Below are 57,671 nucleotides of genomic sequence, written 5' to 3'. Positions count from 1 at the left end.
GATGGGATCGTGCAGTTCCGCGATGATATCTACAATCTCGATGGTGCGCCCGAACTTGCGCTGCAGACCACCAGCGGCATCGAATAGGGTCCGTTCTTCGTAAACATGATTGAAAATGCCGCCGGGGAGCCATGTTCGCCGGCGGCTTTCGTCTATTGCACGATGATGCACCGGGCGCTAGAACGCTTCCGCCCGCCAAAACTGAGGAACCTGCGATGACAAGCCAGACAGTGTTTACCGAGAACTTCTTCAACCGCACGCTCTCCGACACCGATCCGGAAATCTTTGATGCGATCGGCAAGGAGCTTGGCCGCCAGCGCCACGAGATCGAGCTGATCGCTTCGGAAAATATCGTCTCGCGCGCCGTGCTTGAGGCGCAGGGCTCCATCATGACCAACAAGTATGCCGAGGGCTATCCGGGCAAGCGCTATTACGGTGGCTGCCAGTTCGTTGATATCGCTGAGCAACTAGCGATTGATCGTGCCAAGAAGCTGTTCGGTGTTGAATTCGCCAATGTGCAGCCGAATTCCGGTTCGCAGATGAACCAGGCCGTGTTCCTCGCGCTGCTGCAGCCGGGCGACACCTTCATGGGGCTTGACCTCAACTCGGGTGGCCATCTCACCCACGGTTCGCCGGTCAATATGTCGGGCAAGTGGTTCGATGTGGTGTCCTACGGCGTGTCCCGCGAGGACAATCTGATTGACATGGACGAGGTGGCCAAGAAGGCCGAGCAGCATCGCCCGAAGCTGATCATCGCCGGCGGCACGGCCTATTCGCGTGTATGGGACTGGAAACGGTTCCGCGAGATTGCCGATTCCGTCGGCGCTTATCTGATGGTCGATATGGCACATATTGCCGGTCTGGTTGCCGGCGGCGTACACCCTTCGCCTTGCCCGCATGCACATGTCACCACCACCACGACCCACAAGTCGCTGCGTGGCCCGCGTGGCGGCATGGTGCTGACCAATGACCCCGATATCGCCAAGAAGATCAATTCTGCCGTGTTCCCCGGCCTTCAGGGCGGGCCGCTGATGCATGTGATCGCTGCCAAGGCTGTTGCCTTTGGGGAGGCACTGCAGCCGGAATTCAAGGAATATGCCGAGCAGGTTGTCAAGAATTCCCGTGCGCTCGCCGGGTCGCTGATGAAAGGCGGTCTCGACGTCGTTTCGGGCGGTACCGACAACCACTCGATGCTGGTCGATCTTAGGCCGAAGAATGCCACCGGCAAGCGCGCCGAGGCAGCCCTTGGCCGCGCCTATATCACCTGCAACAAAAACGGCATTCCCTTCGATCCGGAAAAGCCTTTCGTGACCTCGGGTGTCCGTCTCGGCACGCCCGCCGGCACGACCCGTGGCTTCACCGAGGCCGAGTTTACCGAGATCGGCACACTGATCGTCGAAGTGCTGGACGGTCTGAAGGAAGCCAACTCCGACGAAGGCAACGCCGCTGTCGAAAAGGCCGTGCGTGAAAAGGTGGTCGCTCTTTCCCAGCGCTTCCCGATGTATGGCTATATGGGCTGATGCGCTGCCCGTTCTGCAATTCACCTGATACTCAGGTCAAGGATCTCGCGCCCGGCGGAGGACAACACGTCCATCCGCCGCAGGCGTGTCTGTCCCGATTGCGGCGGGCGGTTCACTACATTCGAGCGCGTGCAGCTGCGCGAACTCGTGGTTTTCAAGAAGAACGGCCGCAAGGTGCCGTTTGATCGCGACAAGCTGGTGCGTTCTTTCGAGATCGCCCTCAGGAAACGGCCGGTTGAACGTGAACGCATCGAACGCGCTGTCTCCGGGATCGTCCGTCGTCTGGAAAGTGCGGGCGAACCCGAGATCCAGTCCGAAGAAATCGGCCTTTTGGTGCTGGAGGCGCTGAAAAATCTCGATGACGTCGCTTTCGTCCGCTTTGCCTCCGTCTATCGCGATTTCTCGACCACCGAGGATTTCGAGGAGATCATCGCCGAGTTTTCAGCCAAGCTTGCGCGTGATTCTGACACCAGCGAGGTTTGAGCTCAGCGCAATTCTGTTCCTCGCATCCGTTTGGATCGAGCAAAACACTTGCAAGTGTCCGGCTGGCGTGGTTTAGCCGCTCATGACCATGTGCCGGCGATATCGCGCGGCCTTTAGAAATGACCGCATCCTTTCGGAATGCGAGGAGTATCATGACGACCGAAAAGACCGCAAATCAGCGGGGCGCCGCGCGCCTTGCCGCCGTTCAGGCGCTCTATCAGATGGATCTCGCTGGAACGGCGCTTGCCGATGTCCTGGCCGAATACGAGGTCTATCGTCTGGGCAAGGAAATCGACGGCGACATATATCTGAAGGCCGATCCGGCCTGGTTCCGTTCGATCGTCACCGGCGTTGTGCGTGACCAGAAGACACTCGATCCGAAGATTTCCGCCTCCATTTCTGAGGGCTGGACGCTTTCGCGGCTCGATTCCACGCTCAGGGCTATTCTGCGCGCGGGCGTCTTCGAGATCACGAATAAGCCGGACGTCCCGACCGCCGTCATCGTCACCGAATATGTCGAAATCGCCACCGCCTTCTTCGAGGGCGACGAGGGCAAGCTTGTTAATGCCGTGCTCGATCGGATCGCGCGGCGCGAGCGGCTTGAGAAAAAGGCCTGAGTGCGTTGCCGACACTCAGGCCTTTCGGCAGGTGATGTTCGTTCTGTCAGTCGAAACTGATTTCGGTAACACGGCCTTTCCAGAACGGTTCGATCCGCCCCTCTCCAGCGCGGGCGATGGTGAATGTGTGGGGGATCATCATCCCCGCCACGGGCCGGTAGTCGCTGCGTTGCGAATGTTCGCCGGAACCGTGATAAGGCGTCGTCAGATCGCCGTCTTCGGTGGCGTCGAAACTTGCGAGGCTGCCATCTTCACGGAAGGTGGCGATCATGCTCGCCTCGAGTCCGAACCCGCTAACTGTCGCCAGCGCGCTGTGTTCGTCGATGGGGTCCCAGCGGACCGGGCCGCCGGGCAGCAACGCCACCGGCATGAGCGGACTTTCCAGCAGCCAACGCCTGAGAGATATCCGGTTGAGTTCCGGAGAGGCCTTTTCGTCAACGACGGTCAGTGTCGAGGCAAGCTTCGCGCGCATCTCCATCTCGCCGTCTGCAAAGAAATCGTAGACCCGTGCTTCGACCCCTGGGGCGATAGGCGTCGTTGCAGCAAAAAGCAGGGCCGGGCTCGACAACGAAATCGTCTGTTCGGCCTGGGTCGGCTCAAACACCTCCGTCAGCGGCCGGCGGAACATGCCTTCCTCAGCAAGGGAAACCACTGTTAAGGTGGGCTTGACATCCTTGATTGCAAAATCGAAATAGCGTTGCACCGGCGCGGGCAATGCTTGCATCTGAGCGTCGGATGGCTGAGGAAATCCGGCCTGCGCGGCAATGGCACGTACCTTGCGCCCATGGCCGGCGATCTCGCGCTCGGTTATGACATGTGAAATGCCGATCCACGCCATCAGCGCGATTACGATGACGGCAAGGGCTGCGGCGGCGTATTTCAGAATCCGTATAAACATAGGGGTCTCCTGGTGCATCGGCCCGAAAGCCGGAAAGGCTGTCGGGAAAGCACGATGGGTCAAGTCGGTAGGGTGATGCGTTCTTTGCGCGTGCGAATGGAGCAGGGCACGTCAGGCGTTGGCATGCGAACCCGGTTGCGCGCCGGTCGCGATCAGGAAACGCATCAATGAGTCGACGGATGCGATAGCCGCGTCACGGGGATCTTCATTTTCAGCCACGGGCGCGCGGTCGAGAAGGGTGAGCATCGCCGCCCCGTGAACCGTCGACCAAAGCAGGAACGCGATCTTTCCGGCCTCGGCTTGCGGCAGGTATCCCGCCGCCTGACAGGCTTCAACCGCGCCGACCAGGACGCAGAGGCAGCGAGCGCCGGTATCCGTCTCGAAAGGATTGCCGGACATGCCCGTTTCCTTCGGGGGATCGAACATCAGGCGGTAGAGATTCGGGTTTTCAAAGGCGAATTGGAGATAGGCCAACCCGCCATCCCACAGCCGGTCGATGGGAGCGGAGTGATGGCGCGCTGCCGTTTTCAGCTTCTGATCGAGCATCATCCTGAAGCCTTCGTCGTGCACGGCCCTCAAAAGCGCGCTCTTGTTGGAAAAGTGGGTGTAGAGCGCCGGTGCGCTGCATCCGATCTGACGGGCGATCCGACCAAGCGAAATGTCATCGATCGCACAGGTCGACAGAAGGCCAACGGTAGCGGTGACAGCGGCCTTCTCAATTTCGATCTGCAGTTCCTTGCGTGGGCGGGCCATATTTCTTCTTCTTTCTATTAATTTAATTTCATTAAATTAATACCGTTAAATTTATTATGCAACTCTTTTTTGATGCTGGGCTTCGGGAGGCGGCGGCACAAAGGCCAAATTGGGTAGAGGCCATGTCCGGAATTTGGGGTTAAATCGTTTCATTTTTGCCGCCCACCTTTGCGATAGCGCAAAGCCCGCCTGCATGACGGTCTCCTAAAGTCGAGCCGAAGCACTTGACGCTTCGCTCACTCCACAGCACTCTCGTGTCTGCCCACAGGGCGTGGAGGGAAAGAGGCGTTCTGCGGATTAAACGGTGCGGTTTACGCTGTTGTCCTGAAGTTTATTCAGGGCAGCAGAATGGGCTGGCCGGTGAACAATTTCGGCGGATCCGGGCGGCTGAAGCCTTGTTCCGGACCCTGCCGTAGAGGGAAGGAATGCGAGAAATGACGATACTGCTTGCCGTGATTGTCTGCGGCCTGTTGTCGATCGTGTATGCGCTCTGGGCGACGCGTTCGGTGATGGTCGCCGATCAGGGAACGCCGCGCATGAAGGAAATTGCGGGCTTTATCCGGGAGGGGGCGCAAGCCTATCTGCTGCGCCAGTACACCACGATCGCGATCGTGGGTGTGGTGGTCTTCGTGCTGGCCTGGCTGCTGCTGTCATTGAGTGCGGCGATTGGCTTCGTTATCGGGGCCGTGCTTTCGGGGGCCGCGGGCTTCATAGGGATGCATGTTTCCGTGCGCGCCAATGTCCGTACCGCGCAGGCCGCGTCTTACAGCCTGCCGGCGGGTCTCGACATTGCGTTCAAATCCGGCGCGATCACAGGCATGCTGGTGGCCGGCCTCGCGCTTCTTGGCGTGTCGGTCTACTATTATTACCTCACAGTTATCATGGGGTATGCGCCGAATGATCGGCTGGTGATCGACTCGCTGGTCGCACTCGGTTTCGGCGCCTCGCTGATTTCGGTGTTTGCCCGTCTCGGCGGTGGTATCTTCACCAAAGGTGCCGATGTCGGCGGCGACCTCGTGGGCAAAGTCGAAGCAGGCATTCCCGAAGACGATCCGCGCAACCCGGCGACGATTGCCGATAATGTGGGTGACAATGTCGGTGATTGTGCCGGCATGGCGGCGGACTTGTTCGAGACTTACGCGGTTTCGGTTGTCGCCACCATGGTGCTCGGTGCCATCTTCTTCGGTGGAGCCGCCATTCTCGGCGATGTCATGCTGCTGCCGCTCGCCATATGCGGGGTCTGCATCCTGACCTCGATCGTCGGTACCTTCTTCGTCAAGCTCGGCTCCAATGGCTCGATCATGGGCGCGCTCTATCGCGGCCTGATCGTCACCGGCCTGCTGTCTATTGTCGGGCTTGGTCTCGCCACATGGGCGACGGTCGGTTTCGGTTCGCTGGGCGAGGTTGCCGGTCGCAACATCACCGGTCTCAACCTGTTCTTCTGCGGCATTGTCGGCCTGATCGTCACCGCGCTGATCGTGGTCATTACCGAGTATTACACTGGCACCGGCAAACGTCCGGTGGTCTCCATTGCCCAGGCCTCGGTCTCCGGCCATGGCACCAATGTGATCCAGGGTCTTGCCGTCTCGCTTGAGGCGACGGCGCTTCCCGCAATCGTCATCTGCGGTGGCATCATCTCCACCTATCAGCTGGCAGGCCTTTTCGGCACGGGCATCGCCGTTACCGCCATGCTCGGCATTGCCGGTATGATTGTGGCGCTCGACGCCTTCGGCCCGGTTACCGACAATGCCGGTGGGATCGCCGAAATGGCGGGGCTTCCGCCGGAAGTCCGCAAATCGACCGATGCGCTGGATGCCGTCGGCAACACCACCAAGGCTGTCACGAAGGGCTATGCCATCGGTTCTGCGGGGCTTGGTGCACTGGTGTTGTTCGCTGCCTATTCGAACGATCTCGCCTATTTCGCGGCCAACGGGGATACCTATCCCTTCTACGCCAATATGGGCGATATCTCGTTCTCGCTGTCGAACCCTTACGTGGTTGCAGGCCTGATTTTCGGCGGCCTCATTCCATACCTGTTCGGTGGCATCGCCATGACGGCGGTCGGTCGTGCGGCCAGTGCGGTCGTCAGCGAAGTGCGCCGCCAGTTCAAGGAAAAGCCCGGCATCATGAGCGGCACTGAAAAGCCGGATTATGGCCGTGCCGTTGATATGCTGACAAAGGCCGCAATCCGCGAGATGATCATCCCCTCGCTGCTGCCGGTTCTGGCGCCGCTGGTTGTCTTCTTCGGTGTGTGGCTGCTGTCGGGTTCGAAGGCCTCCGCCTTTGCAGCCTTGGGTGCCTCGCTTCTGGGCGTGATCGTCAACGGCCTGTTCGTCGCCATTTCGATGACCTCGGGCGGTGGTGCATGGGACAACGCCAAGAAGAGCTTTGAGGATGGTTTCGTCGATGCGGACGGAGTGACCCACGAGAAGGGATCTGAAGCCCACAAGGCTTCCGTAACCGGTGATACGGTCGGCGACCCCTACAAGGATACGGCCGGACCGGCCGTGAACCCGGCGATCAAGATCACCAACATCGTTGCGCTACTTCTGCTGGCAGTCCTGGCTTGAGGAAGTGTCTTCGGGCATTTGCCCGAAGGACAACATGCCGTGAACAAAAAAAGACCCCGCTGCAATGGCGGGGTTTTTTTGTCTGATGGCTGGAAACTCGCGGCTATCCCCGACAATTCTGGCCAGCCCCTGTCATCAAAGAGGTTGCCCCTCCAGGCCGCCGCCGCGCGCCAGAATGGGGCGCGAGGCGTGTCTGTGGCTGCGACTTACGGAATGGCGTTGCTACCGGTGTTGAAGAAGTCGCGGGCGGCGCTGGAGCCGGAGCCCTGCAAGATTTGCTGGATAAAGGTGATATCCTTGCCTCCGGTCGGTGTGATGTCGGACGCCATGTCTACAACGCGGCCATCCTGCATTGTGTACCGGGCGATCTTGTCAACACGGCCCTGACCGTTGAAATAGATCGCGAGAATTTCCTGGTCCACGAGGCGCGGCTTCTGGAAGGTGAACCGGCGCTCTTTCTTCTGTGAAATATAGAAGAAAACCTCGTTGTCGAAGGTCGCGGTGGTCGACGGCTCGCCCAGTGTTAGCAGAACCTGTTCGCGGCTCGATCCTTCCTTGACCAGTTGCAGCATCTCGTCATCAATGACGTAGCCCTGATAGAATACGTCCTTGCTGCCAATAACGTCCGTTGTCGAGCAACTGGCGGCCAGAAGCGTGACGGCGACGAGTGCACCTGCGGTAGCCGGACGAACCGGCGTCAAATCAAAATACTGTCGGCGCGTCTTCAACATAAACTCCCTAGCAAAATTCACTTTCGGGCCGGACAGACCAGCCGCCAGCTGTCATTTGTTTCATCCGCGATGGCACCGAAGCGCCAAACGGCGGTATCAGCAACGATTCCCGGTTGCGGGCAGGCGATGCGCAAACTACCATTGAAATGGTTCGGTTTGGGGACACAGACCGACTGTTACCGGAATACTTCGAAGCCTCGCGTTTTCCAATATCACTGGATAAACCAGCTTTGGCCCGGATGCAATTGTGACGGGCGTGTTGCAGTCATAGGTCACAGCGGATTGAAGAGAGTGGGATGGTACTTAGGATTTTCGGCAGGGCGCGTGCGAACAAGCAGATCGTACAGCGTCAATATGGCGTGATCACGGCGACTGCGCGCCAGCCATGCTTTTATACCGGCTGCAATGTGCCCGACACTGTAATGGGTCGTTTCGAAATGCTCTCGGTGGTCATGATTCTGTTTCTGCAGCGCACGTCCAACTCTTCGGAAAGCGGAAAGCAGCTGGCGCAGGAGGTTATCGACGCCTTTTTCATGGATATCGATTATTCGATTCGCGAACTGGGCGTCGGTGATAATTCGGTGCCCAAACGGATGAAGAAACTTGCGGGCATGTTCTACGGTCGCCTGGAGCGCTATGTCCGCTGTCTTCAGGATCGCGATCTCGATCAGCTTGCTATTGCGCTTTCCCACAATATTCACGATACGGAGGCGGACCATTCCCAAATGGCAGAGCTCTCCCGCTGGATGCTGGAAAACGCCGACCACCTTGACCGGATTGACGAAATTGTGGTGGAGACGGGGATGGTGAGTTTTCTCGTACCCGAAAGCGTGGAGACACGACGTGCCTGACAAGAACACGAATGAAATTCCGCTGCCGTTTGCGCGGCCCTTCGCCGTGGCACGTGCAGCCGCCGTTCCCTTCGATATGCGAATTGATGCCGAAGCCGGCGAGCTTGGTCCGACTGCGGATTTTCTGAATGTCGATGCCGTCACAAGCCTTTCCGCCGATCTCAGGATTACGCCGTGGCGGCGCGAGGGGGTGAGGGTGCGCGGGCAGGTGAGGGCACATGTGGTGCAGTCCTGTGTGGTGACGCTTGAGCCGATCGAAACTGATATCGACGAGGCGGTGGATGTGACTTATCTGCCGGATGGCTCCAGGCAGTTCCGGCGCAAGCTGAATGAGGAAGGGGAGCTTCTTGTTGATCCTGAGGGCCCCGATGATCCCGAACCCTTCAGTGGAACCGAGATTGATCTCGCTGCCGTGGTGATGGAAGCAATCGGGCTTGCAATTGATCCCTATCCGCGAAAACCGGATGCCGAGCTGCCGGCTGACGTTAATGATGATGAAACAGTGGAGGAGGTCGCTCAGGAAAAGGTATCGCCTTTTGCTGTTTTGAAGAACTTGAAAGGTGGCGGATAGCGCGGCTACAGGCTGAGCTCCGCGAGCGCGGCCCGCAAAGGAGTAGTGTCTTTCAGCCGGGATGCAAACCCGCTATCACAGGCCCTTCGGCAAAACACATCTAATTTGGAGTTTTTGTCGCTCGGCAGTTGTTTCACGCAGCAAAAACGGTATTTTGGCCCGGCTTTTCCGGATGCAGCTAACAGGGATCTCGAACGTTTGATAAGAATTTCCATTGATGCCATGGGAGGGGATATCGGGCCGGAGGTTGCGATCGCCGGAGCTGCCCAGGCGCTGACGCGACACCCGGACATCAGCTATCTCCTTTTTGGAAAGTCGGCTGTTCTCGAGCCGTTGCTTGCGACCTATCCGAAGCTTAGGGATCAGGCGCGCGTGGTCGATTGCGAGATTGCTGTTGGCATGGAGGAAAAACCGAGCCAGGCTTTGAGGCGTGGCCGAAATGTTTCCAGCATGTGGCGTGCCATCGAGGCCGTGCGGGACAATGAAACCGATGCGGCGGTTTCGGCAGGCAATACCGGCGCGCTGATGGCGATGGCGATGTTCTGTCTCAAGACCATGCCCGATATCGACCGGCCGGCTATTGCCGGAATATGGCCCACACTCAGGGGCGAGAGCATTGTTCTCGATATCGGCGCCACCATCGGTGCTGATGCCAAGCAGCTCCTCGATTTCGCTCTTATGGGAGGTGCAATGGCCAGGGCGCTGTTCGAACTGAAGAAGCCGACTGTTGGCCTGCTCAATGTCGGCGTCGAGGAGGTGAAGGGCGTGGAACAGGTCAAGGAGGCCGGCAAGTTTCTGCGCGAGGCGGATATCGACAATCTCAATTATGCCGGCTTTGTTGAAGGCGATGATCTGGGCCGGGGCACGGTCGACGTTTTCGTCGTTGAAGGGTTTACAGGCAATATCGCGCTCAAGACAGCAGAAGGTACGGCCCGCCAGATCGCGGAATATCTACGCTCGGCGATGTCACGCACATTGATGTCGCGCATCGGCTATCTTTTTGCGCGCGGCGCGTTTCGCATGATGCGCGAGAAGCTGGACCCGCGAAAGGTCAATGGCGGCGTGTTTCTTGGCCTCAACGGCATTGTCATCAAAAGTCACGGCAGTACCGATGCTGAAGGCTATGCTTCGGCCATCGAAGTTGCTTACGATATGGTGCATAACGGACTGCAGGCGAAGATTCAGCATGATTTGAGTGAGTATCATGCACGCAATGAATCACCCATGGGGCCGGAAGCGGCCTGAAGCGGGCAGTTCCGGCTCAGATGCCCGCCAACAAGGAATAAAAACATGATGCGTTCTGTCGTCTGTGGTTTCGGTGCTGCGCTGCCAAGGCGTGTTGTCACAAACGACGAGCTGCGCCAGCTTGTGGACACGTCCGATGCCTGGATTCAGCAGCGCACCGGTATTCGTCAGCGTTACATCGCTGAACCCGACGAGACCACCGCTTCGCTCGGCGAACAGGCTGCGCGCAATGCCCTTGAAAATGCTGGTCTGACGCCTGCCGATATCGACCTGATTGTTGTTGCGACCTCAACACCGGACAACACCTTTCCGGCAACGGCGGTGAATATTCAGAACCGGCTTGGCATGGAGCACGGCTTTGCCTTCGACATGCAGGCGGTCTGTTCCGGTTTCGTCTATGCTTTGACAACGGCTGATAACTATATTCGGGCAGGCCGCGCACGCCGCGTTCTCGTGATCGGCGCGGAGACGTTTTCCCGGCTGCTGGACTGGACGGACAGAACGACCTGCGTGCTCTTCGGCGACGGTGCCGGCGCGGTCGTGCTTGAGGCGATGGATGAGCAGGACGCCGGCGGGCGCGGTATCATTGCAGCCAGCCTTCGCTCGGACGGCTCCCACTGCCAGAAACTCTATGTTGACGGCGGGGTTTCGACCACCGGCGATATCGGTCATCTGCGCATGGAAGGCCGTGAGGTTTTCAAGCATGCTGTCGGCATGATCACCGATGTAATCGAGGCGGCGCTGGCCGAGGCGGAGATCAGCATCGATGAACTCGACTGGCTGGTTCCACATCAGGCTAACCGCCGGATTATTGAAGGGTCCGCCAAGAAGCTCGGCATTTCCCTTGACAAGGTGGTCGTAACGGTTGACCGGCATGCCAATACCTCGGCGGCCTCCATTCCGTTGGCGCTGGCTGCAGCTGCAGGCGACGGCCGTATCAAGCGCGGCGATATGGTAATGCTGGAGGCCATGGGCGGCGGTTTTACATGGGGCGCGGTTCTTTTGCGCTGGTAGAGGGCGCTCCTGTGTCAATTCAGTTGGCGCTGCCGCTTGACCGCTTCGCCGGTCGGCAATAGTGTTCGGCTGACGGGGAAATTTGAAAAAAAACTGGGATGCGGCAATGCCTGGCAAAACTGTGACGCGTGCGGATCTGGCAGAGTCGGTATTCCGCAAGGTGGGGCTTTCGCGAACGGAATCGGCTGAGCTGGTCGAGACCGTAATCGATGAGATATGCGACGCGATTGTTGAGGGGGAGACGGTTAAGCTTTCCTCTTTCGCCACTTTTCAGGTGCGCGACAAAAATGAACGCATCGGTCGTAACCCCAAGACCGGTGAGGAAGTTCCGATTTCACCGCGGCGGGTGATGACCTTCAAGGCATCGAACGTGCTGAAGCAGAAAATCCTTAAGGCCCACCTGATGCGCAAGCAGAAGGCCGAAAAGGTCGCACAGAAAAACGCTTCCTGATCACGCGCCTTCACGGTCGGCGTCAATCGCCTTGTCATCAGCCTGCGATCGCGTTCAAATACCGATGATTCGATCAGCTTGGCAGGTGAGGATGGTTAAGCAGCATGGATAAGTCTCCCGAGGCATTTCGCACCATTTCCGAAGTCGCGGAAGAGCTGGAATTGCCGCAGCACGTGCTGCGATTCTGGGAAACGCGCTTTACACAAGTCAAGCCTATGAAGCGCGGTGGCGGGCGGCGCTACTACCGCCCGGAAGATATCGAGCTTCTGAAGGGCATTCGCCACCTTCTCTACGATCACGGCTACACCATCAAGGGCGTGCAGAAGCTGCTGAAAACCAACGGAAACCGTTTCGTGACCGCAATCGGCAGTGGTGACGCCGAGATTCTGGAAACACTCACAGTAGCTCCCGAAAGCAGGTCCGCTGACCAGCAGCCCTCTATGTTTGATGACGACCAGATCGTCGGCCGATCCAAAAAGGCCGGTGGAACAGGTTTTTTCCGTCGCAAGAAAGACGAAGAAGGAACGGTTGACGCTGCTGCGGGGCTTGCGCGTTCGGATGACGCGCTGCTTCAGGAGGTTCTCTATGATCTTCTGGAGTGCAAGCGATTGCTCGATCAGGTGCGTTGAAACTTTCGACGACCGCCGCTTTCCTGCCTTGACGAACCGAACGTGGCCTATCACTGGCCTTGCAGTTCCCCGGCATTACCTGTCAAACGTCAAAAGTGGCTTGATGCGGCTGCGCCATAGTGTCCTGCCTGTACTGAAACCCATTGCCTTTGTAGCCCAAATAGCCTGATTCTGCTTCCACCAGTGGTAGCGGAGCTGTATCCTTTTCGATGCCCGGGCGTGGTTTTCGCGACCTGTATGCGCATCGCGACCGGTGATCCTTATGCGGCAACCGTCGATGTTGGAGAACAATGATGGCAGAGAATGCACGAACCCAGGACATGGAGAACATGCCGGTCGAAGCTGTCCTTGCGGCGCTTAAGGTCGACGCGCAGCGCGGATTGTCCCAGGCCGAGGCAGGGGAGCGGCTTTCCCATTATGGTCCAAACGCATTGCCAGAGGAAAAGACCAGCCTTCTGAAGAAACTCGCGGGACATTTCGTCGGTCCGATTGCATTCATGATCGAGGCTGCGGCCCTTGTCTCGTTGATCCTCGGCGATTGGGGCGACTTTTTCATTATTTTCGGCCTTCTCGTCTTCAATGCTGGCCTGGAGTTCTATCAGGACAGAAAGGCGACCAGCGCACTTTCGGCGCTGAAGAATTCGCTTGCCCCACAGGCAACCGTCTTACGCGACGGAGCATTTTCGGTCGTAGACGCGGCCAGCCTTGTTCCCGGTGACATCATCAAAATACGACTTGGCGGCATCGTTCCCGCCGATGTGCGACTGGTATCCGGAGAGTATGCCTCGATAGACCAGGCCGCGTTGACGGGCGAATCGTTGCCGGTCAACAAGAAGGTGGGAGATACCGCCTATTCGGGAAGTGTTGTGAAGCAGGGCGAGATGGCCGGTGTGGTCACCTCTACCGGCTCCGAGACCTTTTTCGGCCGTACTGCAAAGCTGGTGGCGGGGGCTGGCGCTGTCAGCCAGGCTCAGAAAGCCATGTTTCAGATCGGCAATTTCCTGATTGTGGTGGCCGTCGTGCTGGCGCTGATCATGGTCGCCGTTCAGGTCTATGTCGATATCGTCAAGTCCGACACCTGGGGGCTTGCCGACGCGCTCGGCATTCTGCAATTCGTGCTGGTGCTGCTGGTCGCCTCCATTCCGGTGGCCATGCCGGCGGTGTTTTCGATCACGATGGCGCTCGGCGCGCTTGCCCTTTCCAAGGAGAAGGCCATCGTCTCCCGGCTCTCCTCCATCGATGAAATGGCGGGAGCGGACATCCTGTGCTCCGACAAGACCGGAACGTTGACGAAGAATATTCTGACGCTCGGTGCGCCCATTCCGATTGGTAATGCGGCACCCGGGAATATTGTTCTGGCGGGGGCGCTCGCCTCGCGGGCTGAAGATGGTGACGCGATTGATGGGGCTGTGATTGGCGCATTGCCCGACGCGTCTGTTCTCGGTCAGTATACGGTCGGCAAGTTCACGCCGTTTGATCCGGTCTCCAAGCGGACGGAAGCGACGGTGAGCGGACCTGACGGGCGGTCGTTCCTGACATCGAAGGGCGCGCCGCATGCCATCGTTGCGCTTGCCGGCGCAGGACAGACTATCGCAGCAGAAGTCGACTCTCAGGTTGCCGAACTCGGCGCCAAAGGCTATCGCGCGCTTGCCGTTGCCCGGTCCGATGACGGTGGCGACAGCTGGACGCTTCTCGGTATTCTGCCGATGTTCGACCCGCCGCGCGATGATCTCGAAACAGACCATCGCGAATGTCCGCGCCAAGGGCGTAGAGGTGAAGATGATCACCGGCGACGACACCGCGATTGCAATGGAAACAGCGCGCCAGCTCGGTCTCGGTACCAATATCCTTACTGCAGCGGACGTGTTTCCGAAAGATATGGATCCGGATAATGTGCCCGGTCCGATCGCCAACCGGATCCTCACCGCCGATGGATTTGCGCGGGTTTTTCCGGAGCACAAATACGCCATCGTCAAGACCTTCCAGAAAAACGGGCACCTTGTGGCCATGACTGGTGACGGAGTCAACGATGCACCGGCGCTCAAACAGGCCGATTGCGGCATTGCCGTATCCGGTGCCACGGATGCTGCCCGGGGTGCAGCCGCGCTGATCCTGACTGCGCCGGGGCTTTCCGTGATCCAGAATGCCATCGACGAGGCCCGCCGGATTTTCGGGCGGATCACCAGCTACACGATTTATCGCGTGGCGTTGACGATGGACATCATGTTCCTCGTCGTGCTCTCGACGATCTTCCTCGGCTTTCAGCCGCTGACGCCGATCATGATCGTGCTGATGTCACTGCTCGATGATATTCCGATCATGACGGTGGCCTACGACAATACCAGCGTTTCCGAACAGCCGATCCGATGGCGCATGCCGCATCTCCTCGCCGTTTCGGCGGTTCTCGGCTTTGCCTCAATCGTTCAGTCCTTCGGTCTGTTGCTGATGGGGATGGAGGTGCTGTCGGAGCCTGCGCGCTGGCCGGGACTGGGCCTGACAGATCAGTCCCATCTGCAATCGATGATGTTCCTGCAGCTGATTGCCGGCGGGCATCTTCTGATGCTGGTCAGCCGCAAGGAAAACTGGTTCATGAAAAAGCCCTATCCGGCCAGGCCTCTGGTCATCGCGATCCTTGCAACACAGCTTGTTGCCGTTTTGATGTGTGGCTTCGGTATTCTCGTTCCGCAAATCCCGTGGAAACTTATCGGCTTCGTCTGGGTTTACCTGATTGTGTGGTTGTTCATCATCGGACTTGTGAGGATCGGCATAGATCATGTGCTAGAGAACCGCAGTGCCCGACGGGCCATGTCCATTGATGTGGTCAACGAGCGACTGTTCCGTTAGTTTGGGTTGATATTGCTGGGAGGCAAGCCAATGGATTTTCGCGACAAACTGAAGATCAAGCCGGGAAGCACGGTCCGGCTTGCCGACATAGACCCGTCATTTCATGGTAACATCGAAGACAAGGCGGCAGGCAAGGATGCGCTGGCTGACGTTCTCGATGAAATCACGCCGCTTCAGGAAAAGCTCTATGCCGAAAAAAGGCACGCCCTTCTGGTCGTGCTGCAGGGCATTGACGCGGCAGGCAAGGACGGCGTCTGCTGGCATGTGATCCGGGCGATGAACCCGCAGGGCACCTATGTCGCCAGTTTCAAGCAGCCGACGGATACCGAAAAGGCGCATGATTTCCTATGGCGCGTGCATCAGCGCACGCCGGCGCTGGGGCAGGTCGGGGTCTTCAACCGGTCGCATTACGAGGACGTTCTGGTGGCCCGCGTCCACAATCTCGTGCCGGAGCATGTCTGGTCGAAACGCTATCGCCAGATCAACCATTTCGAGGAGTTCCTGGCCGAAAACGGTGTCAGCATCGTCAAGTTCTTCCTCTATATCTCCAAGGACGAGCAGCTGGACCGGTTCGAAAAACGCCTGGAGGACAAGGAACGCCAGTGGAAGATCTCCGCCTCGGACTATTCCGAACGGGAACGCTGGGACGATTATATCGGTGCCTATGAGGATATGCTGTCGAAATGTTCGACGGATCACGCGCCGTGGTATGTGCTGCCTGCCAATCGCAAATGGTTCCGAAACCTGGCGGCTGCCGAGATTATCCATCAGACCCTAATCGATATGAAGATCGAAACCCCACAGCCGAGTGTCGATCTCAACGAGATCCATCGCCGTTATCATCATGCCGTCCGCAATGGTTCATCATAGGCGATCAGCGCTAGTGGTCTGATTCCAACATTTGGTTCCCCTCGCTGCGACCTCATCAGCAAATGTTGGAATCATAGGGACCACCAGCAAGTATATGTTTTCTAGTGGAATTTTAGAGTTTGACTTTTGATGGACGAGGTCGCTGAAACGAGACACAAATGTCAAATTCACTCCACTAGACCGCGTTTGCTCTTCATGTTGGCCGCGTCTACGCATGAGTTGACGTAATTGGGCGCTTCTTTTGTTGCGACGAGATCGATCGAGGTTCCGATCCGATCCCGGAGACCACCGACAGTTCGTTTGGGCCACCTTGCATAAAAGCGCCTTCAATTTCGAGAATGACTTTTCCATCGGATTAAGGTCAGCGCTGACGTTGCCCCAGAATATCCGGGCGAACTTGCTCTACGGCACGGCCCATCCTTTTTGTGTGTCTGGCCGTGGCGAATGAGGAAACGATGACGTGCCGAGTTGCTGATCGCAACGCCATGGATAGCAAGAGCATCACGACGTTCAAACAGGGTGCACTCTCTGTTCTTGCCGCGCCATGACATGATCAGGTCGGCATGGGCTTGGGTCTTGTGGGACTTGCGGTCACCGCCCAGGGCAAGGTGGAGCATCGCCTTGCTGTGCATGGAGGCTCCGCCAACGGTTCACGTTTGCCGCAGCTTCGCGTTGACAGAATTTTTTATACAACTGCATTTGGCAGCGGATCCCCGCGCAAATGAGCTTTCAGGTTTCTGGCTACCGCTTCAGCCATCCGGTCTCGTGTACGGTTTGTGGCACTCCCTGCGTGGGGTGAAAACACAATATTTTCCAGAGCGAGCAGACCTGGATGCGGATGCGGTTCATTCTCGAAAACATCGAGAGCCGCGCCGCGGATCTGCTTGCTCTGAAGCGCGGTTGCTAGTGCTGCTTCATCGACCACAGTTCCCCGGCCGACATTGACAAGCCAGCCGTCTTTGCCAAGTGCCTCGAGAATGTCGGCATTGACGAGATGTCTTGTGTCGTTAGAACCTGGCGCGATAACGATCAGCCAGTCACAGGCTTTGGCCATTTCCTTCAGGCTTGAATAGAAGGGGTAGGGCTCGTAGGACTGCTGGTTTCGCCCGTTATAGACCACGCGCATGTTGAAAGCCTGCAGCCGCCTCGCAACTTCCTTGCCGATCCGCCCGAGGCCCAGAATGCCGGCGGTGCGCCCTGTCAGCTCATCCTGCATGGGATATTGGGCATCAGCCCAGTGCCCTTCGCGAACATAACGGTCGGCATTCGGCAAGTCTCGCGCTAGCGACAGCATCAGACCGAGGGTCATTTCCGCCACGCAATCGTTCAGAACGTCGGGCGTGTTTGTGACATGGATGCCAGCAGTACGCGCCGCCCCGACATCAATTCCGTCATAGCCGACGCCAAATGAAGCGATAAGCTCCAGTCTGGGCAGCGCCTGAATCACGTTTGCATCAGGTCCTTGATGGCCGGTTGTTGCAATGTAGCGAAGGTCTGGAGCAAGTTTGCGCAGGAGCTCCGGCTTGTCTTCCGCTTCCCAGTACCGGTGCACGGCAAAGTCCTCTTCGAGAAGCGCGGTCATATTGTTGCTGGCCGGTGGCCCCATCTGAAGAATGTTCGGTTTAGCCATGTTCTCTAGGCCTCTGTTGTGGAATTGCGTTTGAGGCGGCGCATCAGCAAGGGAAGAAACCAGATTGCGATAACCGCGATGCCGAGCCCGGCGGCGATGGGGCGCTCGAAGAACCCAAGGAAGTTGCCATCGCTCTTGATCATCGATGTCACAAAATTGTCCTCCAGCATTGGACCAAGCACGATGCCAAGAATGGCCGGCGCAATGGGAATATCATTCTCTTCCATGACGAAACCGATCAGTCCGAACACCAGCATGATGAGGATGCCGGCAACCGAGTTGTTGATCGCAAAAGAGCCGGTGATGCAGAACAGCAGAATAATGGGCATCAGTATCTTTTGCGGAACCGACAGGACCTGGCTGGCAGCCCGAATGGCCAGCCATCCAAGTGGTAGCATGACCAGATTGGCAAGAAGGAATACAAGAAAGACCGCGTAGATCATCTCCGGTTGGAACAGGAAGATTGTGGGGCCAGGATTGATACCCTTCACATAGAGAACGCCGATCACAATTGCTGTAATGGAATCGCCTGGAATGCCGAATACGAGAGCGGGTATCCAGGCCCCTGAAACGGCGCCATTGTTGGAAGAGCCGGCTTCGACGATCCCTTCAACATGTCCCTTGCCGTACTTCTCGGGCGTGCGGGACAATTTCTTGGAGACCGCATATGAGATCCACGCCGCGATATCAGCACCCGCTCCCGGCAGTGCGCCGATTGCGGTGCCCAGTGAGGCGCCTCTTAAAACCTGAAACTTATACCGTCTCAGATTTGCCAGTTGTGGGCGTATGATTTGTCCGCGAACCGGTGGCGGCTGACGTGACTTTCCCGGATGAACATAATAGCGAATCACTTCCGTCATCGCGAAAAGTCCGATCATGGCAGGGATGAACTGAATTCCCGCGAGAAGCTCTATGGAACCGAATGTGTAACGTGCTTCCGCGGTTGGGTTGTTCTGTCCGATCAGGGAAGCCGTGAGGCCCACAAACAGGGAGATAAGGCCAAGCGTGGCAGAACCGGGGGCGACGAAGACGGCGCAGGACAGGCCAAGCAATACCAGCCAGAAATATTCGAAAGATGAGAATTTCAGGGCAACTTCTGCAAGTTGCGGCGCTGCGAGCGCGAGGACGAGTGTCCCGAAAATTCCACCGATGACCGAGAAGAAAAGACAGGCGCCGAGCGCTTCGTTGCTGCGCCCCTGCTGCGTCATCTTGTAGGCATCTTCAACATAAGCCGCTGAAGCCGGCGTTCCCGGCATCCGCAAAAGCGTACCGGAAATGTCGCCCGAAAAAATCGCCATAGCCGTTGCCGTGACAATCGATGCCAGCGCCGGAACAGGATCCATAAAGAAGGTGAGGGGGACCAGGAGGGCCGTTGCCATTGTCGCGGTCAGTCCCGGTATAGCCCCAACAAACATTCCAAATACGGCAGAAGCCAATATCACCATCAGCACGTTGGGCTGAAACACCAGTGCGAACGCATCAAGATAGACCGACATCACACACCTTCCTGTCGGCAGAACCTGCCGCTATCATGCTAGAAACGAAGAAAATCCGGGCCCGGAAGGGGCACCATCAGCAATCGCCCGAAAATCAGATAGACGGCGACAGCCGCCGCTGCTGCCGTTGGCAACGCCACGAGAACGCGCGTTTTGGCAAGCACCATCAGGGCAAATACCAGCGGAAATGCCACGCCCAGGAAGCCGAACTTGTCCGACAGCAGAACATAGGCGAGCACACCGGCAACAGTCGCCAGCATGCCGGCAACGCGACGTGGATCCCTGAGCCACTCCAGAATTTCGAGGCGTGGCGCATGCTGTCCTTCATGCCGCGCTTCGATGAGCAGTGCCAATGCTATGAGAATACCGAAAACTCCGACAACGCGGGGCATTGTGTCGGAGCCATAGGACTGGTTTGGCAATGGAGAAAACATCCAGGACGAGGCGAATACAGCCAGTCCCGCAAAGAGCATGACAATTCCGAGGAGGAATGTGTTGGCTTTCATGAGCGAGTTCCCGAAGAGGGGCGCGGAAAGGTTCCGCGCCCGAGCACTGAAGGGTGATAGCCTCTCATTCTGCCGTGAGGCCAGCCGCTTTCATGACTTTGCCCATCGAAGCGTCAGAATTGGCGACAAAATCGATGGCGTCTTGCCCCGACATCCAGACCATGCCCTGACCGCGTCCTTCCATGAACTTTTTGTATTCCGGGCTGTCATAGGCCTTTTTGACGGCCTCCGAGAGACGTGCATTGACGTCATCCGGCAATCCGGCAGGAGCGAACACGCCGCGCCATGCCGCCATCGTCCAGTCCGAGCCGATCGCCTCTTTCAGTGTTGGCACATCCGGGAATGTCGGCAACCTGTCCTTTGACATCGTCGCCAGAGCCTTGACGCGGTCGGCCCGGATCATGGCCTCCCCCTCGCCAAGCGAGGATGTCACCATGTCAACACCACCGGCCACCATGTCGGTGAGGGCGGGAGCGGAACCCTTGCTGGGAACCCAGGTTACCTGATCTGCGGGCAGTCCCTGATCAAGCATCAGCCCTGCAAGTGCAATATGCCAGATGCCACCCTGTGCGGTGCCAGAGGCCTTGAACGTTCCTGCAGGCTGGCTCTTGATTGCCGCCATCAGGTCGGCTGCCGTGTCAAAGTCCGAGCTGGACGAGAACGCTGATACCGGCAGGATCCTGATTGACGATGCCGAGAATGTCGAAGTCCTTGTAGGACATGTCCGTAAGGCCCTGCCAGTGCAGCATGCCAATCTCAACGGTCGCAATGCCGATCGTGTAGCCATCCGGCTTGGCTGTGGCGATAGTCGAGTGTCCGACCACGCCGGACCCTCCTGTGCGGTTGACGACATTGATCGGAACGCCCAGGTCTTCCTGCATGACCGACGCGATGATCCGCCCGACAGCATCCGTTCCGCCGCCAGCTCCCCAGGGCACGATCATCTGTATCGGTCGTGAGGGATAATCTGCGGCCTGAACGCTGTTTACGCAGGTCATTAATGCCGCAGCTGTTGCTGCAGCGGCGACGAAAGTGCGCCTCTTCATAGTAATCCTCCCGAATTAAGCCTGAGCTATGAGACAACGGACGTCCTCCTCCGTGTTGTTTCAGCTCCGCGGCAACACAAACACAATGCCTGATGAATGTCATTTGCGGAATGATACTTCTGCGATGAAAAGATTGCTCCCACTGATCGTGTTTCGTGATCGCTCTCTGGTTGAGCGTGCGGTCGCGCACGTATTCAGGGTGACGGCAAGGTCTGCGGGTGCATGATCGTGTTTCTCGATCGATCATGGCAAATAATTCATTTTTCAGAATGGCCCAACATCGCTAGCCATATCTCGGGAGCCAGCGATGACTTGAGAAAAGGTATCGCTGCAACGAGTTTCGGAGGAGTTTATGGAAACTGCTGTAATCAAGCACGTTCGGGCGTCTGTCGTCCGCGGGGGCGGCGCTGACTATCATGATCAGGGCGAAGGACACTGGATTGACGACAATATTTCGACTCCGATGTCGAAGTATCCCGCCTATCGGAAAAGTCGCCAGTCGTTCGGAATTAATGTCCTCGGAACGGTCGTTGTCGAGATCGACACAGACGGTGGACATTATGGCTTTGCGGTTACGACCGGCGGAGAGCCTGCCGCCTTTATCATCGAAAGACATCTGGCGCGATTCCTCGAAGGTCGCAAGGTGACCGATATCGAGCTGATGTGGGACCAGATGTATAATGGGACGCTCTATTACGGGCGTCGAGGCATTGTTCTGAACGCTATCTCAGGCGTTGATCTGGCGTTGTGGGATCTGCTGGGGCAGGTCAGGCAGGAGCCGGTGCACGCGATGATCGGTGGCGCGGTTCGCGACGAAATCCGTTTCTATGCAACGGGCGCGCGACCTGATCTGGCAAAGGAAATGGGCTTTATCGGCGGAAAAATGGCACTGCGCCATGGTCCGGCACAGGGAGCCGAAGGCGTTCGTGCGGAACTTCAGCGGCTCGAGCAGATGCGTAACGCGGTGGGCGAAGACTTCTGGCTGATGTTTGACTGCTGGATGAGCCTGGATGTGAACTATGCGACCAAGCTTGCCGTTGCCGCTCACGAATTCGGGCTCAAGTGGATTGAAGAGGCGCTTCCGCCTGATGACTATTGGGGCTACGCGGAACTGAAGAAGAATGTTCCTCGCGGCATGCTTGTTACAACCGGTGAGCATGAGGCGACCAGATGGGGTTTCCGTTTGCTGATGGAGATGGACTGCTGCGATCTGATCCAACCGGACGTTGGTTGGTGTGGAGGCCTGACCGAACTTCTGAAGATTTCGTCCCTTGCGGATGCGCACGGAAAGCTCGTAGTGCCGCATGGATCAAGTGTCTACAGCTACCACTTCGTTTGCACACGCCAGAACAGCCCATTTGCCGAATTCCTGATGATGGCGCCGGCAGCAGACAAGGTGGTTCCGATGTTCACACCGATGCTCGAAGGCGAGCCGGTGCCGGCTGGCGGTCGGTTGAAGGTTTCGGAGCTGGATAAACCGGGCTTTGGCGTGACCCTCTCGCAGGAGATCAATCTCGAAAGGCCATACACGCACTGAATGACGTCTACTGCCTCTTTCAAACAGGAAGGGGCAGCAAAAGATCGTGCACGGGGTAACAGAGGAGGAGATTACCCATGTCTATGATGAAGCGCCGTACTTTCGGCAAACTTACCCTTGGTCTTGCCGCGGCAGCGGCATTGGGAAGCCAGGCATCTGCGCAGACAACCATTCGTCTGGCGCATCACCTGCCAGAGACCTCCGAGCAGCATATCGCGGCGACACGCTTTGCCGAATTGGTTGATGAGCGGAGCGATGGTGAGCTCAAGGTTGTTGTCGTTCCCGCCGGCCAGATGGGCGGGCAAAGGGAGATCATTGAATCCGTTCAGATGGGTACATTGGAAATGGGTTACGGTGAGAGCGGCCTTTACGCCAATTATGTGCCGGCCTTCGGTGTGCTGACGCTTCCCTATCTCTATGACGGGCGTGAGCACTGGACCAATGTCGTGACCGGTGAGGTCGGGACAGGGCTTGCCGATGAACTCGAACAGGCAACCGGCCTTGTGGTCATGAATTGGATTCTCGCGGGCTACCGTGACACATATTCCAAGGGCAAGGTGTTCGACACGCCTGAAGCTTTCGACGGCATCAAGATCTCGCGTGCCGGAAAGTCCCGTTTTTATTGAAACGTTTCGTGCGCTGAATGCGCAGCCAACGCCAATTCCCTCACCGGAAATCTACACAGCACTTCAGACTGGCGTTGTCTCCGCAATGGAGGGGACGCCGGAGGTTGGCTACATTCAGAAGATGTATGAGGTGACCGACAATCTCAACATGACACGGCATATTCTGTTTGACGGTTCATTCGTCTCCAACAAGTCATTTCTTGACAGCCTTAATGACGACCAGCGCGAAATTCTTCTGACAGCAGCAGAAGACGTGGCCGTTCTTCAGCGCAAGGAATCACCCGAACGTGAAGCCGCATGGTTCGAAAAGCTGGCTGAGACCGGTCTCACGATCAATGAGTTCGATCTTGCACCTTTCCGGGCAGCCCTTGTCCCGGTCCAGGACAGTTTTGCAGAAAAGGCGAATGCCACTGATGTTGTAGCGGCGATCCGGGCTGCCGACGGAGAGTAACAATGACAATGCGCAGCCGGGGCGCCGCCCCGCGTCGCGTTGCCGATCTGACCATCAACGCCGTTGCTGCGTTGATGGTCATCGTCTTCGCAGTGATGATGTTTCTCGTTTTTCTTCAGGTCTTGGATCGGTTTGCTCCCGGGCCGAGCTTTTTCTGGACGGAGGAGGTCGTGCGGATTCTCCTCGTCTGGTCGGTCATGCTTGGTCTTCCGGTGGTGCTCTACTACCGGGAGGAAATTATTGTGGACATGATTTCGCTGTCTGCGGAGATGGAATTCTGGCGCGGTCGGCTGGCCTCTACCCTTGGCATCGTCTTTTTGCTGGTGCTGGCTTGGCAAGGTTACCTGTTCACAGCCCGTTCGGCGGCGTTTTCGTCTCCCACGCTGGGACTCTCCAGAGCCTGGATGTACGCGCCCATCCCGATCGGAGCTGCTCTGGGCGCTATCGCTCTTTTGATCAGGCCCGGCCATTCGTTCTTGCCCATCGGCTTAAGCGATAATGAAGGAGACGAAGAGTGACCGTCCTTTTGCTGTTCGCCGTCTTTATTCTGCTTTTGATTATCGGCGTTCCGATCTCCTTTGCTATGGGGTTGTCAGCGGTTGCCATCATTCTCGGCTTGCAGGGCGTGCCGTTGCTGATCTTGCCGCAGCGTTTCTTCTCTTCGCTTGACAGCTTCCCTCTTCTGGCCATCCCACTGTTTATTCTGGCCGGCAATCTGATGAACGTCTCCGGCATTACCCACGCAATCGTGCGGTTTGCCACGGCATTGGTCGGTCATGTCCGGGGCGGTCTGGGGCAGGTCAATATTCTGACCAGCCTTATGTTTTCCGGCATTTCCGGTTCCGCCGCCGCTGATGTCGCTGCCATCGGCTCCATGCTGCTGCCGGCGATGAAGCGTGAGGGCTACAAGCCTGAATCCGCGGTTGTCATCACGGCTGCATCGGCCATTCTGGGCCCGATTATTCCACCAAGCCTGCTGATGGTTCTCTATGGTGCCATGACCGGGCTCTCGATCGGCACTCTGTTTCTGGCTGGTATCCTGCCGGGTCTGGTTATTGCCGGACTTCTTATGGCCTTCACATGGTGGAAGGCAGATGAACTGGGGGGCAAGCGGCATGAACGGGCGGGATTTTATGAAATACTCATGAGCCTGAAGAAGGCAGCGCCTGCTCTTGTCCTGCCGCTTCTGATTATCGGTGGTATTCAGTCTGGTATCTTCACCGCCACGGAGGCCGGTATTCTGGCCGTCGTCTACGCCCTGATTTATGGCGTCTTCACCGGTCAGCTCCGGTTTGCAAATTCTTGGCGCTTTTTTCGCGAATCTGCGGTCTCGACCTCGTCGATCCTGATCATTCTCGGCGGTGCGGCACTGTTCTCATGGATCATTGCCCGCGAAGGATTTCCTGCACAGCTTGCAGCGGCGCTGACTTCGCTGACTGACAACAAATACATCGCTCTGGGGCTGATTGTGTTCGCCTTGCTGGTTCTAGGCATGTTCGTTGAAACCATTTCGGCTCTGATTTTGGTTACGCCGATGCTGGCACCCCTCGGTGCGGCCTACGGGATTGATCCGATCCATTTTGCCATCGTGACGATCATCAGTGTGCTGCTTGGCTCCATAACCCCGCCGGTGGCCATTATTCTGCTTCTGGCCTGCCGGATTGCCAATGTCAGCTATGCCAGGGTGCTAAGACCGTTCCTGCCCTATTTCGGGATCATTCTGATCGGGCTTATCGCTATCACCTATCTGCCGCAGATCACGCTTTTCATCCCGAATGCATTGTCGCGCTGAAGGTAAAAAATATCTCAAGGAGGAGTTCATGAACATTATTGATCTGAAAGACCGTGTGGCGGTCATTACCGGTGGCGCCCAGGGAATAGGGCTGGCCGTTGCAAAAAGGATGGTTATCGGCGGCGCAAAAGTCTCGATCTGGGACGTGGACGACGCCATAGGCAGACAGGCTGCCGGCGAACTCGGCTGCGATTTTCGGCTTGTCGATCAGCGAGATCTGTCGGCCGTGGAGAAGGTGACGCGAGACACTGAAGACGCCATTGGCGGAATTGATGTTCTCATCGCCTGTGCAGGTATTGCCGGAGCAAACGCACAGGTTCGGGAGTATGATCCGCAGGAATGGCTGCGCGTGATGGACATCAACCTGAACGGCGTCTTCTATCTGAACCGGACAATTGTTTCGGGTATGATCGAGCGGGGATACGGGCGTATCGTCAATATTGCTTCGATTGCCGGCAAAGAGGGCAATCCCAATGCCTGTGCCTACTCGGCTTCCAAAGCTGGCGTTATCGCGCTAACGAAATCGCTAGGCAAGGAAACGGCCGACAAGAATATCTCGGTCAATTGCGTTACGCCCGCAGCGGCGAGAACCCGGATTTTTGATCAGATGACGCAGCAGCATATCGACTACATGCTGTCGAAAATTCCGCGCGGTCGCTTTCTGGAAGTCGATGAGGCTGCCGCAATGATTGTCTGGCTTGCTTCAGAGGACAACAGTTTCACAACCGGCGGCGTATTCGACCTTTCCGGTGGTCGCGCAACATATTGATCCCTCAAACGGAAGAAAAGACATGAAGCTATTAAGAGTAGGGCAGCCGGGTCACGAGAAGCCCGCGATACTGGATGCAGAAGGGAATGCGCGCGATTTCTCCGCCCACACTGCCGATATTGCAGGTGATGCGATCACGCCTGAAGCGCTAAGGCGGCTTGCGGATATCGATCCGCAATCTCTGCCGCTTCTGGCAGAAGACCGGATCGGACCTTGCGTCGGGCGGGTTGGAAAATTCATCTGCGTTGGCCTCAACTATGCCGACCATGCTGCGGAAAGCGGCATGGCCGTGCCGGATGAGCCTGTCATCTTCATGAAATCAACAAGCGCCATTTGCGGCCCCTATGATGAGGTCCTGGTGCCTCGCGGTTCTGATAAATGCGATTGGGAGGTCGAATTGGGCGTCGTGATCGGGAAGGGCGGCGTTTACCTCTCCGAGGACGAGGCGATGGACCACGTCGCCGGCTATTGCGTTGTCAATGATGTCTCCGAAAGAAGCTTTCAGATCGAGCGTTCGGGGCAGTGGGTGAAGGGAAAAAGTGCCGATACGTTCGGTCCTATAGGCCCCTGGCTTGTGACCGCCGACGAGATCGGCGATCCGCAAAATCTGAAGATGTGGCTGGAAGTGGACGGAAAACGGCACCAGGACGGCTCCACTCGCACCATGGTTTTCGGGGTCCGCCATCTTGTCTCCTATATCAGCCAGTTCATGTCCCTTCAGCCGGGAGATATCATCTCAACCGGCACGCCCCCCGGCGTCGGCATGGGGTTGAAGCCACCGGTTTACCTTTCGGGCGGGGAGATCATAAGGCTTGGCATTGAAGGGCTTGGCGAGCAGCAGCAGAGCGTCGGCCGTGCCTGATATACTCCGTTCAAGCCACGATTGAGCGGAGCTTTCCGACAAAGACTTCGGCATTGGGGGAGAGAGGCTCATTGCGCCTTCGAACAATGCCGAAGCCATCAATTTGTTTGCCGATCGGGTCATGAAGAGCTGACAGAAGGTTTGCGTTGATGTGATCCCGCACGACCGAGATTGGCAACACTGCCACGGCATCGCTACTTTGCAGGAGCTGAAGAATGGCGAAAATCGAGGCAGATTCGACATAGTTGACCGGCGCGCCCAGACCATGTTCTGCAAATGCCCTGTCGAGAAGCTTCCGCGTCGGATTGATGCCGGGCTGCATGATCCAAGGCCAGGCATGAAGCTCCTGCAGTGTGATGTCGTCGCGACCGGTGAGTGGGTGGTCGGCCCGCGCAACTAGGCGCAAGGGTTCTTCGCCAAGCGGTTCGAAGTCAAAAAGCTGCCAGTGGCGCGAGGTGCTGAAACGTCCCACAGCGACGTCGATAGTGCCGTCTTCGAGCATATCGAGGATCTGGTCACTGGTTTCACCAAGCAGTCTGATAACCAGGCGAGGGCGCTCCGCCTTCATTGCGGCCACAGAACTTGCAATCAGATCCGGGGCCGCACCCATGATGGCACCGACCACAAGAAGTCCATGGCCGCCCGATATCTTCGCTTCAAAATCTTCTGAAAAGCGGTCGATCCTGACAAGGATGGAGCGCGCAAAATCGGCCACGTCATAGCCCATATCCGTCGGCGTCATGCCACGCGGTTCTCGCACAAAGAGCGCTGCACCGAGAAGTCCCTCGAGATCCTTCAGAATCTTCGACGCTGTCGACTGAGTCATGCCCAGTGTCTCGGCAGCTCGGTGCATGTTGCCTGTGTCGGCGAGTGCCGTGACGACCGTCAACTGCTTCAGGCGCAGCTTTGCCGCGAAATTACGATCCATGAGATACGGCTCTCCTCGGTGCCTGACCCAGTGGCAGGCAGAATTTCATATCCCGTTTGATGACTTCAAAATGGCGACATGTCCAGCCAACGCCATAACATGTGGGGACAAGCTCTGTGAATTATCAGCGTCAGGGCGCTGCTGTGTGACTCGGGATTGCAATCAGATCGATAAGGCCCGTCGGAGCGAGAGGCGGCGTGATACGACTGAATATGGATTCTGTATCCAGTTAATTGATCGACGCACAGATGTGATACAAAATATGTATCGTGATGTGAGTTGGTGAGTGTGGACGGCGGAGATCCTCTGTTCCTTCTGCGCTCATTGCAGAAGGACGATAGATGGTCACGTTTTCCACCGCCGCGGCGGAAGTCACCATCAAAAGCGATCCTGACGCTTTCGTCAGGCCGGCGCGATTCATTCACAATAGGCGTCAGAAGCTGAAGAGGCCGAACTGGTCACGCCGGAAGCATGATGCGTTACATGCTGGAGTTCTATTTGGCTGGTGCCCACGGTTGGGCAACCGTAATCAGTCCGCATCTTCATGAAATGAGGTGGCGCCGGCCATAGAAACGGCAACAAACGCAAGAAGTGAAAAGTCCTCACTTTTAGGCTAACATATTGATTTCACGACAGTCTGGTGCGCGTCTTGGGGTTTCATTTTTCTTTCGGCTGTCACAGGAGGTGTATCGACTGTTGAAACACTAATCGAACAAACCGGGGGCTTTTGTTCCCGATATCTGCATTTGAGAACAAATTTTCCGTTTTTGTTTCATAAATCCAAATTCCCCCTTGCGCGCGGAATTTCGAAAGTCTAATGGGAACGGGCCGTTATGGCTGGTCGGGGTGTAGCGCAGCCCGGTAGCGCACTTGACTGGGGGTCAAGGGGTCGTGGGTTCGAATCCCGCCACCCCGACCATTTAACCAAACGATTTCAAAATCTTGGCCCCGCGTTACCTTTTTCAAAACTACAATGGTTTACTCTTTTTAGCTCGGTTTACAATTTGTGTTCTGCTTTCGATCTTTTCGACGGCAGCCCCGGACACGAGGTAGTGCTTGCGAATGATGCTCTCAGCGTCCTTTTCGGCGTGACCAGAGACCTCGGCAATTTCTTTGATTGACGCGCCATTCCGATAGGCAAGCGTGATGAATGTTCCGCGTAAGTCATGGAATGTCTTCCCTTCGATGCCAGCAGAAGCCGCCGCCTTGCGCCAGGACGATTTGAAACCGCTTGTCCATGGCTTTCCTCGGCTGTTTGTGAGGATCGTAACAGCATCACTTCGCGGTGCGCTGTCGAGACATTCTCGCAGTGCCTTTGATGTTTTGACGCGAACGTGTGCCCCGGTTTTCCCCTGCCTTAAATATATCGATTGGCCGTCATAAGCTGACCATGTGAGCTTGAGCAAATCTCCCTGGCGCTGACCGGTCCACAATGCGAGCATCATGGCGCGGACAAGCGGCTCGGATGCCACACTTTTGAAATTCTCAATTTCGTCATCGGTCCAGATTACATCGCGGCGCGATCCGTCGCTGATTTTTTCGACATGTTCAAGCGGATGCCTGTCAACGGCGGCGTAAAAACCGGCCACGGGGCGGAGCAAAAGTCGGCCACCTCGGGCGCAGGTATGAGGCCCGCGGGAGGGCGTAGCCCGAGCGGGGGCCTCATACCTGCGTAGCGATTTTGAAGGGTTTCAGCTGGCCTTTCGGGCACGGCTTTGGGCGAGACGATAGCTGTCGCCATTCATTTCGAGAATGTTGACATGGTGCGTGACGCGGTCGAGCAGAGCGCCGGTCAGGCGCTCGGATCCCATGATTTCGGTCCATTCATCAAAGGGCAAATTGCTGGTGATCAGGGTGGCGCCCCGCTCATAACGTTGCGAGATCAACTCGAACAGCAGTTCCGCGCCAGTCTTGGAGAGCGGCACGAAGCCGAGTTCGTCGATGATCAGCAACTTGTACCCTGCCATCTGCTTCTGGAAACGCAAGAGGCGCCGCTCGTCACGGGCTTCCATCATCTCGCTGAGACCATGGCTGCGGCTGTGGTGAAGCCAACGGACAGGCCCTTCTGGCAGGCTGAAAGGCCGAGGGCGAGCGCTATGTGCGTCTTCCCGGTTCCGCTGGGGCCGAGAGCGATGACGTTCTCGCGACGCTCGATCCATTCGCAGCGGGCCAGCTCCAGCACCTGCATCTTGTTGAGCTTCGGGATGGCGGCAAAGTCGAAACTGTCGAGGCTTTTGACGACCGGGAATTTGGCTGCCTTGATACGCCGCTCGACCTTGCGACGATCCCGTTCGACCATTTCCCGCTCGGCAAGCCGGCTGAGGTACCCGATGTGGTCGACGCCCTCGGTGGCGCAAAGCCGGGCCAGTTTCTGATACTCCCGCTGGAAGGTCGGCAGCTTCAGGCTCTTGAGGTCGTGGGCAAGCAGGATCTCGGGTGCTTCGGTGCTCATGCCGCTTCTCCCTTCCCCGATGACAGGAGGCCCATATACGCCTTCGCCGATGTCGTCTCGACGGTTGCTCTCGGCAGGTAGGGATAAATCGACAGATCCAGTCGCGGCGGCCGGCGCTCTATCCGGCAAAGAATCAGATGTTTGACGGCGTCGAAGCCAATCGCCCCGAGTTGCAGGGCTTGCTTGATCGCCGCATGCAGGTCAGCCATATCGAAGCTTTCCAGCAGACGAAGAACCTGTACGTATTCTCGCCGGCCATGCTTTGCCATGCGGCCTTCCATCAGCCGGCACAGTGTCGCAAACTCCTCCGGCAGAGCCCAGCCCTGCAGAGGGGCCGCCTGATCCAGCGCATTGATCTTCTGTTCGATCAGCGGCAGGTAATGAACAGGGTCGAAGATGACATCTTCCCGATCCCAGCTCCTGGGATGGCGGGCGATGATCTCGCCGCGGCAACCAATCACCACCTTGTCGACATAGCCTCGAACCCAAACGTCCTGATGACCGTAGGCGACAGGCACGGAATAGTCACCGGATCGCCGTGCGCTCTTCGCGCACGCGACGATCCGGCACTTTGAATATGCGCATCGTTCCGAACGGAAATCGTTCCCGATCTCCTGGCCGATGCGCGGGTTTTGTAGCGAACGAGAGACTGGGCCGTGACCCTGGCGCTGGCCTGATCGCAGGCATCGAAGGGCGACGCCGGCAAGGGGCGCATAGCCGCCAGATCGCGCTGCAGCCGTTCACCGATCGTCTCGCTCTCACCGCGCAGCCTGTCACATTGGCGCTTCCGGCACTGTTCTTCCAGAAAGGCATTGAACGCATCCCAGGTCGCAAACTGCGGGATGGGGACCATGAAGTTACGCCGGGCATAACCGACAAGGCCCTCGACGTTACCCTTGTCATTGCCCTTGCCGGGGCGGCCATAGCGATCCCGGATCAGGTAGTGGGACAGGAACCCGCTGAACAGTGTTGCCCGCTTACGCGTGCCGTCAGGCAGGATCCTCGCCACAAGGCAGCGATCATTGTCATAGACGATCGATTGCGGCACGGCCCCGAAGAAGGCGAACGCATGGACGTGGCCATCAATCCAGGCCTCGGCCACCGCCGCCGGATAAGCCCGCACGTAGCAGCCGTCGCTATGCGGAAGGTCGAGCACAAAGAACCGGGCTTTCTGCTCGACACCGCCGATCACCACCGTCGCCTCACCGAAATCCGCCTGCGCATGGCCGGGCGGATGAGAAAGCGGCACGAACACTTCCTGACGGCGCTGTTCCCGCTCCCGGATATAGTCCTTGATAATCGTATAGCCGCCGGTGAACCCGCACTCATCACAAAGCCGGTCGAAAACACGCTTGGCCGTATGGCGCTGTTTGCGCGGCACGTGTCTGTCTTCATCCAACCAGTGGTCGATCGTCGAAACGAACGCGTCCAGCTTCGGCCGCCGGACTGGTGATTGTCGCTGATAGCCAGGTGGCGTCGAATACGACAGCATCTTCGCTACGCTGTCGCGGGATATGTTGAAGTGTTTGGCTGCCTGACGCCGGCTCATCCCTTCCGAGACGGCCAGACGAACCTTCAGATAAAGATCCACGGTGTAAATCCTCTGTCCCTCCTGCGCTCATTGCAGAAGGAAGATAGGTGGCCGGATTTTACTCCGCCCGCGGACGAATTATTCCGCCGCTTTCGTGGCCGACTTTTGCACCGCCGTTCTCACAACAGCAAGGCACTGGTCTGGTCGACCGGCAAAAGGTTCATTCTCTACACAGGAGAAGAGCTCCTGATCGTGCTTGCGGCAGAAGCCATGAAAAACCGATGCGTCCTTGATGCCGATCTTCTCCACCGCCAGCCTTCCGCCGTTTTTCTTCATTTCTGGAATGCTCGCAGTGTAGTGCAGCACATGGCCACGCTTGGCGATCTTGGCCAGGTTCGGCCCGCGCGAGACGGTGTGAGCTTTGATCACACCACCTCCGCAAGGGCCCAAGCCGACGCCGTGCGCGCAGCATTTCTTCTGCGTGAAAGCTCTCCGGTTCGCGTCAACGGCAGCCCAAGGGTTTTCCTTCGGCTGACCATCTCTGTCGAGGTGGCACTTCTTGTATTTTTTGCCAGAGCCGCACCAGCAGGGGGCATTCCGATCCCTACCTTTCGTCATCCTAATCTCATCTGTTTCTTCGCGTTTTCTCAGGCTGTATTGTATAGCGTCTCATTTATCTGATCCGTCAAACTATCTCTCCAAGAATCGATATGATCCATATCATTGCCATCGATACGCTCGACGAGGTGTTGCGGGTCAACCTGCATCCGGCGCTCGTCGCGGCGCAGGCGGCTCTCGTCGGAATGACGGCGCGCGGATGACGGTGAAGATGGAGCGCCATTGGGGAACGTGAGCGGCTCGCGCCGCGCGTCTGAGCAACATTTTCTCGATTGTGGAAGATGCCGATGCCCGAACTTCATTCCCGATTTGCCTTCGCGCTGATCGCGACCGGGATGGTCATGATGCCCGGATCCAACATGGTTTACCTGACCTCGCGCTCGGTGGCGTCGCACTTGGCTTTGTCGTCTACATGGTCTGCGCGACCTTCAGCATCACCGCCCTCGTTCTAGCGGTTCCCTACGCCTATGACGCCATCCGGTTTGCCGCTGCCCTCTTCCTCCTGTGGTACCGGTCTCTAATCCATTCCGAAGGATTTTCCCAAGGCAAGTCAGGTCGTAAAAATAAGCTTGATATGCAGTTTTCGCCGAAAATTAGAATTCCAGTATACAGTATTTTTACATATGCTATTTTAGCCGACCCTTAGTTTATTTTTTCATCGCAAGGAGATATTGTGAATAAAAATAAAATGTACGCGCGCTTACTCTCATCATGCGCTTTGCCGCTCGGCTTCCTAGCGTTTTTGGGAGCCTCCCTGGATGCCCAAGCGCAAGAACCGACGCCCTACAAAACGCTGAATTTCGGGACCAGCGGGACATTCCTCACTGGAATTCGCGGAAATACAATTGTCGGTAATTACGTGGTGCCTGGCACCACCGCTACCGGCGGCCTGCTTTACAACACAAGCTCAGGCGCGTGGTCTGCCATGCCGGTCGCGACGGAAAACGGCGTCAACTATCCGAATGCCATCGGCTCGTCACCCTATGGGCCGAGCTTCGGCAACCAGGGCGGCGTGCTCCGCACGGTGGGTAGCTATATCACCGAGGCTTCAACGCCATATGATCTCAGCTATCTCTATGACGCAGCCGCCGCTCCGGGCAAACAGATCACCGAGCTGGTCTACCCGAGCGCAGCGGGCAATCCCACGCTCTACACGATCGCCCACAGCACGTTCGGCGATACCCTGGTCGGCAACTACGACACCCGGCTCGCCACCGGCAATGCGATGATCTACACGATCAGCACCGGCGCCTATGTCACCAACAACAAGCCCGGCGCCGTCAGCACCACCGCCTATGGCGTCTATGGCGACATGATCGCCGGCGGCTATGCCGACGTCGGCATCGGCGGCGGCATAGGTTTCGAGCATGGCTATCTCTACAACACCGTCACAGACAACTGGACGACCTACGACCATCCCGGAGCGATCATCACGCATCTGGAAGGTATCACCAGCGCTGGTCGCTCCGGCGAGTACAATATGGTGGCAAACTGGGTGACGCCGGATGGCGCGTTGCATGCCGGCATCCTGCATGTAAACGCTCTCGGCATCCCCAGTTGGTACGAGCTCAACATTCCCGGTGCCAATGTGGTGTCTTCCAACTCGGCCTACGGCGACACCGTGGTCGGCATCTATCTGATGCCCGGCGACACGGCACCGAACGGCTATGTCGCGACGGTTTCGGGGATCTATAATCCGATCCGCAACACCGGCTCGCTGTCCTCAGCCGTTGACGGCGACGCGGCGCTTTCCGGCCGCAAGGGCGACGACATCATCAACGACGGCGCCATCAGCATGACCGGCAATGGCGGCATCGGCATGCGCGGCGAAACATATGGCGTGCTGACCAATAACGGCACTGTGACTGCCACCGGCCTGGCGGGTGCTGCGGTCGAACTGCACGGCGTCTACGGCACGTTCCTGAACTACGGTAACTTGAGCGCGCCCGCTGTGGCCGATGCCCTGCGCGTCGGGCCGGACAGCTTTGGCACCGTTATCGTCAACACCGGTATCATCGACGGACGCATTGCCGCCACGGCGGGGCCCGCGAAGCGGTTCGAGAATAGCGGCTGGATCGGCGTCAGCGGCAACGGGGTGCCAGTCACCCATCTCCTCAGCGGCATCTATTCGCAAACTGAGGCCGGCACGCTGTCGCTGCGCGTCGGCGAGGACGGCAACGACAAATTCGGCCTGACGGGCACAGCCCGGCTTGGCGGCACGCTCGAGGTTCCGTTCCAGACGTCCACGCTGGTCAACAGCTACGATCTCTTCGCTGCCACAGAAGAGATTACCGGCACCTTTAGCACCCTGACGACGCCCGGCCTGCCGGGTTACGTGGCCACCGCGCTAGACTACACCGACAACAGTGTCACGCTCGACCTGACATCGCAGATGGCTGCGCAGACCGGTCTCACGGCCAACCAGTCCGCCGTTGGCGGCGCAGTGGACACAGCCTTCAACAACGGCACCCTGGCGACCGCCGGAAACGCGACGGCAGATGCGCTGAACAGCATCTACAGCCTGCCCGGCAGCCAATTGGCGGCGGCGCTTGGCTCGCTGTCCGGCGAAATCTATGCCAGCCAGCAGTCTGTCCTCATCAACGAAGGGCAGTTCACACGTCAGGCGGTTTTGGATCGGTTGCGCGCGCTCAATTACGGCAACGCGACGGGACCCTTGGCAACGCTGGGCAATGGCGGCGATGCCAACCCCGGCAGTCTGGCGACCAACTACAGCAGTGCGCCCGCCGATGCAGCAAACGGTATCGAACTTTTCGATGATAGCGGTTCCGGATTTGCCGTGTGGGGAACGGGTTACGGTAGCTGGGGCAGCTACGACAGCGACGGCAATGCCTCGAACTTCGACACCTCGCTTGGCGGGATTGTGACCGGTATCGACGCGAAGTTCGGTCCGAACAGCTATGCAGGCGTGGCCCTCGGCTACTCTCATTCCAACAGCACCATCGACGGCGTGAACAGTTCGGCTGACACCGATAGCGGTGTTATTGCCGCCTACGCGGGGACGAGCTTTGACGGCGTGAACGTGCGCGGCGGCGTAAGCTACACCTTCAGCGACGTGAATACTTCGCGCGGCATTCAGCTTCCCGGGCTTGTTACCGGCACCGACGGTCAGTTCAACGCAGGGCTTACCCAGGTGTTTGGCGAGGTTGGCTACGGAATGGCGATTGAGGACTTGGCGCTTGAACCGTTCGCGGGTCTTGCCTGGGCGCACCTCAACACCAATGGCTTCACCGAGAGCGGCACGGCCGGGCTTACCGGCGATAGTTCCAATTCGAATGTCGGCTACGGCACACTTGGCATCCGGATCGCACAAGACTTTGCGATGCAAAACGGGGCTGTGTTCACGCCTCGCGCATCGCTCGCATGGCAATACGCCTTCGGTGACCTGACCCCGAGCACAGCCATGAGCTTTGCAGCAATCGGCGGCTCATCGTTCACCGCAAGCGGCGTGCCGTTGTCCAAGAATTCGGCGCTGGTCGATATCGGCGCCGACTTTAAGATCAGCGATTCGCTGACAGCCGGCATTTCCTATGTCGGCCAGTTCGCCAGCGATTCACGACAGAATGAAGTTCGGGGCACGTTGAGCTGGAGCTTCTGAAAACGGCGACGGCATGCGAATCGTCCGTAAAAGGCGCGAAGCGGTCAAGCCAGCCCCGAAGAGCGAAAGTCTGAAATTGATAAGATAGCGAATGTCGGCTTTCTCTATTTTCAAACCAAAACCGGACTGAGCGAAAACGGCCCCGTTTCTGCCGGGCAGGAAGGCGCGCCCATTCGGTCGTAGCTATGAACTCATGGCGCTATATAGCATTTGGTATTTTTACAAATTGAATAGGCCGGTGAAGCGAACACTTCACCGGCCTTTTTCTCTGCCCGGATCCCGGGTGGCCTGCAGCCCGCCAAGGCTGCAAACGACGGGTCACAGTCGCCAAACCTAGTCCCGTCCGGTAAGCACTAAGAATCCTCACCGCACCCGGTTGCCTGCGCAGGCGACGCGGTGTGTGGCAGATTCGGACATATCCCACAATGCAAGGAATGATCTCGGTGCGGCCCGTGTCGCCGCCGGCCGCCTATCTTGGTGGCAAAAAACGTCTCGCCAAGCGCGTTTCCTCCATTATCGAACAGACCCCGCATGATCTCTATGCCGAGCCTTTTGTCGGCATGGGCGGTGTGTTCTTCCGCCGTTCACTCGCCGCCCGCTGCGAAATCATCAACGACTATTCCGGCGACGTGATCACGCTCTTCCGGATCCTGCAGCGGCACTATCCGCAGTTCATGGAAGTGATGAAGTTCCAGCTCACGTCCAGACGTGAGTTCGAACGGTTGACCGCGACAGATCCGGCTACGCTCACAGACCTTGAGCGTTCTGCACGGTTTCTCTATCTGCAGCGCCTGGCCTTCGGCGGTAAAGTCACGGGTCGCAGTTTTGGCGTCGAACGCCACGGGCCGGCCCGCTTCGACCTGACGCGGCTGGGGCCGATCCTCGAGGAAATCCATGAGCGCCTTTCCGGTGTCGTCATCGAAAACCTCGACTGGCGCGCCTTCATCGACCGCTATGACAGGGAAGGGGCCTTGTTCTACCTTCATCCGCCCTATTACGGCTGCGAGACGGATTACAGCAAGGACAGCTTCAAACGCGCCGACTTTGCCGAGATGGCGGAACGGCTTGCGGGGATCAGGGGCCGGTTCATCCTGTCGCTGAACGATTGAACGGAAGTGCGGGAAATCTTCTCGGCTTTCCTGTTTGCCAATGTAAGCCTCGACTATACGGTCGGAAGTGGTGCGCAGAAGGGTGTGGGCGAGGTCGTCATTCTGGATGGCAAGGATATTCGCCGACATCGGAACCTTCCTCTGTTCAGCTAGGGAAGGGAAATCGGGAGCGGTCAGGCGGCGCGAGATCCGTTGTGCGTTGCTCCGGACAAGAATGGTTGGAGATATTCGCTTGTGCAGAAGCTTATGTTTCGTCATAGTTTTTTGACTATATGGCAGGTTTCGAAAATGCGCAGCAAAAAACAAACGTTCAAATACTCAGGCTTCCTTCTCACGCGCGCCCTGCCAATATTGGTGTTGGCCGGCTGCATCGGCCTTGGTGTCTTGGGGCTCTTGATTTGGGCGGGTCAGGAGGCCGATCGCGTTTCGTATGATCGACAGGCAAGTCTAGTACAGCTCGTTGTTTCTCAATTGCATTTCAATGTCGCCCACAATCAGGAAAGTGTGACTGTATGGGATGATGCCGTCGAGCAGGTGCGTGCGCGTGATAGCGAATGGATGGATAATAACCTTGGGACCTGGATGCACGAGTACTTCGGACTCGATCAGGCTTATGTTCTCGATCCCCAGAACCAAGCCGTTTACGCTTTTGCAGACGGCAGACCGACGGCTCTGGATGCGTTTAGCGTGGTCGAAGACGAAGCTCTGCCTTTGGTTCTTGCCCTTCGCGACAAGCTTCGGATAGGCGATGATAGCCAGGTGAGCGATACCGTGCTCACGCCGGGCGTGTCGGATTTAGCAGTCATCCAGGGACATCCCGCGCTCGTCAGCGTCAAGCCAATCGTTTCCGATACCGGTGAAATCCAACAGACAGCCGGTGAGGAAAGCGTTCACGTGGCTGTACGCTTTCTTGACGGAAGTCTGATCGAAGAGTTGAAGACCGACTACCTGTTTGAAGACCTGCATTTTTCGTGGTCACCGAGCGATGAGCCGCACTATTCCAGTCTACCGTTTTCTGCGGCTGACGGATCCGTTTTGGGATACATGGTCTGGCACCCCCACCACCCGGGTGAAACGATGCTATCGAAGCTTATACCGGTTTTGTCCGCCTTCATTGTATTGGCACTTTGTGCAATCGCATTCTCTCTGTTCCTGTATCACAACCGTTCAAAAGAGCTGGAGGCGAGTGAGGAACAGATCCGGTACATGGCGCTCCACGATCCGTTGACCGAACTTCCCAACAGAAATTACTTCAACGAGTATGTCGATGTAGAGTTGGCGAAGGGAGGAGGGAACGCTCTTCTTTTTCTCGATTTGGATCGGTTCAAGCAAGTCAACGACACGCTTGGTCATCCCTCGGGTGACGCTTTGATTCGCGAATTTGGCCAACGTTTAAAGGCTATCGTACGTCAGGGCGACGTCGTTGCGCGTGTCGGTGGAGATGAGTTTACCGTGATGCTAAGGGGAAAGGCCAGCATGGGAGAAGTCGAAGGTATCTGCCAGCGCATAGTTGATTCTGCCCGCCGGCCTTTTGTGCTCGATGGTCAAGAGGTCTTTGTTGGAGTGAGTGTTGGAGTGGCGCTGGCGCCACGAGATGGAAATGACCGCGTCAGCTTGCTTCGTAGGGCAGATGTTGCCTTGTACTTTTCCAAAAACTCTGGTCGCAGTCGATATACTTTCTTTTCCGAGGATATGGACCAGTTGCTCGGCAGGCGCAAAGAGTTGGAAGGGGATATGCGTGTAGCTCTGAAAGCTGGCAATGAGTTTCAGGTTCACTATCAACCCATTATTTCTGCGCTTGACCATCAGGTTAAAGGGTATGAGGCACTTCTGCGCTGGGAGCATCCGAAATTCGGTTTGATCTCTCCCGAGTTGTTTATTCCCATAGCGGAAGAAACCGGACTGATCGAGGCTGTCGGTGAATTTGTTTTGCAGGAAGCCTGCAATGCTGCAACGAAATGGTCAGGGAAGTCCGTCGCTGTCAATGTATCCGGTGTCGAGCTCCGCGACGAACGTTACGCTGATAAAGTCAAGAATGTACTATTGTCCACCGGGCTGTCGCCGCTGGCTCTTGAACTGGAAGTGACTGAAACGGCTGCGACCGACGAGGCTTCGGCAGTTGTTGCGAATCTCGACGCTCTGCGTGAAATAGGCGTGCAGATCGCGATTGATGATTTCGGGACTGGCTTCTCGTCGCTTGGTCGACTGCGAACCCTGAACGTCGACCGTATCAAAATCGACAGAAGCTTCGTCCACGGGTTCGGCGAGAAAACCGGCGATGAAGCTATAATCCGGGCCATTGTAGAGCTAGCCCGCGCAAGTGGCCTCAAGACGACTGCAGAAGGAGTTGAAACGTCATTTCAGGACGCAGGCCTTATCAAGATTGGCTGTGACAGCCTTCAGGGCTTTCTTTATTCGAAGCCTGTTCCTCTTCGTGACATTGAGCTCACTCCCTCTCCCGACAGTTCGCCAAGCTGAGTGCAAGAGCGGCCAGCGCGTGTCTCCGGCGACAATCTTGGTTTACAGTGGCTATAGAACGTCCAATGTTTCGGTATGTTGCGGTTTACGCAAAAACACCTCGAAGTCCGTTGTTCTTGGGAGCTCGTCGTGGTCCTTTCGCCCGCGCCGCAGCCCTGATCGAAAAGCGGGCGGAACTTGAAAACGATCGGGAGAAGATCGAGGCCGAGTTGACGGCGGATTATCTGCGGCAGGTCGTTGCCGAAACGCGGGAGATGGCGGCGCTCAACAAGGCCAAGTTCGCCGTGCCATGGTTCTGGCTGTTTGCCGACTTCTTTCTGGTCCCGCTTGCCGTCTTGCTCAACCACAACCCGTTTTTCATAACCAAAGCCAAGACTTTGAATCAGAAAAACTACCCCTCTTCAAAGGGCCGAGTGAGTTTTGCTCCTAGAGCTTCGTCGCCCGAAGCCGCAGCGCATTGCCGATGACGGAGACCGAGGAGAGGCTCATCGCGGCAGCGGCAATGATCGGCGAAAGCAGGATGCCAAAGAACGGGTACAGAATACCGGCAGCCAGTGGCACCCCGGCGGAATTGTAGACGAAGGCGAAGAACAGGTTCTGACGGATATTGGCCATGGTCGCCTCGGCTAGGTGGCGGGCGCGGACAATGCCGGTTAGGTCTCCCTTCACCAGGGTGATGCCTGCGCTTTCCACAGCGACATCGGCGCCCGTTCCCATGGCGATACCGACATCGGCGGCGGCCATGGCCGGCGCATCGTTGACGCCGTCGCCGGCCATGGCGACGGACAGGCCTTCGCCGCGCAACCGTTCGATCAGGTCATGCTTGTCCTCGGGACTGACGCCGGCATGAACCTCGTCGATGCCGAGCGACGAGGCCACGGCATCGGCCGTCGCTTTCGCGTCGCCCGTCGCCATGATGATGCGCATGCCGGCGTCGTGCAGCGCGCGGATTGCATCCGGCGTGGTTTCCTTGACCCGGTCGGCAACCGCAACGAGGCCGGCAGCCCGTCCTTCCACGGCGAGGAACATGGCGGTCTTGCCCTCGCCCTGAAGGGCTTTCACCCGTTTCTTCAGACCGCTGATGTCGACCTTTTCCGCCTCCATCAGCGCGGCATTGCCGAGCGCGACGCGTTTGCCGTCCACCGTTCCCGTCACTCCCTGTCCGGTAACTGCACCGAAATCGCTGCTTTCCATCTCGGGCGCTTCCGCCTCGCGCGCGCCGGTCACGATCGCTTCGGCCAGCGGGTGTTCCGAGCCGCGCTCCAGGGCTGCCGCAATCGAAAGCAGGTCGGCGCGATCAAAACTCTCGGCCGGCTCGGCATCGGTGAGCGCCGGCTTGCCCTCCGTCAACGTGCCGGTCTTGTCGACAACGAGAACGTCCACCTTGGAAAAGCGCTCCAGCGCCTCGGCGTCGCGGATCAGAACGCCGGCATGCGCGCCGCGCCCGGTGGAAACCATGATCGACATCGGCGTGGCAAGACCCAGCGCACAGGGGCAGGCAATGATCAGCACCGAGACGGCCGCGACAAAGGCATAGGAGAGGGCCGGCGACGGGCCGAATATGGCCCAGGCCAGAAAAGCAACAACGGCGACGGAGACCACAGCTGGCACGAACCAGGCCGCCACCCGGTCCGCCATCGCCTGGATCGGCGCCCGCGAACGCTGGGCCTTCGACACCATGTCGACGATGCGCGACAGCGTGGTTTCGGCCCCGACGCTTTCCGCCCGCATCAGGAAGCTGCCGGTCTTGTTGAGCGTGCCGCCGGTGACCGGCTCGCCCTCGGTCTTTTCGACTGGGACCGGCTCGCCGGTGATCATGCTTTCATCGACCGATGAGTGGCCTTCGGTGACCACGCCGTCTACCGGCACGCTTTCGCCGGGGCGCACGCGCAGAACATCGCCGGGCTTCAGCGTATCGACGGGCACATCCTCCTCGCCCTCATCCGTGACCTTGCGCGCGGTCTTCGGCGCAAGATCCAGAAGCGCCCGGATCGCATCGCCCGTGCGTTCGCGCGCGGCCAGCTCCATCACCTGGCCGATCAGCACAAGGACGAGTATCACGGCAGCCGCCTCGAAATAGACGGGCGCCATGCCGGCGCTGTCGCGCATGGAGGCCGGAAACAGGCCGGGCGCAACCAGCGATACGACCGAGAAGACGTAGGCCGCCCCCGTGCCGAGCGCGATCAGGGTCCACATGTTCGGACTCTTGTTGACGATCGAAGACCAGCCGCGCTTGAAGAATGGCCGGCAGACGAAAACGACGGGAGTCGCAAGCGCGAATTGCAGCCAGCCGAACAACGCATGCCCGAACCAGTCCTCGAACGGCAGGCCGAGATGGCTGCCCATTTCCAGCACGAAGACGGCGAGCGCCAGAGGCGCGGTGATCATCAGACGGCGTTTGAAGTCGACATACTCCGGGTTCGGACCCGTATCGGCCGAGGGCGTCATCGGCTCGAGTGCCATGCCGCATTTCGGGCAGTCGCCGGGGTGATCCTGCACGATTTCCGAATGCATCGGGCAGGTATAAAGCGTTCCCTCGGGCTGGGCTTCCGGCTCCGGTCGGCCCTGGACGTGCTGATCGGGATCCGCCTCGAATTTCGACTGGCAGCCTGCGGAGCAGAAATAGAAACGCTCGCCCTCGTGCTTGAACATATGCTGGGCGCTGGCGCGATCGACGGACATGCCGCAGACCGGATCCTCCGCCGTCAGATAGGCCTCAGGCTCCTGCAGGAACCCGTCGCGGCAGCTCTCAGAGCAGAAGTGGAAGAGCCGGTGATCGTGTTCGGCCGTCGGTTTTCCGGCCTTCGGATCGACCGTCATGCCGCAGACGGGATCGCGCAACGGTTTCTTGTCCGACACTGCTGCGCCATGGCCAGCGTCACTGCCGGCGTCGGGGGCATTCTCGTCATGGGAATGTTGCATCTGAGCTCTCCTGTCGGTTCCGTTTTTGCCAACATGGCCGTTCCAGTCACTGGAAGGTCAAGAGCGTCCGGATTACTCAAATACAGATAGTGCAGGCGGGTAATCAGGAAACCGGCAGTCCGGTCTTTTCGCCTCACCAGAAAAGGAGCATGATCCTGATCAATTCCCGACCGCTGTGAAATATGCCAAACTATCCTTCCACAGAAGGTCCCACTCGATTCGAAGAGACCATGTTCAGCCGGCTTCGCGCACTTGCCATTGCTTTCGTCTTCCTGCTCGGGCTCCTTGCCGGCGCGGGCACGGTCGTCAGCTTCGAGCCAGCCGACATGGCGTCCTGCAACGAACAATCGGTCTCCGCGGCAGATGCCTGCGGCAAGGCGATGATCCACACGTCATGCCTCTATCACGGGACCTGCGGCCTGTTCCTGTCGCCCGATCTCGCGCGCATCCATTCCCGGACAGCACCTTCGGCACGGAATATCCCGCTGACCGCTCCACTTGCCGGTCAGACTTCGGCCCCCGAAACGCCCCCGCCCATCTCCGCACTCTAGAGCCTTCACGCCCGGCACATGCTTGCTGGCTTCGTGATGATCCCGGCAGCCTGCAGGCGCCGGGAAACGCTCCTTCGTTCTGTAAATCAGATAAATTTCAGAATGTTGGAAGCCATATCTAAGATTGCGCTCTAAACGGAGATTTCCCATGAGCAAGATAATTTACGCCTCCGCGCTCACGCTCGCCCTCGGCGCAGGACTGGCCTACGCCAACCCGGCCCACCACACCGGAACAGATCAGGTCCCTGATACAGGCAGCATGATGCTGTCCGGCATGATGGACGGGTCGATGATGGGCGGCATGATGCATTCCGACATGATGGTGATCATGCTTGATGCCGATGGTGACGGCAGCCTTTCGCTCGCCGAGTTCCAGGGCATGCATGAACGCATGTTCGGCTATCTTGACGCCAATGGCGACGGCACGCTCGATGCCGGCGAAATGGAAGCCCATCACGCCGATGCCATGCCGCATGGCGGCGCGGCCGAGTAAGGAGAAAACAGATGACAAAGACATTCAGCGCCTATTCCGCTTCGGCAATCGCGGCTCTCGGCCTTGCAGCAGCCCTTGTCGCCGCGCCAGCCGCATACAGTGCCGAACAACCGGCAATCCCGGCAGGCGAGACGATCTCCACCTGGGTGGAAAACGGCCAGAACGGCCGCTATCTCCTCCAGCTTATCGAGGGCGGCGTTCCTGCCGGCGAGACCGCGATTACTGGCACGATCCTTTCCGATGCGGATTGCGCGCCGGATGCCGACGGCATCAATCACTGCAAGAACGAGATCCGGCTTGAGGACGGCAACACGCTCAAGGGCGTGAACAATCATCGCATGAGCGTGAACCGTTGCCTGAAACCGGGCGAAACCGTCACGGTCTCGCCGCTTGCGGATGGCTGGGCCGTCGTCCTGGTCGAGGGCGCGACTGAGAACCGCTGACAGCGGCCCTGACAAAAAAAGGCCGCGCTCCGGCGCGGCCTCTTGCATCGGCCTGCCCTAGGGCCGAAACTCAATCGTCGTTCTGTGCATTCCAACTGCCGAGATAGGGCGCGATGATGTTGGCGTTTTTCGTATGGATGGAACGAAAAGAGAATATTGTGTCGTTCCGCTGTGTCAGATTTGTGTCAATCGAACCTGAATGTTCTTTTTATGTTCGCGTCTCGCTCGGCATGAACCTGCAGGCCATCATCACCAAGTCATCTTTTCCCTTGCCTATTATTTTTAGAAGCGCATTTTTGGTTTACATTTTAGATGGACGGCTATTGAATAGATTGATGTTTTTCGGGATGAGTGTGTAAACCAGATGCAGTTTAAGTATCTGATATTTAAAGACAAAATACCTTAATTCTACGACTGGGGGTCAAGGGGTCGTGGGTTCGAATCCCGCCACCCCGACCATTTAAACTTCCCCCAAAATTTTAAGACGAAACAGCAGGATACAAGCGTGTCGGACCTTTACCGGTCTCTACCGCTCGTCTTCCTGTGACGTTGCGGGTTGGTTGTGCGATCTTCGACTGAAACAGTTTTCATTCAGTTCGAAAAGCTCTAAAAGTTGCTGGAAAGCAATCTGAACGTGTGTAGCTCGATTGGGCGAAGGGAGCGATGACGATGGAGGATACGGCAAAGGGTAGCTGCTGCGCGGTTTCACGCAATGCCTCTGAGCCGGCGCCGACCGCTGTTGCAGCTGTCCGCACCACACCGGCCATCGCCGGCGAACGATCCAACCCGATCTTCATTCCGGGCTGCCGCAGCCATGTCGGCTTTGACAATCCCGCGATCCCACTCGATGGCGAAGGACCGGCGCGCAATGTCAAACTCAATGCCTTTGCTCTTGAAGCCGAAACGGTAACGGTGCGTCGATTCGCTGATTTCGTTGCCGCGACAGGTTATGTGAGCGAGGCTGAGCGTTTTGGCTGGTCGGCGGTCTTTGCCGGTCTGCTGCCAGCCGACACCGAGGTTACCGGCAACGCGCCGTCGACGCCTTGGTGGGTGCGCGTTGAAGGTGCATACTGGCGACGCCCGGAAGGTCCGGCCAGCAATGTCGATGACAGGCTCGACCATCCGGTTACGCAGGTATCCTACGCCGATGCGCTGGCCTTCGCAGACTGGGTCGGCGGCAGGCTGGCAAGCGAGGCGGAGTGGGAGCGTGCGGCCCATAGCGGTGTTCGCGGCCGCAAATTTGCCTGGGGCAATGAGGAACCGGACGACAATACGATCTTCTGCAATATCTGGCAGGGGAAATTTCCGCACACCAACACCATGGCCGACGGCTATATGGCGACGGCACCCGCCCGCTCCTTCGAGCCGAATGAAGGCGGGTTCTACAACATGGCCGGCAATGTCTGGGAATGGACCGCCGATCCCTACCGCATCCGCTCGCTCTCGCGCCATGCCAAGAAGCGCAACGCCGACGCGGTTGCCGCCGGCGAGCGGCTTCTGAAAGGCGGATCGTTTCTCTGCCACATCTCCTATTGCTACAGATACCGGATAGCAGCGCGAATGGCGCTGACGCCGGACAGTGCCGCCAGCAATGTCGGGTTTCGTGTCGCCTACGACGCGTAGAGCATTTCACAGTCAGGCGGAAACGCCTGACGGCAGCGAAATTGCGACTAAACAAATAGATGGAGCGGTTTGGGCGTTTCCGTGCAACGCGGAGCCGCTCTCGATCAACAACACTCCGTGTTTTCGCAGTTTTGTCCGGGTTCGCTCAGGCTATGCCGCTGCCCTGCCGTTTCGGCATGCGATCCGGATGGACCCCGGCCTGGCTCAGCGTACGCTCCAGAAGCTGTTCATAGATCGGGTGGCCGCCGATCCACTGGGCGATCAGATTGGCCGTGAGGCAGGTGGCGATCAGCGGAAGTGTCATCGTGTAGGCGCCCGTAAGTTCCAGTGTCAGCGCCACGCCGACGATCGGGGCGCGGACCGAGGCCGAGAACAGGCCACCCATCGCCGCAATGCCGAAGGCAAGTGGAACCGTGGTTCCTGCCGGAAGCAGACCTTCCAGCGTGGTGCCGAAGGCGAGCCCGATGCAGATGGCAAGCGCCAGCATCGGCGCGAAAATGCCGCCCGGCGTTCCGGCGGAATAACTGGCGACCATGCTGATATAGCGCAGCACCGCAAGCGCCAGCAACGCACTCAGCGCCATATGATCGCGGGCCATCATGACGATAACATTCTCGCCACCGGTAACTGCGCGCGGAAACAGGATGAACAGCGCACCGACGGCAAGACCAATCAGCGCTGGCATCACAAATGGCAGGCGCCTGTTCATGCGCATCACAAAGCTGCTCGCACACATGATCGCTGCATTGAGACTGACGCCGACGACGCCCAGTACGCATCCGAGCACCACAAAGGCGGGCAACAGCCAAAGCGCAGGAGCGGGCACGGACATCGAGAAATCGGGTGCCGTGCCGCCGATCACCTCCGTCATCACGGTCGCGAAGAAGGCGGCGGCAATCACGCCCATATAGGTCCGAAACGTATAGGGAAACTGGTTGTGGGTTTCCTCGACGATGAACAGGACGGCGGCAAGCGGCGCGTTGAAGGCGCAAGCCAGGCCGGCAGCGGCACCTGCGCCCAGAAGGCCGCGCCGTTCGACATCGGAGACCTTGAAGAAATCAGTAATCGCAGCCGAGATCGACGCGCCGATATGGATCGTCGGTCCCTCACGCCCGAGCACCAGCCCTGAAGAAAGCGCGGCAATGCCCGTCAGAAACTTGACCGGCAGCACCTTGCGCCAGTGCACGGTGCGCAGATTGCTCATCGCGCCCTCGATTTCCTGAACACCGCTGCCGCCGGCTTCCGGTGCGTAGCGACGCACAAAATAGACCGAGGCGACTGTGATGCACATGGTGATGACGGCGGCGGCGGCGACCAGCCACGCGCCTTCAAGATGACGCGACAGGACCTCCGGCCAGGTGAGCAGTCTGTCGATGATCAGGTGGAAGAAAGATCCGACGGTGCCGGTCAGAATTCCAGCCGCAGCAGCCATGACAATGAACTGCGCCTCGGCACGGCGGTTGCCGGGTTGATCGGGAAGTTGCGACGTGTCATCCATGAAAACTGTGCCGGATTGCCAGGGGGTCAAAAATCAACAGGAAAGCGGGTGCGCCTGGCTATTCAGGGTTGCAGGTGCGTCTTGTCCCCCTTCACACACCTTCAGTATGCAGACAAGCGAAATGAAGTCCAGCCTCGCTGGGGGCCGGAGATACGTCTTTTCCGGAACGTCATCAAACGTTTAAATCTCCTTGTATATTAGGGAAAACCAAGAGGACCTTTGCAGTGACAGATGAAACAGCCGGTGACTTCGCTCTGAGCGCAAACCTGACGCCCCTTTCGCGGATCACCGACAAGTCTCCGCTGACGCTGAAGCCGGATACAAGCTGCGGTGAGGCTGTAAAGCTGTTTTCCAGAAATGGCGGTAAACACCAGACAATGGCCTGTATCCGCGATGCGGAAGGTCACTTTGCCGGCGTTGTCTGCCTGCATGACTGCTTGCGCCATCAGGTGAAGGACCCTGTCAGCCGGTTTGCCCGGACAGATGGTCCAGTGGCGGGTTCGGACAGGTCTGCGGAATCCGTTGCGCATGAGATGGTAGAAGGCGATATCGAGTTCATGCCGGTTATCGACCGCAAGAAACGGCTGGTCGGTGCGGTGGAAGGCGCGCGCGCCAGCCGTTTTGTTGTCGATACCCTGCAGGAGGATGCCCAGGTTTTCGTCGGTCTGTCGGGGCCAATGAACGATGATTATTTCCAGCATTCGGTATGGTCGGATTTCCGCCGGCGTTTTCCGTGGGTGCTGGGTCTGGCGATTGCAGGCCTTGCCGCAGGCTATGTTGTCCACATTTATGAAAGCGCGCTTGATGCGCTCGTCATTCTCGCCCTCTACATGCCTATGGTCGCAGATACCGGCGGCAATGTCGGCACCCAGTCTGCAAGCCTTGTCACCCGTCTCCTCACGACTGGCAGCATCCGCTGGAAAGAGGCCGTTGCTGTCATGTGGCGGGAGGTGAGGGTCTCTTTGCTGATGGCCGCAATGCTGTTCGCCTTCGCCTTCCTGAAGGTTTTTCTGATCTCAAATGTAGCTGACGTGCCAGAGGGGATGACACTGGAAGGCATTGGTCTTGCGATTGCCGTGGCGCTGGCAGCCCAAGTGGTTTCGGCAACGCTGATCGGGGCATTGCTGCCACTCGGTGCCATTGCGGTGCGGCAGGATCCTGCCGTTGTCTCCGGCCCCGCGTTGACCACGATCGTCGACCTGACGGGACTTCTGCTTTATTTCACGATCACCACCATGATGCTGGGTATCGTCGTCGTCCATTAGCGCGAACGGGGCACTGCTGAGGCACTTCTCCCGGCCCCGTAACGCTTGCTTTCCGGGTTTTTGGGTCAGTTGCTGCTGTTTCCCGCATGGCGGGCCTCGCGCATGCTCAGCGCCGCCGCCAAAGCAAAGCAAAACGCGCCGAACCAGAGATTGGCGTTGGACACATCCATGATGAGGTTGGAGGAGCCATGGCGCGGCACATAGGCAAGCGTTGATGCTATCATGAAGGCGATGCAGCCGATCAGGTTGATCGCGGCGATCCACCAGCCAAGCTCGCGTCGCGGACGGGAGAAATGGGCGTGGCCGACCTCGATATAGGCGAGATAGGCAGAGACCAGAAACAGCACCGAACCAATCATTCCGGGCAGCCAGATCACCAGATCCTGGGCGACCCAGCCCTTGGGCGTGTTGATGGCGTCGAACGTGTTGAAATTAAAGGCCACCGTGCCGATGAATTGGGTCGAGGCGCTGAGCCAACCGGGGCTTTCAGGGCTCCACCCGAAAAGTTTTGGCCGTATTCCGGTACCCACCATCGTCTGGTCGGCATTGGCGGCCTGGAAGAGCTGAAGATAGGCTGCGGTCGTGAAGGGAATGGACCCGGCAAAAAAGTGACATTCGTCGTCCAGTCCGGAAGGCTGGCGACGATCTTCGGAAACAGCGCCATCGCGCTTCCAGCCATGAACAGCGAAGCGCCGATCACAAACACAAGCCCCATGATCCAGTTGTAGAACGCGGTCTGCCAAACGGGAGCTTGCACGCCTTCCAGCGCGCGCCTCTGCCGGAAGAGCCCCTTGCGGTGGTCGCGGGCCCGCCAGAGGAGTGCCCGGCCATTCTGCGTTTCGTGACGCAGGGTCACAAACGGCCACGGCCCCGCCTGAAGATGCTCCTTCTCCTGGGTGACCTTTGACATCGTGAAATCTTCTGTTTGCGGAATGATATTCGGGTGGCGATTGCCGGCGACTTTGGCGGCTCGCGCGCGAAAGGTCAACCGGAGCGGGACGATCCGGTTTCCGAAATAGACGCTCTTTGATGTTGATCGTAAACGTCATTCGGGCAAAACTCGCGCATGCCGCGCTTGCGGGGACGCACGGCGAAACGGACGCCGATAACAAGAGGGATGATTTAAGAATGGATCGTGCACACGACCCGAGCCAGCTTGAAATGGTTGTGCTGATGACGCCGGATATGGCGAATTTTTCCGGCAAGGTACACGGCGGGGCACTGCTGAGCCTGCTCGACCGTGTTGCCTATTCTTGCGCCGCGCGTTTTTCTCAGGATTATGCCGTCACGCTGTCGGTTGATCAGGTGACGTTCCGCGAACCGATCAGGGTTGGTGAATTGGTCACCCTCAGATCGTCGGTCAATTATACGGGCCGGACATCCATGGAAATTGGTATCCGTGTCGAGGCGGAGGATGTGCGCACAGGCAACCGCCGCCACACCAATTCCTGCTATTTCACCATGGTCGCGGTTGACGAGCATGGCAAGCCGACGCCCGTGCCGGCGCTTGAGATCAACACGCCAGACAAGGAGCGCCGCTTCAAGGAAGCGCAAATGCGCCACCAACTGCGCAAGGAATACGAAGTCCGGTTCAAGGAACTGAAGGCGGAACAGGGGTGAGACCGCGAAGGCGAGGACGGATGGCTGCGCGCGCCTTTCCAACCGGCCGGCTAGCTGCCTCACATTTTCTTCATTTTAAAAAAGATTATTGAAATCAATGAATTGAGATGTTGAACAGATCGTTCAACGTTTGCGAAATTGTAGATGGCGATAAAAGCTCTACCTGTGTTGGCGAACGTGACCATTCCGGTCTTCGTCTTAACCGCATCAGCGAGAGGTTCCCTATGATTCGTTTTGCTACCACGGCTGTCGTTCTGTCCTTGATGTCCGCTCCGGTCATTGCCGCCCCGGTCTCCTATGAATTCGACAAGTCGCACAGCAACCTGTCATTCAGCTACAATCACTTGGGGTATTCGATCACCGATGGCCGTTTCGGCGACTGGGACGCCACGCTGACGATCGACACTGATGCGCCAGAGAATCTCGTCCGTTGAGATCACGATCGATGCTGACAGCCTCGATACATTCTGGGGTCCACGCGACGAGCATTTCAAGAGCGGCGATTTCTTCGATGTTGCCAACTATCCGGAAATCACCTTCACCAGCACTTCGGTGGAGAAGATCTCCGATACCGAGCTTGAGGTAACCGGCGACCTGACCATCAAGAACATCACCAACCCGGCCGTTTTGAATGTCGAAGTGCTGGCCCTCGGTGAACATCCGATGGCCGAAAAGCAGGCTGCGGGCTTCGTTATGGAAACCACCGTGCTGCGTTCCGAGTATGAAATGGACATGTACACGCCCTATATCAGCGATGAGGTCTCCGTCGTCTTCTCCGGCGAAGCGCTGATCGCCGAATAAGCTTCAGCCCGGATTGAGCCTAATGAAGCGGAGCCGGACAACCGGTTCTGCCTTCGGGTTGTGGAGATTGTGATGATCAAGAACACCAGATCTGCCTATGGCGCAGTCGCCATTCTGTTTCACTGGGTCATGGCGCTGCTTATTCTCAGCATGCTTGGCCTGGGCCTCTACATGGTGCGGCTGCCGCAATCGGACCCGGCTGCCTTCACCCTGTTTCAGCTCCACAAGTCGATCGGCTTCGTTGTGCTGGCATTTGCCGTTCTGCGTCTGGCATGGCGCGCGGTCAATCCGTCGCCAAGGCTTCCCGCGGATATGCCGCTTTGGGAAAAGGGTGTCGCCCATCTCGGTCATACGGGGCTTTATGCCTTGATGTTCCTGCTGCCGCTGTCGGGCTGGCTGGTGGTCTCGGCGTCGCCCTGGGGTATCCCAACGATTGTCTTCAATCTCTTCGAAATGCCGCATCTGCCTGTGCCCGGCGACAAGGCCCAGACGGAAGCGCTGGCCGCAGTGTTTCACGAATACGCCGCTTATTTCCTGATCCTGCTGATTGTCGGCCATGTCGGCGCGGCCTTCAAACACCATTTTATTGCCCGTGACGAGACGCTGAAGCGCATGGTTTCCGTACGTCTTTCGCACACGGCCTGATCGAAAAACCGGAGAACGACATGAACATCAAAACCCTTGCGGCCGTTTTCGCGCTTGCCGTGCCCTTCGCTTCGCCTGCCATGGCCGAAACCTGGACCGTGGACCGTGACAACAGTACGCTTGGCTTCGAAGTGCTTCAGGGCGGAAAGACGCTGACTGGTGAATTCGAAAGCTGGACGGCTTCGATTGATTTCGATCCGGAAAAACCGGATGATGCACTCATCACCGCCGAGATCGATACCGCCAGTGCCGCAACAGGCAAAGCCCAGTATGATGGCATGCTGCCTTCTGCCGATTGGTTTGCGGTCGACGAGTTCGCATCTGCGGAATTCACGACAGACAATGTCATGCTTTTGGATGATGGACGGTATAAGGCTGACGGTCTTCTGACCATCAAAGCGATTACCCTGCCGATCGAACTGGAATTCACACTGGATATCGACGGCGACAGCGCCCATGCCATCGGCACGGCCACGCTTCAGCGCAAGGACTACGACCTCGGTCCGGCCGTCAACGCCGATACTGTTGGCGAGACGGTGACGGTGACGCTTGACTTGACGGCGACGCGCTGATCCTTCGCTGCGACGCCCACACAAAAAGGCCACTGCATGATTGCCATGCAGTGGCCTTTTGATTCATAGCATTTCTTGCAGGTGGCTATTCGTCGCTCATCTTCAGCGCGGCGATGAAGGCTTCCTGCGGAATTTCAACCTTGCCGAACTGGCGCATGCGCTTTTTGCCGGCCTTCTGCTTGTCCAGCAGCTTGCGCTTGCGGGTGGCATCGCCTCCGTAACACTTTGCCGTCACGTCCTTGCGCAGCGCCGAGATGGTTTCGCGGGCAATCACGGTGCCGCCGATGGCCGCCTGGATCGGGATCTTGAACATGTGCTTCGGTATCAGCTCTTTCAGCTTCTCGCACATGTCGCGTCCGCGCTTCTCGGCTGCGACCCTGTGCACCAGCATGGAAAGCGCATCGACCGGCTCGCCATTGACGAGGATCGACATCTTCACAAGGTTGCCCGCGCGGTAGGTATCAAGGTGATAGTCGAACGAGGCATAGCCTTTCGAGATCGACTTCAGCCGGTCGTAGAAATCGAACACCACTTCGTTGAGCGGCAGGTCGTAGGTCAACATCGCACGGTTGCCGACATAGGTCAGATCGGTTTGGATGCCGCGGCGGTCCTGGCAGAGTTTCAGGATCGAACCGAGGTGATCGTCCGGCGTCAGGATCGAGGCCTTGATCCACGGTTCGCGGATCTCGGCAATCTTGACCACTTCCGGCATATCAGCCGGGTTGTGCAGCTCGATTTCCGAGCCGTCGGTCATGGTCATTTCATAGACCACCGAAGGCGCGGTGGCGATCAGGTCGAGATCGAATTCGCGCTCCAGCCGCTCCTGAACGATTTCCAGATGCAGAAGGCCGAGGAAACCGCAGCGGAAACCGAAGCCGAGCGCTGCCGAGCTTTCCATTTCATAGGAGAACGAGGCATCGTTGAGCCTCAGCTTGCCGACCGCGGCGCGCAGATCCTCGAAATCATTGGCATCAACCGGGAACAGCCCGCAGAACACCACCGGCTGGGCCGGCTTGAAGCCCGGCAGCATGTTTTCAGTCGGGCGTTTGTCTTCGGTGATGGTATCGCCCACGCGGGTATCGGCCACTTCCTTGATAGAGGCGGTGATGACCCCGATCTCGCCCGGGCCAAGCTCGTCGACAACCAGCATTTTCGGTGTCAGAACGCCGACACGGTCGACCGGGTATTTCGCATCGGTGCCCATCATGCGGATCGTCTGGCCCTTCTTCAGCACGCCGTCGATGACGCGTACCAGAACCATGACGCCGAGATAGGTGTCGTACCAGCTATCGACCAGCAGCGCCTTCAGCGGTGCATCCGCGCCCTTTTCGGTCTTCGGCGGCGGCAGGCGGTTGACGATCGCTTCCAGCACATCGGGAACACCGAGGCCGGTTTTCGCCGAAATCAGTACGGCTTCGGAGGCATCGATACCGATGACATCCTCGATCTGCTCCTTGATCCGGTCGGGTTCGGCGGCAGGCAGGTCAACCTTGTTCAACACAGTGACCAGTTCATGGTCATTGTCGATGGCCTGATAAACATTGGCGAGCGTCTGCGCTTCCACGCCCTGAGACGCGTCAACCACGAGCAGCGAACCTTCGCAGGCCGACAGTGAACGCGAGACCTCATAGGCGAAGTCGACATGGCCGGGCGTGTCGATCAGGTTCAGCACATAGGTTTCGCCGTTGTTTGCCTTGTAGTGCAGGCGCACGGTCTGGGCCTTGATGGTGATGCCGCGCTCGCGCTCGATATCCATGTTATCGAGGACCTGGGCGGACATCTCACGCTCCGCCAGCCCGCCACAGGTCTGTATCAGGCGGTCGGCCAGCGTTGATTTCCCGTGGTCGATATGGGCCACGATGGAAAAGTTGCGGATATGGTCCAGCGGAATGCGATCATCATTTGTGCTCATGGTCGCGCATATAGCAGCGCAGGCGGCGTCTTCAAAGCGAAATTGCGAGCGGAGCGGCGGTCAGTAGGAGCGGTTGGGACAGCCGAATCGGCGCTGTTCATCGATATTGGCTTTGCGCTCCCTGTTTTTCTGGATGATCTCATAGGTGACGGCGACGATCTCGGCAGGCAGATCGGAAAGTCGCGCTTCAAGTTGTTTACGCTTCCGCAGAAGGTCTTCAACCTGAGAAAGTACGGACGCTGCATTTGCTGTCTGTGCCATGGCGATCGCTTGTCTCAAACGATTACCTGTGAACATACCGATGAGATCGGAACCAGAAAGTCCATAGTCGGCCCCGATGCGGGTCAGGTCCTGTTCAAGCTGATGGATGGTGCGCTCTACCCTTTGTTGCTCGGCAAGCATTGCTTCTTTCTTGTCGCTGAGCCGACCGATTTCGTCATTGATTGCCATTTCGATCCTTCTTAGAGCCGGATTCAAAAGTTCATGATGGGAAACAATATCGTGCGAGGCGTCTGGTCATCACCCTGATGCTGGCGATGTTGACCCATGCTGTGGCGCTTGCGATGGACTTTTCCCAATCTTTGGCCAACCGACGGCATCGTCCGAACCAGCCGAAGGTGCGCTCCACCACCCATCGGCGGGGCAGAACCTCAAAGCCTTTCGCTATGTCGGAGCGCTTGATGATTTCAAGGTTCCATTGGCCGCATCCGCGCAGCGCTTTTCGCAACTTCTGCCCGGCATAGCCGCCATCTGCGAAGACATGGCGCAACCAGGGGAAACGGTAGCGGATGGCTTTCAGGACATCGGGCGCACCGTCGCGGTCCTGGATATCGGCAGCATGGACAAGCACGAACAGCATCAGCCCGATCGTATCGGTGATGATGTGGCGCTTGCGGCCCTTGATCTTCTTGCCGGCGTCGTAGCCCGAAACCCCGCCGCTTTCGGTGGTCTTGACACTCTGGCTGTCGATGACACCGGCTGTGGGCGAGGCCTCGCGCCCCTCCAGTTCGCGCGTAGCGCAGACGAGCAGATGATTGATGGTCTGCCAAAGGCCGATGTCGCGCCAGCCATAGAAATAGCCTCGCACCGTGGAGACCGGAGGGAAGTCCTTCGGCAGAGCCCGCCATTGACTGCCGCTGCCCGCAATATAAAGGATCGCGTTCACCACTTCCCTCATATTCGTTTTCCGTGGCCGCCCGCCGGGCTTGGCCAGCGGTATCAGTGGAGCAATTACAGCCCACTCACGGTCCGTCAAATCGGTTGGATAGCGAAGGCGATCCCGGTTATGCTGCAGGCGGGTGATATCATTCCAGGGCATGCGATCCTCCACGTTCTTGGCAGAGGTGGTTGAATCACATCCTTCTGATATCACTCAACAACTTTTAAATCGGGCTCTTAGAGCCGGATTCAAAAGTTCATGATGGGAAACAATATCGTGCGAGGCGTCTGGTCATCACCCTGATGCTGGCGATGTTGACCCATGCTGTGGCGCTTGCGATGGACTTTTCCCAATCTTTGGCCAACCGACGGCATCGTCCGAACCAGCCGAAGGTGCGCTCCACCACCCATCGGCGGGGCAGAACCTCAAAGCCTTTCGCTATGTCGGAGCGCTTGATGATTTCAAGGTTCCATTGGCCGCATCCGCGCAGCGCTTTTCGCAACTTCTGCCCGGCATAGCCGCCATCTGCGAAGACATGGCGCAACCAGGGGAAACGGTAGCGGATGGCTTTCAGGACATCGGGCGCACCGTCGCGGTCCTGGATATCGGCAGCATGGACAAGCACGAACAGCATCAGCCCGATCGTATCGGTGATGATGTGGCGCTTGCGGCCCTTGATCTTCTTGCCGGCGTCGTAGCCCGAAACCCCGCCGCTTTCGGTGGTCTTGACACTCTGGCTGTCGATGACACCGGCTGTGGGCGAGGCCTCGCGCCCCTCCAGTTCGCGCGTAGCGCAGACGAGCAGATGATTGATGGTCTGCCAAAGGCCGATGTCGCGCCAGCCATAGAAATAGCCTCGCACCGTGGAGACCGGAGGGAAGTCCTTCGGCAGAGCCCGCCATTGACTGCCGCTGCCCGCAATATAAAGGATCGCGTTCACCACTTCCCTCATATTCGTTTTCCGTGGCCGCCCGCCGGGCTTGGCCAGCGGTATCAGTGGAGCAATTACAGCCCACTCACGGTCCGTCAAATCGGTTGGATAGCGAAGGCGATCCCGGTTATGCTGCAGGCGGGTGATATCATTCCAGGGCATGCGATCCTCCACGTTCTTGGCAGAGGTGGTTGAATCACATCCTTCTGATATCACTCAACAACTTTTAAATCGGGCTCTTAGGCTGCGACATGCATTGTCATTTTGGCCTGCAAGCATTGCTTCGTCCTTTTTGCTTGTGGATTTCTTTTCCAGACTAAATGGTCGGACGCCGTCGGGGATTTGTGGGGATGAAAAAAGTCATGAGGCGAATTGGCACGATCGCAATATCGGCATGCTGCTTGCTAAGGAGCGGAGCCTATGCCGCCGACACCGACATCTGGTTTCAGCGCCATCCGCAGCCGCCCGTTTGGGAGCTTACGCCGGAAGAATTCGGCTTTCTCAATCCTCCGGGCACCCACCTCGATTATACAACGCCAGGGTGCGGTGATTATCTCGAGAAGGCTTTCACCGTCTATCTCGGTCGTTACCCCGCCTATGCCGGGGATAACGCCGACAGAGACGCGCTCTTCCAGCGCTGGCAAAACTATGCCGAAATCAGTGAGGTCTCGAGGCTTCCCTTCTGTCTCACGGCGCCCTATGCCTACCAGCTCAAGACACTTGCCGATGCACCGGAAAGCGCGATCACGATTTCCTATTGCGGGCGATATTCAGGTGAAGACAGCACGGCTGACGACAGTCGGGCACGTGCGTTGATCGATGAAGTGGAACGCATTGCGCGCCGGGGTTCTGTCTCGGCCTTCTCAAGCTATCTTGAGCTCGACGGCGATACCGAGGTGGTGCGCCTCAATCCCGATATCCTCTACTTTCTGAAACAGTCACTGATGAACGCTTCTCCAATCTTGAGGCCGGACTATTTATTCGACAACGAAAGGGTTTGGGCCGACGATGCCTGGAACAGGCCCGATCTTGAGCAGCAGCTCTCGCCCAAACGCAAGGCGTTCGTGGATGATGCGGCGGCACGAAACGATCTAGGATCGGTGCTGGCAACCACCGGACCGTGCGGGGATACGGCGTGGCGAGAAGCTGACTAAACCTGCAGCAACCATCGCAGCCGGGCGGTTCCTGAAAAGATCACTTGACTCTCTTATGGTGGAAATCCATGATCACATCATGGATATTATCGCTTCAACCTTCGACCACACCATTGCGCTCAACCTCAAGAGGCTGCGGGCAGAAAAGGGGCTGACGCTCGACCGGCTTGCTGAATATTCCGAGGTCAGCCGGGCGATGATCTCGCGCATCGAGCGGGCGGAGGCCTCGCCTTCCGCGCTTGTGCTTGCCAAGCTTTGCGCGGCGCTCGGCACCTCGCTGTCGGCCTTCTTCGCCGATGCCGGCAAGCCGGTTGATCCGCTTTCACGGCGCGTTGACCAGCCGGTGTGGCGCGATCCGGAAACGGGCTACACGCGCCGTTCCATTTCGCCCTCGGGCACAGGTTCGAGCGTTGATATCGTGCTCATCCGCTTTCCGGCCGGTGGCCGCATCGCCTATCCGCCCAAACACGGCGCGCAGGAGCTGCGCCAGCATGTCTGGGTGCTGGACGGCGTCCTCAATGTCGAATTCGGCGAAGAAAGTCACCAGCTTTCGAAGGGCGATTGCCTGTTCATGCCGGTGGCCGAACC

51 protein-coding genes, 1 tRNA gene and 7 pseudogenes (2 of these 59 only partly in view) are annotated in these 57,671 nt (G+C 58.0%); 38 read left to right on the top strand and 21 right to left on the bottom strand.

Annotation, left to right across the window (positions count from 1 at the left end; all coding sequences use genetic code 11):
- The 4 genes and pseudogenes from AC0L7L_RS10930 to nusB all read left to right on the top strand — a co-directional run.
- Positions 1-87, top strand: partial view of a L,D-transpeptidase family protein gene (locus AC0L7L_RS10930; protein ID WP_473508985.1) — the final stretch only. Its footprint begins 1,206 nt before the window's first position; 87 of the gene's 1,293 nt are visible here — the last part of the coding sequence; its start codon lies beyond the left edge, outside the window; it ends in the stop codon at positions 85-87.
- Between the two features lie 128 nt (positions 88-215).
- Complete coding sequence (gene glyA, locus AC0L7L_RS10925) at positions 216-1,520, top strand: serine hydroxymethyltransferase (RefSeq protein ID WP_272211937.1); 1,305 nt, start codon at positions 216-218, stop codon at positions 1,518-1,520.
- Positions 1,520-2,003: pseudogene (gene nrdR / locus AC0L7L_RS10920) on the top strand (transcriptional regulator NrdR). The gene glyA and the pseudogene nrdR overlap by 1 nt, the downstream one beginning before the upstream one ends.
- 152 nt (positions 2,004-2,155) lie before the next feature.
- Entirely contained in the window at positions 2,156-2,620 is a 465-nt protein-coding gene (gene nusB, locus AC0L7L_RS10915) for a transcription antitermination factor NusB (RefSeq protein WP_473508983.1), read from the top strand.
- Positions 2,621-2,666: 46 nt separating this feature from the next.
- Here nusB and AC0L7L_RS10910 read toward each other — a convergent pair whose 3' ends face one another.
- Positions 2,667-3,518 carry a DUF6920 family protein gene (locus tag AC0L7L_RS10910; protein WP_473508981.1) on the bottom strand — a complete coding sequence of 284 codons (852 nt, stop codon included), beginning with the start codon at positions 3,516-3,518 and terminating at the stop codon, positions 2,667-2,669.
- 111 nt (positions 3,519-3,629) lie between these two features.
- Complete coding sequence (locus AC0L7L_RS10905; RefSeq protein ID WP_272211934.1) at positions 3,630-4,271, bottom strand: TetR/AcrR family transcriptional regulator; 642 nt, start codon at positions 4,269-4,271, stop codon at positions 3,630-3,632.
- 434 nt (positions 4,272-4,705) lie between these two features.
- On the opposite strand from AC0L7L_RS10905, the gene AC0L7L_RS10900 reads away from it, so the two are divergent.
- A complete protein-coding gene (locus tag AC0L7L_RS10900) occupies positions 4,706-6,841 on the top strand; it encodes a sodium-translocating pyrophosphatase (protein ID WP_473508980.1) in 2,136 nt (711 codons plus the stop codon).
- Between the two features lie 206 nt (positions 6,842-7,047).
- On the opposite strand, the gene AC0L7L_RS10895 is transcribed toward AC0L7L_RS10900, so the two are convergent.
- Positions 7,048-7,569 (bottom strand): outer membrane protein assembly factor BamE, encoded by a 522-nt coding sequence (locus AC0L7L_RS10895; RefSeq protein WP_473508979.1) that lies wholly within the window; start codon positions 7,567-7,569, stop codon positions 7,048-7,050.
- 299 nt (positions 7,570-7,868) lie between these two features.
- On the opposite strand from AC0L7L_RS10895, the gene AC0L7L_RS10890 reads away from it, so the two are divergent.
- The 9 genes from AC0L7L_RS10890 (at position 7,869) to AC0L7L_RS10850 (ending at position 16,047) form a co-directional block, all read left to right on the top strand.
- A complete protein-coding gene (locus AC0L7L_RS10890; protein ID WP_272211933.1) occupies positions 7,869-8,423 on the top strand; it encodes a ubiquinol-cytochrome C chaperone family protein in 555 nt (184 codons plus the stop codon).
- Positions 8,416-8,994, top strand: a complete 579-nt coding sequence (locus tag AC0L7L_RS10885) for a YceD family protein (RefSeq protein ID WP_473508977.1) — start codon at positions 8,416-8,418, stop codon at positions 8,992-8,994. The genes AC0L7L_RS10890 and AC0L7L_RS10885 overlap by 8 nt, the downstream gene beginning before the upstream one ends.
- A 198-nt stretch (positions 8,995-9,192) precedes the next feature.
- On the top strand, positions 9,193-10,239 hold the full coding sequence (plsX, locus tag AC0L7L_RS10880; RefSeq protein WP_473508975.1) for a phosphate acyltransferase PlsX: 1,047 nt from the start codon (positions 9,193-9,195) through the stop codon (positions 10,237-10,239).
- Between the two features lie 45 nt (positions 10,240-10,284).
- Complete coding sequence (locus AC0L7L_RS10875; RefSeq protein WP_272211926.1) at positions 10,285-11,253, top strand: beta-ketoacyl-ACP synthase III; 969 nt, start codon at positions 10,285-10,287, stop codon at positions 11,251-11,253.
- 106 nt (positions 11,254-11,359) lie between these two features.
- Positions 11,360-11,704, top strand: a complete 345-nt coding sequence (locus AC0L7L_RS10870; protein WP_473508973.1) for an integration host factor subunit alpha — start codon at positions 11,360-11,362, stop codon at positions 11,702-11,704.
- A gap of 104 nt (positions 11,705-11,808) precedes the next feature.
- Positions 11,809-12,333: a MerR family transcriptional regulator gene (locus tag AC0L7L_RS10865; protein WP_272211925.1), complete on the top strand. Its 525-nt coding sequence runs from the start codon at positions 11,809-11,811 to the stop codon at positions 12,331-12,333.
- 293 nt (positions 12,334-12,626) lie between these two features.
- The gene (locus AC0L7L_RS10860; RefSeq protein WP_272211924.1) at positions 12,627-14,225 is read left to right on the top strand and encodes an HAD-IC family P-type ATPase; all 1,599 of its coding nucleotides are present in this window, start codon (positions 12,627-12,629) and stop codon (positions 14,223-14,225) included.
- On the top strand, positions 14,113-15,177 hold the full coding sequence (locus AC0L7L_RS10855) for an HAD-IC family P-type ATPase (protein WP_272211923.1): 1,065 nt from the start codon (positions 14,113-14,115) through the stop codon (positions 15,175-15,177). The genes AC0L7L_RS10860 and AC0L7L_RS10855 overlap by 113 nt, the downstream gene beginning before the upstream one ends.
- Positions 15,178-15,207: 30 nt before the next feature.
- Positions 15,208-16,047 (top strand): polyphosphate kinase 2 family protein, encoded by an 840-nt coding sequence (locus AC0L7L_RS10850; RefSeq protein WP_473508971.1) that lies wholly within the window; start codon positions 15,208-15,210, stop codon positions 16,045-16,047.
- Between the two features lie 367 nt (positions 16,048-16,414).
- Here AC0L7L_RS10850 and AC0L7L_RS10845 read toward each other — a convergent pair.
- The 6 genes and pseudogenes from AC0L7L_RS10845 to AC0L7L_RS10820 form a co-directional block, all read right to left on the bottom strand.
- Positions 16,415-16,713: pseudogene (locus tag AC0L7L_RS10845) on the bottom strand (IS630 family transposase); the annotation flags it as partial.
- A 19-nt stretch (positions 16,714-16,732) separates the two neighbouring features.
- A complete protein-coding gene (locus AC0L7L_RS10840; protein ID WP_473508969.1) occupies positions 16,733-17,677 on the bottom strand; it encodes a 2-hydroxyacid dehydrogenase in 945 nt (314 codons plus the stop codon).
- Positions 17,678-17,682: 5 nt separating this feature from the next.
- On the bottom strand, positions 17,683-19,173 hold the full coding sequence (locus tag AC0L7L_RS10835; protein WP_272211919.1) for a tripartite tricarboxylate transporter permease: 1,491 nt from the start codon (positions 19,171-19,173) through the stop codon (positions 17,683-17,685).
- Positions 19,174-19,211: 38 nt separating this feature from the next.
- Entirely contained in the window at positions 19,212-19,679 is a 468-nt protein-coding gene (locus AC0L7L_RS10830) for a tripartite tricarboxylate transporter TctB family protein (protein WP_272211918.1), read from the bottom strand.
- Between the two features lie 64 nt (positions 19,680-19,743).
- Positions 19,744-20,301 (bottom strand): tripartite tricarboxylate transporter substrate binding protein, encoded by a 558-nt coding sequence (locus AC0L7L_RS10825; RefSeq protein ID WP_473508967.1) that lies wholly within the window; start codon positions 20,299-20,301, stop codon positions 19,744-19,746.
- A gap of 16 nt (positions 20,302-20,317) precedes the next feature.
- Positions 20,318-20,725, bottom strand: coding sequence for a tripartite tricarboxylate transporter substrate-binding protein (locus AC0L7L_RS10820; RefSeq protein WP_272211916.1), 408 nt, complete (start codon positions 20,723-20,725; stop codon positions 20,318-20,320).
- Between the two features lie 352 nt (positions 20,726-21,077).
- On the opposite strand from AC0L7L_RS10820, the gene rhmD reads away from it, so the two are divergent.
- The 6 genes and pseudogenes from rhmD to AC0L7L_RS10790 all read left to right on the top strand — a co-directional run bounded on the left by rhmD (position 21,078) and on the right by AC0L7L_RS10790 (position 26,762).
- A complete protein-coding gene (rhmD, locus tag AC0L7L_RS10815) occupies positions 21,078-22,262 on the top strand; it encodes an L-rhamnonate dehydratase (protein WP_473508965.1) in 1,185 nt (394 codons plus the stop codon).
- Positions 22,263-22,339: 77 nt separating this feature from the next.
- Positions 22,340-23,224 (top strand): annotated as a pseudogene (gene dctP / locus AC0L7L_RS10810) (TRAP transporter substrate-binding protein DctP); the annotation flags it as partial.
- A 117-nt stretch (positions 23,225-23,341) separates the two neighbouring features.
- The gene (locus tag AC0L7L_RS10805) at positions 23,342-23,857 is read left to right on the top strand and encodes a TRAP transporter small permease (protein ID WP_272211912.1); all 516 of its coding nucleotides are present in this window, start codon (positions 23,342-23,344) and stop codon (positions 23,855-23,857) included.
- The gene (locus AC0L7L_RS10800) at positions 23,854-25,131 is read left to right on the top strand and encodes a TRAP transporter large permease (RefSeq protein ID WP_473508963.1); all 1,278 of its coding nucleotides are present in this window, start codon (positions 23,854-23,856) and stop codon (positions 25,129-25,131) included. Before AC0L7L_RS10805 ends, AC0L7L_RS10800 begins: the two co-directional genes overlap by 4 nt.
- Before the next feature lie 28 nt (positions 25,132-25,159).
- Positions 25,160-25,900, top strand: a complete 741-nt coding sequence (locus AC0L7L_RS10795) for an SDR family NAD(P)-dependent oxidoreductase (protein ID WP_272211909.1) — start codon at positions 25,160-25,162, stop codon at positions 25,898-25,900.
- Positions 25,901-25,922: 22 nt separating this feature from the next.
- Positions 25,923-26,762 carry a fumarylacetoacetate hydrolase family protein gene (locus AC0L7L_RS10790; RefSeq protein ID WP_473508961.1) on the top strand — a complete coding sequence of 280 codons (840 nt, stop codon included), beginning with the start codon at positions 25,923-25,925 and terminating at the stop codon, positions 26,760-26,762.
- Positions 26,763-26,772: 10 nt separating this feature from the next.
- Here the strand turns inward: AC0L7L_RS10790 and AC0L7L_RS10785 are convergent, their stop codons facing one another.
- Positions 26,773-27,690, bottom strand: a complete 918-nt coding sequence (locus AC0L7L_RS10785) for a LysR family transcriptional regulator (protein WP_272211908.1) — start codon at positions 27,688-27,690, stop codon at positions 26,773-26,775.
- Between the two features lie 842 nt (positions 27,691-28,532).
- Here AC0L7L_RS10785 and AC0L7L_RS10780 point away from each other — a divergent pair.
- Positions 28,533-28,609, top strand: a tRNA-Pro gene (locus tag AC0L7L_RS10780).
- A gap of 49 nt (positions 28,610-28,658) precedes the next feature.
- Here the strand turns inward: AC0L7L_RS10780 and AC0L7L_RS10775 are convergent.
- The 4 genes and pseudogenes from AC0L7L_RS10775 to AC0L7L_RS10760 form a co-directional block, all read right to left on the bottom strand.
- On the bottom strand, positions 28,659-29,291 hold the full coding sequence (locus AC0L7L_RS10775) for a tyrosine-type recombinase/integrase (RefSeq protein ID WP_473508959.1): 633 nt from the start codon (positions 29,289-29,291) through the stop codon (positions 28,659-28,661).
- 90 nt (positions 29,292-29,381) lie between these two features.
- A pseudogene (gene istB, locus AC0L7L_RS10770) lies at positions 29,382-30,142 on the bottom strand (IS21-like element helper ATPase IstB).
- Positions 30,139-31,733 (bottom strand): annotated as a pseudogene (gene istA, locus AC0L7L_RS10765) (IS21 family transposase). The pseudogenes istB and istA overlap by 4 nt, the downstream one beginning before the upstream one ends.
- 78 nt (positions 31,734-31,811) lie before the next feature.
- Positions 31,812-32,291: an SEC-C metal-binding domain-containing protein gene (locus tag AC0L7L_RS10760; RefSeq protein ID WP_473508957.1), complete on the bottom strand. Its 480-nt coding sequence runs from the start codon at positions 32,289-32,291 to the stop codon at positions 31,812-31,814.
- 287 nt (positions 32,292-32,578) lie between these two features.
- Here AC0L7L_RS10760 and AC0L7L_RS10755 point away from each other — a divergent pair.
- The 5 genes and pseudogenes from AC0L7L_RS10755 to AC0L7L_RS10735 all read left to right on the top strand — a co-directional run.
- Positions 32,579-32,799 (top strand): annotated as a pseudogene (locus tag AC0L7L_RS10755) (LysE family translocator); the annotation flags it as partial.
- Between the two features lie 354 nt (positions 32,800-33,153).
- Positions 33,154-35,907, top strand: a complete 2,754-nt coding sequence (locus AC0L7L_RS10750; RefSeq protein WP_473508955.1) for an autotransporter outer membrane beta-barrel domain-containing protein — start codon at positions 33,154-33,156, stop codon at positions 35,905-35,907.
- A gap of 434 nt (positions 35,908-36,341) precedes the next feature.
- Positions 36,342-37,169, top strand: a pseudogene (locus AC0L7L_RS10745) (DNA adenine methylase).
- Positions 37,170-37,304: 135 nt separating this feature from the next.
- On the top strand, positions 37,305-39,494 hold the full coding sequence (locus AC0L7L_RS10740; protein WP_473508953.1) for a putative bifunctional diguanylate cyclase/phosphodiesterase: 2,190 nt from the start codon (positions 37,305-37,307) through the stop codon (positions 39,492-39,494).
- Positions 39,495-39,559: 65 nt separating this feature from the next.
- Positions 39,560-39,961 (top strand): hypothetical protein, encoded by a 402-nt coding sequence (locus AC0L7L_RS10735; protein ID WP_473508951.1) that lies wholly within the window; start codon positions 39,560-39,562, stop codon positions 39,959-39,961.
- Here the strand turns inward: AC0L7L_RS10735 and AC0L7L_RS10730 are convergent.
- Complete coding sequence (locus AC0L7L_RS10730; RefSeq protein WP_473508949.1) at positions 39,921-42,416, bottom strand: heavy metal translocating P-type ATPase; 2,496 nt, start codon at positions 42,414-42,416, stop codon at positions 39,921-39,923. The two genes, AC0L7L_RS10735 and AC0L7L_RS10730, sit on opposite strands and share 41 nt — an antisense overlap.
- 230 nt (positions 42,417-42,646) lie before the next feature.
- On the opposite strand from AC0L7L_RS10730, the gene AC0L7L_RS10725 reads away from it, so the two are divergent.
- The 4 genes from AC0L7L_RS10725 to AC0L7L_RS10710 all read left to right on the top strand — a co-directional run bounded on the left by AC0L7L_RS10725 (position 42,647) and on the right by AC0L7L_RS10710 (position 45,526).
- The gene (locus tag AC0L7L_RS10725) at positions 42,647-42,967 is read left to right on the top strand and encodes a hypothetical protein (protein ID WP_272211900.1); all 321 of its coding nucleotides are present in this window, start codon (positions 42,647-42,649) and stop codon (positions 42,965-42,967) included.
- A 148-nt stretch (positions 42,968-43,115) separates the two neighbouring features.
- Positions 43,116-43,460, top strand: coding sequence for a penta-EF hand family protein (locus tag AC0L7L_RS10720; RefSeq protein ID WP_272211899.1), 345 nt, complete (start codon positions 43,116-43,118; stop codon positions 43,458-43,460).
- A gap of 11 nt (positions 43,461-43,471) precedes the next feature.
- Positions 43,472-43,903 (top strand): hypothetical protein, encoded by a 432-nt coding sequence (locus AC0L7L_RS10715; protein ID WP_272211898.1) that lies wholly within the window; start codon positions 43,472-43,474, stop codon positions 43,901-43,903.
- 663 nt (positions 43,904-44,566) lie between these two features.
- Positions 44,567-45,526, top strand: a complete 960-nt coding sequence (locus AC0L7L_RS10710; protein WP_473508946.1) for a formylglycine-generating enzyme family protein — start codon at positions 44,567-44,569, stop codon at positions 45,524-45,526.
- Between the two features lie 145 nt (positions 45,527-45,671).
- Here the strand turns inward: AC0L7L_RS10710 and clcA are convergent, their stop codons facing one another.
- Complete coding sequence (gene clcA / locus AC0L7L_RS10705) at positions 45,672-47,024, bottom strand: H(+)/Cl(-) exchange transporter ClcA (protein WP_272211896.1); 1,353 nt, start codon at positions 47,022-47,024, stop codon at positions 45,672-45,674.
- Between the two features lie 224 nt (positions 47,025-47,248).
- On the opposite strand from clcA, the gene AC0L7L_RS10700 reads away from it, so the two are divergent.
- Positions 47,249-48,289 carry a magnesium transporter gene (locus AC0L7L_RS10700; RefSeq protein WP_272211895.1) on the top strand — a complete coding sequence of 347 codons (1,041 nt, stop codon included), beginning with the start codon at positions 47,249-47,251 and terminating at the stop codon, positions 48,287-48,289.
- Positions 48,290-48,354: 65 nt separating this feature from the next.
- Here the strand turns inward: AC0L7L_RS10700 and AC0L7L_RS10695 are convergent, their stop codons facing one another.
- Positions 48,355-49,032 (bottom strand): hypothetical protein, encoded by a 678-nt coding sequence (locus AC0L7L_RS10695; RefSeq protein WP_473508944.1) that lies wholly within the window; start codon positions 49,030-49,032, stop codon positions 48,355-48,357.
- A 385-nt stretch (positions 49,033-49,417) separates the two neighbouring features.
- Here AC0L7L_RS10695 and AC0L7L_RS10690 point away from each other — a divergent pair, with 385 nt between their 5' ends.
- The 5 genes from AC0L7L_RS10690 (at position 49,418) to AC0L7L_RS10670 (ending at position 51,927) form a co-directional block, all read left to right on the top strand.
- Positions 49,418-49,909, top strand: coding sequence for an acyl-CoA thioesterase (locus AC0L7L_RS10690; RefSeq protein WP_272211893.1), 492 nt, complete (start codon positions 49,418-49,420; stop codon positions 49,907-49,909).
- 224 nt (positions 49,910-50,133) lie between these two features.
- Positions 50,134-50,343, top strand: a complete 210-nt coding sequence (locus AC0L7L_RS10685; protein ID WP_473508942.1) for a YceI family protein — start codon at positions 50,134-50,136, stop codon at positions 50,341-50,343.
- Positions 50,318-50,710, top strand: a complete 393-nt coding sequence (locus AC0L7L_RS10680; RefSeq protein WP_473508940.1) for a YceI family protein — start codon at positions 50,318-50,320, stop codon at positions 50,708-50,710. The genes AC0L7L_RS10685 and AC0L7L_RS10680 overlap by 26 nt, the downstream gene beginning before the upstream one ends.
- Before the next feature lie 72 nt (positions 50,711-50,782).
- The gene (locus tag AC0L7L_RS10675; protein ID WP_272211891.1) at positions 50,783-51,355 is read left to right on the top strand and encodes a cytochrome b; all 573 of its coding nucleotides are present in this window, start codon (positions 50,783-50,785) and stop codon (positions 51,353-51,355) included.
- Between the two features lie 20 nt (positions 51,356-51,375).
- On the top strand, positions 51,376-51,927 hold the full coding sequence (locus AC0L7L_RS10670; protein ID WP_272211890.1) for a YceI family protein: 552 nt from the start codon (positions 51,376-51,378) through the stop codon (positions 51,925-51,927).
- Positions 51,928-52,012: 85 nt separating this feature from the next.
- On the opposite strand, the gene lepA is transcribed toward AC0L7L_RS10670, so the two are convergent.
- The 4 genes from lepA to AC0L7L_RS10650 form a co-directional block, all read right to left on the bottom strand.
- Positions 52,013-53,839: a translation elongation factor 4 gene (gene lepA, locus AC0L7L_RS10665; RefSeq protein WP_473508938.1), complete on the bottom strand. Its 1,827-nt coding sequence runs from the start codon at positions 53,837-53,839 to the stop codon at positions 52,013-52,015.
- Between the two features lie 60 nt (positions 53,840-53,899).
- Positions 53,900-54,289, bottom strand: a complete 390-nt coding sequence (locus tag AC0L7L_RS10660) for a hypothetical protein (protein ID WP_473508936.1) — start codon at positions 54,287-54,289, stop codon at positions 53,900-53,902.
- 31 nt (positions 54,290-54,320) lie between these two features.
- Positions 54,321-55,157, bottom strand: coding sequence for an IS5 family transposase (locus AC0L7L_RS10655; RefSeq protein WP_272210312.1), 837 nt, complete (start codon positions 55,155-55,157; stop codon positions 54,321-54,323).
- A gap of 97 nt (positions 55,158-55,254) precedes the next feature.
- On the bottom strand, positions 55,255-56,091 hold the full coding sequence (locus tag AC0L7L_RS10650; protein WP_272210312.1) for an IS5 family transposase: 837 nt from the start codon (positions 56,089-56,091) through the stop codon (positions 55,255-55,257).
- A gap of 239 nt (positions 56,092-56,330) precedes the next feature.
- Between AC0L7L_RS10650 and AC0L7L_RS10645 the strand changes: the two genes are divergently transcribed.
- Positions 56,331-57,083: a hypothetical protein gene (locus tag AC0L7L_RS10645; RefSeq protein WP_473508934.1), complete on the top strand. Its 753-nt coding sequence runs from the start codon at positions 56,331-56,333 to the stop codon at positions 57,081-57,083.
- Positions 57,084-57,171: 88 nt separating this feature from the next.
- Positions 57,172-57,671: the 5' portion of a helix-turn-helix domain-containing protein gene (locus AC0L7L_RS10640; RefSeq protein WP_473513885.1), read on the top strand. The gene runs 67 nt beyond the window's last position; the window shows 500 of its 567 coding nt (coding positions 1-500); the start codon lies at positions 57,172-57,174; its stop codon lies beyond the right edge, outside the window.

This window comes from Martelella sp. K41-7 (genome assembly GCF_055808365.1).
The sequence above is the reverse complement of the archived record's forward strand: the minus strand, read 5'-3'. Positions and strand labels throughout refer to the sequence as shown.

Coding starts and splice junctions, on each gene's coding strand:
- nusB (WP_473508983.1), top strand. CDS start 2,156: ATGACGACCGAAAAGACCGCAAATCAGCGGGGCGCCGCGCGCCTTGCC.
- glyA (WP_272211937.1), top strand. CDS start 216: ATGACAAGCCAGACAGTGTTTACCGAGAACTTCTTCAACCGCACGCTC.
- AC0L7L_RS10865 (WP_272211925.1), top strand. CDS start 11,809: ATGGATAAGTCTCCCGAGGCATTTCGCACCATTTCCGAAGTCGCGGAA.
- AC0L7L_RS10850 (WP_473508971.1), top strand. CDS start 15,208: ATGGATTTTCGCGACAAACTGAAGATCAAGCCGGGAAGCACGGTCCGG.
- AC0L7L_RS10790 (WP_473508961.1), top strand. CDS start 25,923: ATGAAGCTATTAAGAGTAGGGCAGCCGGGTCACGAGAAGCCCGCGATA.
- AC0L7L_RS10650 (WP_272210312.1), bottom strand. CDS start 56,091: ATGCCCTGGAATGATATCACCCGCCTGCAGCATAACCGGGATCGCCTT.
- AC0L7L_RS10795 (WP_272211909.1), top strand. CDS start 25,160: ATGAACATTATTGATCTGAAAGACCGTGTGGCGGTCATTACCGGTGGC.
- AC0L7L_RS10720 (WP_272211899.1), top strand. CDS start 43,116: ATGAGCAAGATAATTTACGCCTCCGCGCTCACGCTCGCCCTCGGCGCA.
- lepA (WP_473508938.1), bottom strand. CDS start 53,839: ATGAGCACAAATGATGATCGCATTCCGCTGGACCATATCCGCAACTTT.
- AC0L7L_RS10680 (WP_473508940.1), top strand. CDS start 50,318: ATGCGCCAGAGAATCTCGTCCGTTGAGATCACGATCGATGCTGACAGC.
- AC0L7L_RS10660 (WP_473508936.1), bottom strand. CDS start 54,289: ATGGCAATCAATGACGAAATCGGTCGGCTCAGCGACAAGAAAGAAGCA.
- AC0L7L_RS10875 (WP_272211926.1), top strand. CDS start 10,285: ATGATGCGTTCTGTCGTCTGTGGTTTCGGTGCTGCGCTGCCAAGGCGT.
- AC0L7L_RS10730 (WP_473508949.1), bottom strand. CDS start 42,416: ATGCAACATTCCCATGACGAGAATGCCCCCGACGCCGGCAGTGACGCT.
- AC0L7L_RS10805 (WP_272211912.1), top strand. CDS start 23,342: ATGACAATGCGCAGCCGGGGCGCCGCCCCGCGTCGCGTTGCCGATCTG.
- AC0L7L_RS10670 (WP_272211890.1), top strand. CDS start 51,376: ATGAACATCAAAACCCTTGCGGCCGTTTTCGCGCTTGCCGTGCCCTTC.
- AC0L7L_RS10760 (WP_473508957.1), bottom strand. CDS start 32,291: ATGACGAAAGGTAGGGATCGGAATGCCCCCTGCTGGTGCGGCTCTGGC.
- AC0L7L_RS10820 (WP_272211916.1), bottom strand. CDS start 20,725: ATGAAGAGGCGCACTTTCGTCGCCGCTGCAGCAACAGCTGCGGCATTA.
- rhmD (WP_473508965.1), top strand. CDS start 21,078: ATGGAAACTGCTGTAATCAAGCACGTTCGGGCGTCTGTCGTCCGCGGG.
- AC0L7L_RS10825 (WP_473508967.1), bottom strand. CDS start 20,301: ATGGCGGCAATCAAGAGCCAGCCTGCAGGAACGTTCAAGGCCTCTGGC.
- AC0L7L_RS10900 (WP_473508980.1), top strand. CDS start 4,706: ATGACGATACTGCTTGCCGTGATTGTCTGCGGCCTGTTGTCGATCGTG.
- AC0L7L_RS10725 (WP_272211900.1), top strand. CDS start 42,647: ATGTTCAGCCGGCTTCGCGCACTTGCCATTGCTTTCGTCTTCCTGCTC.
- AC0L7L_RS10685 (WP_473508942.1), top strand. CDS start 50,134: ATGATTCGTTTTGCTACCACGGCTGTCGTTCTGTCCTTGATGTCCGCT.
- AC0L7L_RS10870 (WP_473508973.1), top strand. CDS start 11,360: ATGCCTGGCAAAACTGTGACGCGTGCGGATCTGGCAGAGTCGGTATTC.
- clcA (WP_272211896.1), bottom strand. CDS start 47,024: ATGGATGACACGTCGCAACTTCCCGATCAACCCGGCAACCGCCGTGCC.
- AC0L7L_RS10735 (WP_473508951.1), top strand. CDS start 39,560: ATGTTTCGGTATGTTGCGGTTTACGCAAAAACACCTCGAAGTCCGTTG.
- AC0L7L_RS10840 (WP_473508969.1), bottom strand. CDS start 17,677: ATGGCTAAACCGAACATTCTTCAGATGGGGCCACCGGCCAGCAACAAT.
- AC0L7L_RS10710 (WP_473508946.1), top strand. CDS start 44,567: ATGACGATGGAGGATACGGCAAAGGGTAGCTGCTGCGCGGTTTCACGC.
- AC0L7L_RS10675 (WP_272211891.1), top strand. CDS start 50,783: ATGATCAAGAACACCAGATCTGCCTATGGCGCAGTCGCCATTCTGTTT.
- AC0L7L_RS10830 (WP_272211918.1), bottom strand. CDS start 19,679: ATGAAAGCCAACACATTCCTCCTCGGAATTGTCATGCTCTTTGCGGGA.
- AC0L7L_RS10860 (WP_272211924.1), top strand. CDS start 12,627: ATGGCAGAGAATGCACGAACCCAGGACATGGAGAACATGCCGGTCGAA.
- AC0L7L_RS10910 (WP_473508981.1), bottom strand. CDS start 3,518: ATGTTTATACGGATTCTGAAATACGCCGCCGCAGCCCTTGCCGTCATC.
- AC0L7L_RS10690 (WP_272211893.1), top strand. CDS start 49,418: ATGGATCGTGCACACGACCCGAGCCAGCTTGAAATGGTTGTGCTGATG.
- AC0L7L_RS10740 (WP_473508953.1), top strand. CDS start 37,305: ATGCGCAGCAAAAAACAAACGTTCAAATACTCAGGCTTCCTTCTCACG.
- AC0L7L_RS10715 (WP_272211898.1), top strand. CDS start 43,472: ATGACAAAGACATTCAGCGCCTATTCCGCTTCGGCAATCGCGGCTCTC.
- AC0L7L_RS10655 (WP_272210312.1), bottom strand. CDS start 55,157: ATGCCCTGGAATGATATCACCCGCCTGCAGCATAACCGGGATCGCCTT.
- AC0L7L_RS10835 (WP_272211919.1), bottom strand. CDS start 19,173: ATGTCGGTCTATCTTGATGCGTTCGCACTGGTGTTTCAGCCCAACGTG.
- AC0L7L_RS10855 (WP_272211923.1), top strand. CDS start 14,113: ATGATCACCGGCGACGACACCGCGATTGCAATGGAAACAGCGCGCCAG.
- AC0L7L_RS10785 (WP_272211908.1), bottom strand. CDS start 27,690: ATGGATCGTAATTTCGCGGCAAAGCTGCGCCTGAAGCAGTTGACGGTC.
- AC0L7L_RS10905 (WP_272211934.1), bottom strand. CDS start 4,271: ATGGCCCGCCCACGCAAGGAACTGCAGATCGAAATTGAGAAGGCCGCT.
- AC0L7L_RS10890 (WP_272211933.1), top strand. CDS start 7,869: ATGGTACTTAGGATTTTCGGCAGGGCGCGTGCGAACAAGCAGATCGTA.